General features: G+C 37.7%; 30 protein-coding genes, 6 pseudogenes and 2 riboswitches. Of the genes and pseudogenes, 15 read left to right on the top strand and 21 right to left on the bottom strand.

All coding sequences use genetic code 11. From position 1 onward, the window contains the following. Nucleotides 1-428: 428 nt before the first annotated feature. The 3 genes from CEV08_RS05335 (at nucleotide 429) to CEV08_RS05325 (ending at nucleotide 3,668) form a co-directional block, all read left to right on the top strand. Nucleotides 429-821, top strand: a complete 393-nt coding sequence (locus CEV08_RS05335; protein ID WP_100130678.1) for a Fur family transcriptional regulator — start codon at nucleotides 429-431, stop codon at nucleotides 819-821. Between the two features lie 155 nt (nucleotides 822-976). Beyond that, on the top strand, nucleotides 977-2,053 hold the full coding sequence (locus CEV08_RS05330; RefSeq protein ID WP_100130677.1) for an HlyD family secretion protein: 1,077 nt from the start codon (nucleotides 977-979) through the stop codon (nucleotides 2,051-2,053). A 43-nt stretch (nucleotides 2,054-2,096) separates the two neighbouring features. Further along, nucleotides 2,097-3,668 carry a DHA2 family efflux MFS transporter permease subunit gene (locus CEV08_RS05325; protein ID WP_100130676.1) on the top strand — a complete coding sequence of 524 codons (1,572 nt, stop codon included), beginning with the start codon at nucleotides 2,097-2,099 and terminating at the stop codon, nucleotides 3,666-3,668. 1,530 nt (nucleotides 3,669-5,198) lie between these two features. Here the strand turns inward: CEV08_RS05325 and CEV08_RS05315 are convergent. The 3 genes from CEV08_RS05315 to CEV08_RS05305 form a co-directional block, all read right to left on the bottom strand. Then, nucleotides 5,199-5,783 carry a GNAT family N-acetyltransferase gene (locus CEV08_RS05315; RefSeq protein WP_100130674.1) on the bottom strand — a complete coding sequence of 195 codons (585 nt, stop codon included), beginning with the start codon at nucleotides 5,781-5,783 and terminating at the stop codon, nucleotides 5,199-5,201. Nucleotides 5,784-5,860: 77 nt separating this feature from the next. Beyond that, the gene (locus CEV08_RS05310; RefSeq protein WP_100130673.1) at nucleotides 5,861-6,994 is read right to left on the bottom strand and encodes a type III PLP-dependent enzyme; all 1,134 of its coding nucleotides are present in this window, start codon (nucleotides 6,992-6,994) and stop codon (nucleotides 5,861-5,863) included. Nucleotides 6,995-9,310: 2,316 nt separating this feature from the next. After that, complete coding sequence (locus CEV08_RS05305) at nucleotides 9,311-10,228, bottom strand: rhodanese-related sulfurtransferase (protein WP_100130682.1); 918 nt, start codon at nucleotides 10,226-10,228, stop codon at nucleotides 9,311-9,313. 116 nt (nucleotides 10,229-10,344) lie between these two features. On the opposite strand from CEV08_RS05305, the gene eda reads away from it, so the two are divergent. Then, nucleotides 10,345-11,010, top strand: coding sequence for a bifunctional 4-hydroxy-2-oxoglutarate aldolase/2-dehydro-3-deoxy-phosphogluconate aldolase (gene eda, locus CEV08_RS05300; protein WP_100130672.1), 666 nt, complete (start codon nucleotides 10,345-10,347; stop codon nucleotides 11,008-11,010). Here the strand turns inward: eda and CEV08_RS05295 are convergent. Together CEV08_RS05295 and CEV08_RS05290 are read right to left on the bottom strand one after the other, a co-directional pair. After that, nucleotides 10,944-11,415, bottom strand: a pseudogene (locus CEV08_RS05295) (ferredoxin--NADP reductase); the annotation flags it as partial. The gene eda and the pseudogene CEV08_RS05295 sit on opposite strands and share 67 nt — an antisense overlap. Before the next feature lie 39 nt (nucleotides 11,416-11,454). Next, the gene (locus tag CEV08_RS05290; protein WP_100130671.1) at nucleotides 11,455-12,285 is read right to left on the bottom strand and encodes a ferredoxin--NADP reductase; all 831 of its coding nucleotides are present in this window, start codon (nucleotides 12,283-12,285) and stop codon (nucleotides 11,455-11,457) included. 1,097 nt (nucleotides 12,286-13,382) lie between these two features. Here CEV08_RS05290 and alr point away from each other — a divergent pair. Then, complete coding sequence (alr, locus tag CEV08_RS05285) at nucleotides 13,383-14,498, top strand: alanine racemase (protein ID WP_100130670.1); 1,116 nt, start codon at nucleotides 13,383-13,385, stop codon at nucleotides 14,496-14,498. Nucleotides 14,499-14,650: 152 nt separating this feature from the next. Further along, a pseudogene (locus CEV08_RS05280) lies at nucleotides 14,651-14,899 on the top strand (alanine racemase C-terminal domain-containing protein); the annotation flags it as partial. A 1,325-nt stretch (nucleotides 14,900-16,224) separates the two neighbouring features. On the opposite strand, the pseudogene CEV08_RS05270 reads toward CEV08_RS05280, so the two are convergent. The 4 genes and pseudogenes from CEV08_RS05270 to gcvT all read right to left on the bottom strand — a co-directional run. Beyond that, nucleotides 16,225-16,539, bottom strand: a pseudogene (locus tag CEV08_RS05270) (glycine dehydrogenase (aminomethyl-transferring)); the annotation flags it as partial. Between the two features lie 281 nt (nucleotides 16,540-16,820). Further along, nucleotides 16,821-19,616 carry an aminomethyl-transferring glycine dehydrogenase gene (gene gcvP, locus CEV08_RS05265; RefSeq protein WP_100130681.1) on the bottom strand — a complete coding sequence of 932 codons (2,796 nt, stop codon included), beginning with the start codon at nucleotides 19,614-19,616 and terminating at the stop codon, nucleotides 16,821-16,823. A 5-nt stretch (nucleotides 19,617-19,621) separates the two neighbouring features. Next, the gene (gene gcvH / locus CEV08_RS05260) at nucleotides 19,622-19,990 is read right to left on the bottom strand and encodes a glycine cleavage system protein GcvH (RefSeq protein WP_100130668.1); all 369 of its coding nucleotides are present in this window, start codon (nucleotides 19,988-19,990) and stop codon (nucleotides 19,622-19,624) included. 6 nt (nucleotides 19,991-19,996) lie between these two features. Next, nucleotides 19,997-21,109, bottom strand: coding sequence for a glycine cleavage system aminomethyltransferase GcvT (gcvT, locus tag CEV08_RS05255; protein WP_100130667.1), 1,113 nt, complete (start codon nucleotides 21,107-21,109; stop codon nucleotides 19,997-19,999). A gap of 46 nt (nucleotides 21,110-21,155) precedes the next feature. Continuing rightward, nucleotides 21,156-21,247, bottom strand: a riboswitch (glycine riboswitch). 1 nt (nucleotide 21,248) lies between these two features. Beyond that, nucleotides 21,249-21,346, bottom strand: a riboswitch (glycine riboswitch). Between the two features lie 444 nt (nucleotides 21,347-21,790). On the opposite strand from gcvT, the gene CEV08_RS05250 reads away from it, so the two are divergent. Continuing rightward, complete coding sequence (locus tag CEV08_RS05250) at nucleotides 21,791-22,453, top strand: LON peptidase substrate-binding domain-containing protein (RefSeq protein ID WP_100130666.1); 663 nt, start codon at nucleotides 21,791-21,793, stop codon at nucleotides 22,451-22,453. Nucleotides 22,454-22,466: 13 nt separating this feature from the next. Beyond that, nucleotides 22,467-22,667 carry a Trm112 family protein gene (locus CEV08_RS05245; protein WP_100130665.1) on the top strand — a complete coding sequence of 67 codons (201 nt, stop codon included), beginning with the start codon at nucleotides 22,467-22,469 and terminating at the stop codon, nucleotides 22,665-22,667. A gap of 234 nt (nucleotides 22,668-22,901) precedes the next feature. Here the strand turns inward: CEV08_RS05245 and CEV08_RS05240 are convergent, their stop codons facing one another. The 6 genes from CEV08_RS05240 to CEV08_RS05215 form a co-directional block, all read right to left on the bottom strand. Further along, nucleotides 22,902-24,143 (bottom strand): MFS transporter, encoded by a 1,242-nt coding sequence (locus CEV08_RS05240; protein WP_100130680.1) that lies wholly within the window; start codon nucleotides 24,141-24,143, stop codon nucleotides 22,902-22,904. Between the two features lie 247 nt (nucleotides 24,144-24,390). Further along, nucleotides 24,391-24,981 carry a hypothetical protein gene (locus CEV08_RS05235; RefSeq protein ID WP_100130664.1) on the bottom strand — a complete coding sequence of 197 codons (591 nt, stop codon included), beginning with the start codon at nucleotides 24,979-24,981 and terminating at the stop codon, nucleotides 24,391-24,393. Next, complete coding sequence (locus CEV08_RS05230; RefSeq protein WP_100130663.1) at nucleotides 24,951-25,157, bottom strand: hypothetical protein; 207 nt, start codon at nucleotides 25,155-25,157, stop codon at nucleotides 24,951-24,953. The genes CEV08_RS05235 and CEV08_RS05230 overlap by 31 nt, the downstream gene beginning before the upstream one ends. A 21-nt stretch (nucleotides 25,158-25,178) precedes the next feature. Then, on the bottom strand, nucleotides 25,179-25,475 hold the full coding sequence (locus tag CEV08_RS05225; protein WP_100130662.1) for a hypothetical protein: 297 nt from the start codon (nucleotides 25,473-25,475) through the stop codon (nucleotides 25,179-25,181). A 623-nt stretch (nucleotides 25,476-26,098) separates the two neighbouring features. Next, nucleotides 26,099-27,271 (bottom strand): MFS transporter, encoded by a 1,173-nt coding sequence (locus CEV08_RS05220; RefSeq protein ID WP_245407044.1) that lies wholly within the window; start codon nucleotides 27,269-27,271, stop codon nucleotides 26,099-26,101. A gap of 25 nt (nucleotides 27,272-27,296) precedes the next feature. Then, nucleotides 27,297-27,512 (bottom strand): hypothetical protein, encoded by a 216-nt coding sequence (locus CEV08_RS05215; protein ID WP_100130661.1) that lies wholly within the window; start codon nucleotides 27,510-27,512, stop codon nucleotides 27,297-27,299. Nucleotides 27,513-28,077: 565 nt separating this feature from the next. Here CEV08_RS05215 and CEV08_RS05210 point away from each other — a divergent pair. The 3 genes and pseudogenes from CEV08_RS05210 (at nucleotide 28,078) to CEV08_RS05195 (ending at nucleotide 32,403) form a co-directional block, all read left to right on the top strand. Continuing rightward, nucleotides 28,078-28,464: pseudogene (locus CEV08_RS05210) on the top strand (helix-turn-helix domain-containing protein). Nucleotides 28,465-29,737: 1,273 nt separating this feature from the next. After that, nucleotides 29,738-30,118, top strand: a complete 381-nt coding sequence (locus CEV08_RS05200; RefSeq protein WP_100130659.1) for a helix-turn-helix domain-containing protein — start codon at nucleotides 29,738-29,740, stop codon at nucleotides 30,116-30,118. Between the two features lie 1,253 nt (nucleotides 30,119-31,371). Further along, entirely contained in the window at nucleotides 31,372-32,403 is a 1,032-nt protein-coding gene (locus CEV08_RS05195) for an aspartate-semialdehyde dehydrogenase (protein ID WP_100130658.1), read from the top strand. Nucleotides 32,404-32,840: 437 nt separating this feature from the next. On the opposite strand, the gene CEV08_RS05185 is transcribed toward CEV08_RS05195, so the two are convergent. After that, entirely contained in the window at nucleotides 32,841-33,029 is a 189-nt protein-coding gene (locus CEV08_RS05185) for a hypothetical protein (protein WP_245407043.1), read from the bottom strand. Between the two features lie 472 nt (nucleotides 33,030-33,501). Next, entirely contained in the window at nucleotides 33,502-34,140 is a 639-nt protein-coding gene (locus tag CEV08_RS05180) for an SH3 domain-containing protein (protein WP_100130656.1), read from the bottom strand. Nucleotides 34,141-34,678: 538 nt separating this feature from the next. Between CEV08_RS05180 and CEV08_RS05175 the strand changes: the two genes are divergently transcribed. Genes CEV08_RS05175 through CEV08_RS05165 form a run of 3 tightly spaced genes read left to right on the top strand, consistent with a single transcriptional unit; the run spans nucleotide 34,679 to nucleotide 37,211 of the window. Then, nucleotides 34,679-35,497 carry a MetQ/NlpA family ABC transporter substrate-binding protein gene (locus tag CEV08_RS05175; protein WP_100130655.1) on the top strand — a complete coding sequence of 273 codons (819 nt, stop codon included), beginning with the start codon at nucleotides 34,679-34,681 and terminating at the stop codon, nucleotides 35,495-35,497. Nucleotides 35,498-35,524: 27 nt separating this feature from the next. Beyond that, complete coding sequence (locus tag CEV08_RS05170; protein WP_100130654.1) at nucleotides 35,525-36,559, top strand: methionine ABC transporter ATP-binding protein; 1,035 nt, start codon at nucleotides 35,525-35,527, stop codon at nucleotides 36,557-36,559. Beyond that, nucleotides 36,552-37,211 carry a methionine ABC transporter permease gene (locus CEV08_RS05165; protein WP_100130653.1) on the top strand — a complete coding sequence of 220 codons (660 nt, stop codon included), beginning with the start codon at nucleotides 36,552-36,554 and terminating at the stop codon, nucleotides 37,209-37,211. Before CEV08_RS05170 ends, CEV08_RS05165 begins: the two co-directional genes overlap by 8 nt. 182 nt (nucleotides 37,212-37,393) lie before the next feature. On the opposite strand, the pseudogene CEV08_RS05160 reads toward CEV08_RS05165, so the two are convergent. The 4 genes and pseudogenes from CEV08_RS05160 to CEV08_RS05150 form a co-directional block, all read right to left on the bottom strand. Further along, nucleotides 37,394-37,649 (bottom strand): annotated as a pseudogene (locus tag CEV08_RS05160) (homoserine dehydrogenase); the annotation flags it as partial. A gap of 69 nt (nucleotides 37,650-37,718) precedes the next feature. Next, entirely contained in the window at nucleotides 37,719-37,853 is a 135-nt protein-coding gene (locus CEV08_RS10135; protein WP_280951724.1) for a hypothetical protein, read from the bottom strand. Nucleotides 37,854-38,724: 871 nt separating this feature from the next. Beyond that, nucleotides 38,725-39,298: pseudogene (locus CEV08_RS09950) on the bottom strand (hypothetical protein); the annotation flags it as partial. 469 nt (nucleotides 39,299-39,767) lie between these two features. After that, nucleotides 39,768-40,247, bottom strand: coding sequence for a MaoC family dehydratase (locus CEV08_RS05150; RefSeq protein WP_100130652.1), 480 nt, complete (start codon nucleotides 40,245-40,247; stop codon nucleotides 39,768-39,770). A gap of 161 nt (nucleotides 40,248-40,408) precedes the next feature. Here CEV08_RS05150 and CEV08_RS05145 point away from each other — a divergent pair, with 161 nt between their 5' ends. Next, nucleotides 40,409-41,737, top strand: a complete 1,329-nt coding sequence (locus tag CEV08_RS05145) for an NAD(P)H-dependent oxidoreductase (RefSeq protein WP_100130651.1) — start codon at nucleotides 40,409-40,411, stop codon at nucleotides 41,735-41,737. The last annotated feature ends 1,970 nt before the right edge of the window (nucleotides 41,738-43,707 follow it).

The raw sequence follows: 43,707 nt of genomic DNA, 5'->3' as shown, positions 1-43,707 counted from the left end.
GTCAATAAACCGTTTTAAAACCAAAAAATATCATACACTAAATAGTGCAAAATAAAAACCTAAAAGGCAAAACAATGCATATATGATAAATCTTAGTTCTCAAAACAAGAGCAAAAACCAACCATCGCAAGCAGAAACCGCTCTCGTTACTCGACGTATATAGTACTCTTTCAACAAAAGAGTCAATATCATTTTTTCCTTTTTTGAAAATTTAATAGAGAAAAAATAGAACAGCTTAAGAATAACATGCCAACTCTTAAATCATATTCCCCCTCTTCTCACAACAGTTATAACTCTCCTTAAACATCACGACGCACATCCACACATCATATAAAAGATTTAAAGGCAGGCGACATATTCTATAATCATCATTGCATAAACATCTTATCCGCTTTATGCTTTTTCATGAGAGCAAAAGGGAGATGTCAATGTCATCGAAACTGACGCGTAACCAAACATTGGTTTTGAACACTTTAAAGAATGCAAAAGGGCCTTTAAGTGCTTATGCGATTCTCGATCACTTACGCGAAGAAGGTTTTCGCGCACCTCTCCAAGTTTATCGTGCGTTAGAAAAACTCGTACAGCTAAAATGCATTCACCGCCTTGAAAGTGCAAATGCCTTTATGGTCTGTTTACATCCTGAAAGCTGCCAAAACGAACTCACAACTTTTATAATTTGCGAAAACTGTGGTAAAGTCAATGAAATACAAAATCAAATGATTGTCTCTAGTTTAAAACAAATGGTTCAAGCTGTTGACTTTCAAGCACACAAAAGCACTCTCGAAGTACGAGGTCTTTGTAAGAAATGCGCAACAAAATAAGACCTCTAACTTGCAAGCCTATATATTTAGTATTATGGTTCGAAGATTGCCTTAGCTTTTTGAAAAGCTCTTATCGCCCTTGCATGTATATCACCCTACCCTAAAGTGATGGGCTTATTATACGCGTTGGAACATAAATATTGGAAATATAAATCATGTCCGTATCTGAGACAATTTCTTCAACAAAAAAACTCAATAGAATAAAACAAAAAAAGATAATCAAGGCTCTTTTTATCGTCTTTGCACTTTTTATACTTTGGTTTGGCTATAAATGGATAACTCATTGGCGTTATATGCTTTCCACGGAAGATGCCTATGTGCAAGGAGATATCGCAGCTATTGCGCCCAAATTAAACGGATATATTGAAAAAATTGCCATTAAAGCGAACCAAATTGTAAAAAAAGACGATGTCTTATTTTACTTAGACAATGGTGATTATCAAATAGCCTTAGATCAAACAGAGGCGCGTCTCAACACACAGAAAAAAACACTTCTACGCATTGATGCACAAATCACAGCAGCGCATAGTGCTTTAGATGATGCAAAAGCTCAAAAAACAGCCGCCTCAGCCATAGCAACCAATGCACAACTCACCTTAAAACGTGTAACAGAACTTAAAGAGAATCGTTACGCGCCTCAATCTAATGTCGATGATGCGAAATCAGCTTATGAACAAGCCATTGCGAATGTGAAAAGAGCAGATGCACAAATCGCCGCAGCTCATGCCAATATCCAAGTGCTAGAAGCACAACGAAGTGAAACAGAAAGCCAAACAAAAAGCTTAGAACTTTCGCGTGAAAAAGCACAACGTGATCTTGATTCAACCATTATACGCGCGCCATTTGATGGAATTATAGGAAATTTAACAGCAAAAACGGGAGATTTTGTTGTAAATGGCCAGCGTCTTGCAGCGTTAGTCCCCATCCATGCGCTTTATATTGAAGCAAACTATAAAGAAACACAGTTGCAAAATATTCATGCAGGACAAAAGGCTTATATTTCTGTCGATGCCTTCAAAAATGAGGTCTTTACAGGAACAGTGGTTTCTATCTCACCGGCAACAGGTGCTGTTTTTTCTCTTCTTCCTCCACAAAACGCTACCGGTAACTTTACAAAGATTGTCCAACGCATTCCCGTACGTATTTCTATTCCAGAAGAAGTCTTAAAAACCGGACATATCCGAGCAGGAATGAGTGTTTCAGTAGAAGTTGATACACGGACAAAACCATAAGATAAAAGTCTCTTAATAATAACAAGCAAATGACCTCATTATTATGACATCTTCAACACCAAAGCCTGTACAGTCTCAAGAGCGTATAGAAATCCGTAACATTGTGATTTTTATCGTTATGGCCTTTGGCATGTTCATGGCGATTTTGGATATACAAATCGTTGCTTCCTCTTTAGCCGAAGTTCAAGCTGGTCTTGCTGCAAGCTCTGAAGAAATTTCATGGGTTCAAACCTCCTATCTCATCGCTGAAGTCATCATGTTACCTCTTTCTGGATTCTTAGGAAGATTGCTTTCAACACGTGTTTTCTTCACCACATCAGCAATCGGGTTTACAATTACTTCTGTTCTTTGTGCGACAGCAACATCGATTGAAGAGATGATTATCTACCGTGCATTGCAAGGTTTTATTGGTGGAGGGATTATCCCTAGTGTTTTTTCCGCCTCTTATATACTTTTTCCTCCTTCCAAGCGCCCAATCGTTGTCCCTATCGTTGGACTAGTCGCAACATTAGCCCCCACTATTGGTCCAACGGTCGGAGGTTATCTCTGTCATATCTTATCATGGCACTGGCTTTTTCTCATCAATGTGCCTTTTGGGATTATTATTTCAATTCTCGCTTGGAAATTGATTGATTTTGATAAAGCAAATCCATCTCTCATGGCTAAATTTGACTGGTTTGGCCTCATTTCCATGGCTGTTTTTCTAGGAACTTTAGAGTATGTACTAGAAGAGGGCGCACGTCATGATTGGCTAAATGATCGGCTGATTCGGGACTTATTCATTATTATGATCTTGTCTGCCGCGCTCTTCTTTTGGCGCGCATTTACAGCAAAAGAGCCTATTGTTGATCTTACGACTTTTTCTAATTTTAATTTTTCTGCTGCATCCATTTTTTCTTTTTCTTTGGGAATTGGTCTTTATGGACTCACATACCTTTATCCTGTCTATTTAAGCCAAATCCGCCATTATGATGCCCTCATGATTGGAGAAACATTGTTTCTTTCTGGGTTTGTCATGTTATTAACGGCACCTCTTGCCGGATATCTTTCCGCACGAATGGATGCACGTTTGATGATGGCAATAGGACTTTTAGGCTTTGCAATAGGAACTTGGATGGCGAGTTCTATCACTGATAACTGGGATTTTTGGCAGCTCTTTTGGCCACAAGTTTTCCGTGGTTCTTCTGTAATGTTATGTATGGTTCCTATTAATAATATTGCCTTAGGAACACTTCCACCAGAACGCATGCAAAATGCCTCTGGACTCTTTAATCTTACACGGAATCTAGGGGGGGCTGTAGGACTTGCCATTATCAGCACTCTCATGACAAAACGCACGGACTTCCATTATGAACGAATAGCCGACACAATCAACCACGCAAACAGACAAGCAACTGAAATGCTTTCAAAATTTACTTTATTCTTCAAAACAGAAACCTTTGATTCGTATACGCTTGCTCTTTCTCAATTGTTTGGTATGGTACGCATACAAGCAATGATTATGGCTTTTGGTGATATTTTCTTTATCATCACTATCGTCTTCGGTATTTTGACATTTATGACCATTTTTCTCAGAAAAATACCACCCCTCATAGATTCGCCACCAAGTCACTAAGCTTAATTTAAATTGAGGAATACTTTTTCATCTTTATCACTTTCTTCGATTCTTTTTCACCTTGTTTTTTCTTAATAGATAGTAGAATCAACATGTGATTCTAAATGATTCTTCTTGATAAAAATTCTTTTCAAAACAAACTCCTTATGCACTTTAAAATAACGTCTCACATGAAAAGTTATTTTAGATGATAACAAACAAAGAGCTTATATAAACAGCTTGCACACCATAAAGACGAAGCAGTTCTTTTTATAAGATTTTTGATTTTTCATCATAGAGTAGAAAAAATATTAAAAGAAAATTTGTTCCTGCTATTTATTTTGCAACCTCATTTTACGTCTCCCCTTATAAAAATTATCCTTTAAAATTCTTTATGCTTCACTTTTTGTAGTAAACTTTCAGTCAATTCTTGGAATGGAAACTGCTTTGGTTGGTTTTGCACTTTTAACACTTACGAGAATATTTATATCATCATTCTCTTTTCTAACTTCCCATGATGTCATCTTAAGGAGATTCATAACAGAGGCTCTCGTGATTTTTATTTACGCACCCATGTCCTTGATAACATACAGAACAAAGTTTTTTTGATTCTGAATACGAAAATTAGAAACGAGACAATCAACCTCTATCCGACACTCTCATACGCATTGCCAAATGATTTTTTTCAAAAAAAGCTCTCAAACATATCGTTTTATTTTTTTTACGTTCTTTCAAAAAGTGGATATCTACACTTTTGATTCTATTGCTGCCATATTTTTCTTTCTGAAACCACTTCCCTTTCTGTAAGCGCTAAAATGGTATAAAATTTTTCTCTTTTTGAATAAAATTGATCAGTGAATGATCATCTTCTATGCCCTACTCTTACCATGGTAAATTCACAACTGTTAACGACAGCAAAATTCTCTTACATCTTCAATAGAAACGCCCATACACCTCTTTAATCCCTAAAAAACGTACATTCCGTCCATATTGAATCTGCCCCCAAATACCTTAAGAAAGGTTTTCAATATTCTCCTCCCAATAGGCAAACAATCATTTCTGTTATGAACAATTCAGTAGCATAAACGAGAAGCTCTCGTTGTAAAAATACATTGATTTATAATCATAGTTTATCACGGTGTATTTTATCATGAAAAATCTGAATGTTGTCAATAGCTTCCTATTTGAAAGCTATTCATGATGAATCAATCAAAACCATACCCTTGCCCCTCACGGCAGGGAAATAAAAACTGTCTCAATACAAGATCGACCAATGCGGCCAATGATATAAAGCTAGAAAATTTTATAACGATAGTTAACGCACCCAAAATCACTCAAGAATTGGGTTCTTTTCAATATGATGAAATAGGACTCTCATTCAAAAAAATGAGCTTTAAATATATTCCTACGACCTTAATTAAACCGATCAAAAACAAGAAACCAGCTTTATAAGAAAGCCATATAAAACAATCGCAAAGCAACTCCCCCAAACTTTGTACGAACACTTTTCCAAATGCTAGGCATTATTAAAAAACGAAATAAAGACACTCTTCAAGCCACTTTATGATGCTGAAAATGACTCGAAACAGCTCGTTCTCCACTAGCAATCAAAGTGCCATAACATCCAGAAAGATAGCGTGGTATCAATTCCAAGGCTTGAAAACGATTCTTTTCGTAAGGACCAGGCATTGCCAAATTTTCTGTTAAGCGATTTGAAAAACCAAAACGTTGATAAAATTCAAAATCTCCTACCAAAAAAATAGCGCCATATCCCAATTTTTTGGCTGTTTCAATTGCATGGCAAACTAACATTGATCCTATTCCCATCCCAGCACATTCAGTTGCAACAGCTAAAGGGCCCAAAAGTAAAGCATGTTGTGCTTCATTTTTTTCTTTAAAAAAAGCAACATGCCAAAGACGGACACTCCCCACAAGTTCACCAAGCGTATTTTTAACCACAAAAGAAAGCCCTTGAGCCGCTAATCGACCACGACGTAAAGCCTCTGATGATTTACGTTTACGTCCCTGCCCCATCGTTGCATCAAGCAAAATTTCTCGATAAGGCTCATCGGCTTCTTGCTCCAATAAAAGTGTAAAATACGCCCCATCTTTTGTTTGAAAATTAATCATGTTCATCTCGATAACCCACCCTCTTATAGCCCAATAACGAGCATAGAAAAAAATCTAAAAAAACCTATAGTTAAAAGGAAATCTCAGATCACATAGGATCGTAAAGGTTCAAAACCATTAAAAGCAACAGATGCGTAAGTTGTTGTGTAAGCACCCGTTCCATGGATCAATAGCTGATCTCCAATCGTTAGAGATAAAGGAAGGGGATAAGGTGTTTTTTCATAGAGAACATCTGCCGAATCGCATGTTGGTCCAGCCAAAATACAAGGCTCCATAACCTGATCATCATGAGGGGTCTCAATAGGATAACGAATAGCCTCATCCATCGTTTCAGCAAGACCATTAAATTTTCCAATATCCAGATAAACCCATCGGACATTATCATTGTCAGCTTTTTTAGAGATCAAAACAACTTCTGTGCGAATAACACCAGCATTGCCAACCATCGCGCGCCCTGGTTCAATAATCGTCTCAGGGATACGATTACCAAAATGCTTTTTTAATGAATCAAAAACGACCCTACCATAAACTTGTTCTGTAGGAACATCTTTCAAATAACGCGTTGGAAAACCGCCCCCCATATTCACCAATTTCAATGAAATACCTTCTTGTTCCAAATTTTTAAAAACGCTAGCAGCATCCGATAAAGCACGATCCCAGGCACTTAGATCAACCTGCTGAGACCCAACATGAAAAGAAACACCATAGGCTTGCAAACCTAATTGGTGGGCACGTTTTAGCACATCAACCGCCATAGCAGGGACGCAACCAAATTTGCGTGACAATGGCCACTCTGCCCCTTTTCCATCGGTAAGCACGCGACAAAAGACACGTGCTCCTGGAGCAACACGTGAAATTTTTTCCACTTCTTCAATACAATCAACCGCATAAAGTGAAACACCCAATGCATAGGCTTGCGCGATATCACGCTCTTTTTTTATCGTATTCCCAAAAGAAATACGCTCTGGCGTTGTCCCTGCTTGTAAAGCCATTTCAATTTCTGCAACAGAGGCCGCATCAAAAGAAGATCCTAAAGAATTTAGCAAACGCAAGATTTCAAGAGCTGGATTAGCCTTTATTGCGTAAAAAATACGAGACTGCGGCAGAGCTTTTTCAAAATTTAAATAGTTGTCACGAACAACATCAAGGTCAACGATTAAGCATGGACCTTCAGAACGATGTGTGGCAAGAAAATCGCGAATACGTTGCGTTGCCATCTGCAATTCTCCTTGAGGGAATACCCCCCACTTTATGCTTGGACAGCCAAAACTGCCAAAAGCCAAAGGACAAAAAACACACAACAACCATCCCCATTCTGATCACAAAAAATCAGAAATTAGCATTGTATGCAGCGAAAGAACAGCGCGAAAGCCGCGTCATTCTATATTTATCTGCCTTTTTGATTGGAGTTGAGAAAACCACTTCCGCACTGAAGGCAATGAGGTGTGCCTCTATAGTTATCCCAGCATTTGTATATCTGGAAGACACCAGAAAGGCCCGCACCGTCGTTGCTTCAAGATGTCCTCATTCTTGCAATTGGCTGCAAGAATGACTGGAGCGGTTAGTTCCAGGTACCGTACCGGTTGACTTCACCATTTGAGAACCAGCGGACACCCACAGGCACGTGCGACTTTGGGCAAGAATTTCTATAAAACGAATCCTTTCTCATTTCAATCATTTTTTTAATTTTAAATATTTTTTAATTCTTAAAGAGAATATGATGCGAAAAAACAACACTCTCCTCCAACAGACAAAGCCATCCAGCTGTTTTCATTAGATCTCCCCCTCCCCCAGCCATGCGATATAAATCTCTATCTTGCTTTAAAAGCACTTTGATTTCTTCGCTTCCCCATTCTATTTCTCAATATCCTCACAGAAAATAACGTAAAAAGTCACTCAACATATTAATTTATAATAATAATTTATTATTTTGACCTTAGATCAAGAATCCCATTGTAAAATGCTTTCATTTGTCCCCTCTTGATTAATGAAGCAATCAAAATCATCTCTCTTGTACATCACAAGTAGAAAACAGCATGTGTAGCTACAAAAACAGTTAAAAGAGAATAAAATATATCTTATGAAGCCTCTTAAATGCCAAGAATACCAACATTGGAATCTTAAGATATCCAGACCAAAGCATCATCATCCTTGAAAATCATGACATCCGCCTCCAACAAAACACCATGATCTTGCTCATCAATATCCTAAAAAACATCCGTGTTTCCAACGTCCATTTCATCGCATCCTTAAGCAAGATATCACACAAAATCCCCCGTATAATAGAGCTGCTATGATATCATTCAACTGTGTATCCCTCATCTTTATATTTATGAAATGATAAACAAACGCCCCCATTCTATCTGCCAAAGCCTCATATTTCAAAAACGCTTACATTGAGACTATTATGTGATTTTATAGTTTTTGCCCATACATGGCTTCTACATGTAATGTACAAGTGAATGAGATTCTTTTGATTCGTCATCATCCAATCTGAAAAAAATCATTTCACGCTATTTAACTCTTTTATTCAAATTGAATTATCATTATAAATCAACGCACTATATTTAAGCTCTGAAATTATAAACTCCGCTATCATTCTATTTCTCTTAAACCTGACAAGCTGCTTTTTCATCTTTTCTAAAAAATGAAATCACATCTTATTCACTCACACGCTTTTCTCTTAAAAACTATAGCTCTCCCTCCCCTATAGTAAATCGGACAGACAGCGTAATTTGGGAAGAGTATGAAATTTTAAAACCAGTATTCATGTTTACTGTTATTATTTCATTCAGCTTTACGATTTTCAAAAGCAGCAAAAGCAATGCCTTTTAAGTCATGAAAATTACGCATTGCCTCGCGCTTTTGTTTATCGCTTCTTTAATGGGATCACGCCCCTCATGTAAAAGAGAATACCGCACATAGAATATACTTGGGTTACATCTTCATCGGCTTTCTTTAAAAAAATATTTCTTAAAAGCGCTCGAGCCCATTTTGCACCAGCACTCGTGAATGATGCTATAACGGTACCCCTATGGAATAATATAAAATCTATTGGCCCCCACCATCTTTAGGCTTTATAAAAGAGCAAGCCAAACATCATCACACTCTGAGCCCTCAATGTTGCGACAGCCTTTAAAATTTGAGACGATTCATAAGAGACATATCTTACTTGTATCGTTTTACTCCATACGACTTTCCCCACTTGTAACGTACAAAAAAACATAGTTTTGACTGATTCAACACACAACAGACTTGAAATGAGAGAATCCTCACGATATTTAGATCCCTTATTCAATATGTAAACAGTCGATTATTAGAGATCAATGTGCTAAACTGTTGGTAAATGATGTTTCTATTTTAAAATAAAAAGTATCCGCAATACTCAATCCTATAAAACCAAGGAGAGCAAACGATCTATAATGATTATTTATAAACTGAATAATTTTACGCAGCCCCCAAAAAAGACCGAACAACATCCGGTCTTATAAAACTTTTTCTAGGAGATTAAAAATCCCTACACGATGATATCTTTATGTCCCTTGATGCGATTCAATCGCACGCAACTTCAACAATTGGAATTGCCTATGGCGCTCACGAAAGCGTTCTCTATCAGCTTCACTGCGCGTGTTATAACAAGCATCACAGGAAACACCCTCCTCATAATGAGGCGATAATTTGCTTTCAGCATTCAAAGGAGAACGACACGCGCGACAGAGTTCGCGTCCACATTCTTCAAGACCATGTTGCACAGAAACCCGCTCATCAAAAACAAAGCATTCTCCCCACCATAAACTTTCTTTTTTTGGAATTTTTTCTAAATATTTCAGAATTCCTCCTTTTAAATGGTACACTTGCTCATAACCAAGTTCACGAACATACGCTGTTGATTTTTCACAGCGAATACCGCCTGTACAAAACATAGCAATTTTCTTTTTCTTCTTTAAATCAGCCTCATGTTGACGCACCCATTCCGGAAACTCGCGAAATGTTTTAATCCGTGGATCAATGGCTCCTTGAAAACTCCCAATGGCATATTCATAATCATTCCGCGTATCGATCAAAATTGTTTCTTCATCTTGAATAAGAGCATTCCAATCTTCAGGATCCACATAAGTCCCCACAACTTTTAACGGATCAACCCCTTCAACCCCCATTGTCACAATTTCTTTTTTCAACCGCACCTTCATGCGATGAAAAGGCATTTTTGATGCCCATGAATATTTAATCTCCGGCGTTTGAAAAGCTGGCTCAGCCGTAATAAAATCCACCAACGCCTCAATTGCTTCACAAGAACCAGCAACAGTTCCATTAATTCCCTCTTGTGCTAAAAGGAGGGTCCCTTTAATATTATTTGCTTTACACAAATCCTGCAAAGGCTTTTGTAATTGACGATAATGCTTCAAATCTGCAAAGCAATAAAGTGCAGCAACTTTAAAATTCTTTTTCATGTGTTTTGCCATAACGCGCGTTTCATCCAATCTCAAGATCTATTCATTTACTCTTTAACATATTGTGCTTAATCAAACTATATTAAATCATATTTTTTCCAAGAAGAAAAAACATCATGTGCCAAAAAATAGACAACCTTTTAACACTTCTCCATGGACAAACCGTTATCCCTGTTTTGCTCATTGACAATATACAAAGTGCTGTACCCTTAGCGCGTTCTCTTGTCAAAGGTGGATTAAAAACAATTGAGATCACCTTGCGAACACCAAACGCCCTCCAAGCAATTAAGGCAATTACCCAAAAAGTTCCTGAAGCAATTGTTGGAGCAGGAACAATTCTCAACACAACACACTACGAACAAGCTGAACAAGCTGGAGCAAAATTTATCGTAAGCCCCGGATTATCCAATGAATTAATCAATTGTGCAAAAAACAGTGAAATCCCCCTTCTTCCCGGAGCAATAACCCCAAGTGAACTCATGCAAGCATTAGATAAAGGCTATACATATCTTAAATTTTTCCCTGCCAAAGCCTCTGGAGGTATTGCCTTTATCCAAGCCTTAGCATCTCCCTTCTCTGAAGTCTTCTTTTGCCCAACAGGGGGTATAACACAACAAAGTGCAACGCAATGGCTCCAACTTCCTAATGTTTTTTGTGTTGGCGGTTCTTGGATAGCACCCCAACAGCTCATTGCAATAAAGGATTGGGATTCAATTCATACGTTAGCGCAGAGTGCAACGCAACTCTCCCCTCTCTCAAAAAAAGCGCGCTCTACAACTTGAGATTACAGGAGCATTATTGGCCCCTTCGACAAGACCAAAACCTTCACACATCCTTGCGCAATCTTTTAACATGGCCATGGGGCCACAAATCATTACCCGATCTTCATCAGGGTTAATTTTGGGAAAGCCCGCGGTTTCAAAAAAGCACCCACTCTCCATAACAGTGGTAATGCGCCCCATATGCTCAGAAGGTTCACGCGTGATCATAGGATAAAATTTCAACTGTTGTGCATATGCACCAATGAGTGGATCTTGTTGCAAAGAGCAAACAAGGTCTTTGGCATAAGTCAACTCATTCTTTTCACGCGTTGTTTGAATAAGAACAACTTCTGAAAATTTCTCATAAGTGTCAGGATCACGAATAAGGCTTGCAAAAGGAGCAACCTCTGTACCGATTGAAAAAAGATTAGGTCAGTTTTTTCAAAAAAGCACCAACCCCCACCATCACCCTACAAAAGCGCGCTCTACAACATAGGTTGCGGGAGCATTATTGGCCCCTTCAACAAGACCAAAACCTTCACACATTCTTGCGCAATCTTTTAACATGGCCATGGAACCACAAATCATTACCCGATCTTCATCAGGGTTAATTTTGGGAAGGCCCGTGGTTTCAAAAAAGCACCCACTCTCCATAACAGTGGTAATGCGCCCCATATGCTCGGAAGGTTCACGCGTGGTCATAGGATAAAATTTCAACTGTTGTGCATATGCACCAATGAGTGGATCCTGTTGCAAAGAGCAAACAAGGTCTTTGGCATAAGTCAACTCATTCTTTTCACGCGTTGTTTGAATAAGAACAACTTCTGAAAATTTCTCATAAGTGTCGGGATCACGAATAAGGCTTGCAAAAGGGGCAACTCCTGTACCTGTTGAAAGAAGATAAAGGCGTTTTCCAGGGATAAGAGCATCAAGAACCAGTGTTCCTGTAGGTTTTTTACGCATGAGAACGGTATCACCAATTTTAATTTTTTGCAGATGCTCGGTTAATGGCCCGCCTGGAACTTTTATCGAAAAAAACTCAAGCTGTTCATCCCAAAAGGGACTTGCAATCGAATAAGCGCGATACACCGGCTTTTCTGCATTTGGCAAACCGATCATAACAAATTCACCCGATCGAAAACGAAAACTTTCCGGACGATTCAAGCGGAATTTAAATAACCGATCTGTATAGTGATGAACCTCTTGGACAGTAAGTGCGAACACATTCTCAGGAATCGGAAAATTCGAAGCAACGCTGCTGATGTTTGACGGAACATTGGTAGCAGACGTATTCATACTCTTCCCCATATCTTTCTTGAACGTTAAATTTCGAATCCTTGATGTGATATAGTACTTGTACAACCATCTGCCAACAATTTTCTTAAAACAAAAGCCCTAAGATTAACACCTTTATGTCAAAGTTAATCGAATGAAAAAAATGCGTATACAAACCATATTTAAAGAAAAAAACTTCGAGTGTTAAACAGTCACTGCACTCTTTTCCAATTCTTCAATACATAATGTTATGTGTCCAGTATAACGCTATAATATTCTGTCGCTTTACAAAATTTATAACCAAACACCTTAAAATAAGGGAGTTAAAACTCTTTTGATTGAACGATAGCCGCACGCCCTCCCAACAAAATTCCAACATTACACTCATTGTTTTCTGATCTTTGTTTATAAGGTTTTTTCCATAGATAAATAAGTCTAACGCACTCTATGATTCCTAAAATTTATTTCATTTAAAACCGACAAAAAGATAAAAAACAATATTGAAGACCAATCCATCTTGAAAACAAATAATATCCAAATCGACAGTTTTAATATATCATAAAGTGCTTATACACTCTTTACCCATTTAACTAAAATAACTTTAAGCGCATAAGTTAATGCTCAAATTGTCTAGATGAGTGATTCCTCCCCTCCTTGTGATAAAAAAACTGTAAGTCATTGCTAATAATTCATTGATTGAGAGTGGATAATTTATCATTTTGTATTCTCTTGCATCACCAGGCCATGCTGTTTTAAGAAAAACACTCACCCCACCCGCAACAACAGCGTGACATTGCACTCTTCAGAATGATACAATACAATAAATGAAGCTGTATTTTTTTAATATGCCTCAACAAGAGAAAATAAGTAAAAACCAAAAGTCTATGTTTCACAAATTATCAGAAAACACCATGTTGCTAACAACAAAAATAAAACTAAAATATCTCTTAGATCCAAAGTACCATTTTAGATAAAAAATAACTTTCATGGTGCATAATTCAGTATGGGAGATTGATGATTTTGACCGCAGCCAACAGTATCTTGTCTTATATCATAAGAAACCTCTGTGAAATAACCAAAAAAACACCGTACTCACAAACAAAGATTAAGATTTTAAAATGAATAAATCCGTTAATGATGAAATAAACACATCCCTCTATGCAGCTGTAGCCACCATTGATGTCAGCGCCATTGTTGCCAATTATATCACTTTAGCCAAACGTGTAGGGCCAACACAATGTTCAGCCGTAGTAAAAGCAAATGCCTATGGTCTAGGCGCTCACAAAATTGCTCCTGCCCTTTATCAAGCTGGTTGTCGTACTTTTTTTGTCGCCCAAATCAGAGAAGCATTGCACTTAAAAAGCATTTTACCATCAAATGTCACAATTGCTCTTCTGAATGGGCTTCCACACTTAGCAGAAGAGTTTGTCGCACAGTCTGGTATTGTTCCTGTTCTAAACTCTTGGAATACCATTGAAATTTGGCAAAAGATTTGTCAAAAAAAGGGTAAAAAATTTCCCGCAATTGTTCAAATCGATACCCATATGAACCGATTAGGACTTGATCAAGAAGAATTACAAAAACTCATCAAACATCCTACAATTTTTGAAACCGCAGACATAAAATATATTCTCAGTCATCTTTCTAACGGAGAAGATGATACGCACCCATCAAATTATACCCAATTAACTTCTTTCAAAACGATCCTTGCACAACTGCCGCCTTGTAAAGCTTCCTTTGCTAATTCTGGAGGTATTTTTTTAAGCTCAGATTTTTATTTTGATCTTGTTCGCCCCGGTATTGCACTTTACGGAATCGACCCCTCAGAAAAATACCCATCTCTTCTAAAACCTGTTTTAAAACTTGAAGCCCAAGTTCTTCAAAACCGTGTTGTTGATGTAGGCACACCTGTTGGTTATGGAGAAAGTTTTATCACCAACAGACCAAGCACTCTTGCAACCATTTCTGTTGGCTATGCAGATGGTTGGCTGCGTGCTCTTTCGAATAAAGGTAGCGTTTATTTCCATGGGCACAAACTTCCCATGGTTGGGCGCGTTTCTATGGATTCTATTATTGTAGATACGACCGAACTTGATCAAAAACCTCAAAAAGGTGACTGGGTCGAACTCATTGGTCCCCATCAAACACTTGAAAAAGTGTCTACAGATGCCAACACCCTTCCCAATGAAATTTTAACGTCTCTTGGATCACGTTATAAATATATTTACACATGAAAAACTTTTTAAATAAATAAACGAATAAAAATCATTATTTTAGAGAACTTCTCAGAAAGATTTTACAACAATCAATCGCATAAAATGGTTATGAGACACCGCATATTCACAAAGATCCCCCAATAAACAAGTTGATGAGCTGTTTTATAAAGTGGCTGCGTTCCCTTTCGAATAAAGGTAGCGTTTATTTCCATGGGCACAAACTTCCCATGGTTGGACGCGTTTCTATGGATTCTATTATTGTAGATACGACCGAACTTGATCAAAAACCTCAAACGGGTGACTGGGTCGAACTCATTGGTCCCCATCAAACACCTGAAAAAGTGTCTACAGATGCCAACACCCTTCCCAATGAAATTCTAACATTTCTTGGAACACGCTATAAATATATTTACACATGAAAGACTTTTTAAATAAATAAACGAATAAAAATCATTATTTTAGAGAACTTCTCAGAAAGATTTTACAACAATCAATCGCATAAAATGGTTATGAGACACCGCATATTCACAAAGATCCCCCAATAAACAAATTGATGAGCTGTTTTAATAAAAGTAGACTTCACCTAAAACACAAAAATTAAACCTCTTTCTCACATCAATTAACGGAAAAGAATCGATTGCCAAGTTTTTAAAATGAATACCCAATGAGGTCAAAATATTCATTCTCTACATACCAAACAAGACAGCCAATCTCGTCAAGTTTCTCTCGCTTTTAGGCTTGTTCACCATAAAGAAACCAAAATCATTTGTTTGCATACTACAACCTAGACTATATGAAAGTCATTTAATAAGGGAATAAATACTTCTTATAAACCATCTCAAGGGCTTATAACCATTAGACACTAGCGAGTGCGCCATAATGGGAGGGGTGAGTGATGCCGGCTTTCTCCTTTATGAAGCGTAAAAAGAAAAATGCTCAATAGATTTATCATTGTACCGTTCACAAAGCACCCTTTCGAAATAAGATTGAGAGCGGAAAGGACTCTTTAAAACAAAGTGAATTAACAACCCAAATATATTCTTTTGGGGGATATTCTGTTTGGGGTGTTCTATTTCACATGAGGATCGTACCCCCATTAAAGAACACAATAAACAAAAGCATGAGACAATGTGTAATTTCTTAAAAAACATTGTTTGGGATGCTTTTGAAATCTGTAAAGCTAAATTAAAAGGAGATGATAAACGAAGGATTAATGTTCACCTTTACAGCTTTTACATTTTTCCAAAATAAGATTATCTTCCAGTCTCAAAGATTATGCCAACGAAGAGACACAATCCCCTCACCCTCATCTAACCTACAAGCATATAAAAACTGGCAAAAATTGGCAAAAACTGGCACGAGCCATCAAACCTCTTGTTCGCCTTAATCTTTGGCTCGAATATGCTGCTATGTAAGGTTTGGCTGTTGATTAGATAGGCAACAGCTAAAACACAAGCGCTCTCAGGAAAATAATACCATAAAGTCAAAAACTGACGAACAATAAACTAGGCAATGGACTGGAAAGAGGTGCCGATTTTTTTACAAAAGGCTCTGCAAAAGCAATCATGACACCATTTGGCTTTGCGTTTACTTATTCTGACAAGTATTATGACATATTCTTTGCGTCTTCTTCATAAAAAGCAGATTGAAGAGAAATATTGAGATAATTCTTGGCGCGAAATCTTAACTCGAAAATATGAAAGCTCGACGAGATGTAACAACAGAGTTTCGCATGCCTTTAAATATTGGCTGGATCAAGAGAGCTATTTGGAAAAGCAGCTTCTTGTCGCGAATAGGGTCGCCCCCAAGCATCATCTAAAGTATCTGCAACTGTATGAGGCGCATTCACCAATGGATTATTATCTTTTGGCCAAACGCCATTCCCAACTTTTTTTGCTTCTTCAGCAATAGAGAGTAATGCATCACAAAGTCGATCAATCTCTGCTTTTGGTTCTGATTCCGTTGGCTCAATCATCAAAGTTCCAGGAACAGGAAACGACATCGTGGGCACATGGAATCCATAATCAATGAGACGTTTTGCAATATCATCTATCCCCATAAGTTTCGCTCTCATTTACGTGAATTGGCTGGCTAACAACAACCGCACTGCACCTCATCACTAAAACAAAGTCATATGATAGAAGAAAAAGAAGAGCATATATTGCCTACACAACGCAGCTTTTTTGTAAAATTTTTCGATTTTGCTTATGTTATAAAAACAAGGAGAAATTCTAAAAAATAGATCAATAAAGCCATAGCAACAATTAATAAGCACAAAACCCACACAAAATGCGTGGGTTTTCTTTGATACAAATAAACAAATTGAATATATATTTTTATCTAATAACTATTTCCCAATGGCGGACACGAACAAATGAGCGTTCTGTCTCCTGCAACATTATCAATACGCGATACAGGAGGCCAATATTTATTGGCTGGATCAAGAGAGCTATTTGGAAAAGCAGCTTCTTGTCGCGAATAGGGACGCCCCCAAGCATCATCTAAAGTATCTGCGACTGTATGAGGCGCATTCACCAATGGATTATTATCTTTTGGCCAAACGCCATTCCCAACTTTTTTTGCTTCTTCAGCAATAGAGAGTAATGCATCACAAAGTCGATCAATCTCTGCTTTTGGTTCTGATTCCGTTGGCTCAATCATCAAAGTTCCAGGAACAGGAAACGACATCGTGGGCGCATGGAATCCATAATCAATGAGACGTTTTGCAATATCATCAACACTTACCCCATACTGATCTTTCAACACACGTGTATCCACAATACATTCGTGAGCAACACGTCCATGTTTGCCTCGATAAAGAATGGAATAGGCAGATGAAAGACGTGCAGCAATATAATTAGCATTTAAAATAGCTATCTGTGTTGCATATTTTAAGCCATCAGCGCCCATCATTCGAATATACATCCACGTAATTGCGAGAATAGAGGCACTTCCATAAGGAGCAGCCGAAACCGCATGGGTTGTGCCATCTTGTTCATGCCCTGGTAAGAAGGACATAAGATGCGCTGCGACCCCAATTGGCCCCATACCAGGCCCCCCTCCCCCATGAGGAATAGCAAATGTTTTATGCAGATTCATATGACAAACATCAGCACCAATATCGGCAGGACGCGCAAGCCCTACAAGTGCATTAAGATTAGCGCCATCAAAATAAACTTGCCCACCATTTTCATGAATAATAGAACAAATTTCCTTAATGCTTTCCTCATAAACACCATGGGTGGAAGGATAAGTAATCATGAGAGCGGCCAATTTATCCTTATGCAATTGTGCTTTCATTTTGAGATCATCTACATCAACATCACCATCGCTTAAACATTTCACCACGACAACTTCCATTCCTGCCATATGTGCTGAAGCTGGATTGGTACCGTGTGCAGATGCCGGAATCAGACAAACTGTCCGTTGATGTTCACCCCGCGAATGGTAATAGCGTCGAATAGCCAAAAGCCCCCCATATTCACCTTGAGCACCAGAATTTGGCTGAAAAGAGACTTGTGCAAATCCTGTAATTTCACACAACCACGCATTTAACTGGTTGATCATCTCCAAATAACCCGCCGCATCCTCTTGTGAAACAAAAGGGTGTATATTAGCCATGCTTGCCCAACTCACAGGCATCAATTCAGCCGCTGCATTAAGCTTCATGGTACAAGAACCAAGAGGGATCATAGCCCGATCAAGTGCCAAATCTTTATCCGCCAAACGACGCAAAAAACGCATCATATCTGTCTCTGAATGAACCGCATGAAAAAAGGGCTGAGAAAGAAAAGCAGCATCCCGTTCTTTGCCAAACAGTCGCGGAGAAACTTGATCAACGAGTTGTGCCCCCAACAGCTGTGCTAAAACACAGGCATCTTCTTCTGTCGACAATTCATCAAAATTGATGATAATGGTATCATCATCAAAAACACGAACAAGGCGTCCATTTATTTTGGCTTGATGTGCAATCTCTCGCGCTTTTCCCTTCACAACAACGCTTACACAATCAAAAAAGCTTTCCCCTTCAACATGAATCCCTAAAGCCTCTAATCCTGCAACAAAACGACATGTTAAATAATGAATCCGCTTCGCAATCTCTTGTAAGCCTTTTGGCCCATGCCAAACAGCATAAGCGGTTGCCATATTCGCCAACAAAGCCTGCGCTGTACAAATATTTGACGTCGCTTTATCGCGGCGAATATGTTGTTCACGTGTTTGCAAAGCTAAACGAAAGCCAACGCGCCCTTCTGTATCCACCGATTGCCCCACTATACGCCCTGGAATAAGACGTGTGAGCGCATCACTAACCGCAAGGTAACCAGCATGCGGCCCCCCAAACCCCATCGGAACGCCATAACGCTGCATAGAGCCAACAACAATATCAGCCCCCCATTTTGCGGGCGCTTCCATAAGAGTAAGCGCTAAAGGATCAGCCACAACGATAACCAGCGCTCCTTTGTCTTTTGCCTCTTTTATGACCTCACTGTAATCATGAAAAGAACCTCTTGTATCAGGCCAAGATAAAACAATGGCCGCTGTGTCAGAACAAATTTCCCTCTCTTGGCTAATACGCATTCCTTGTGTTTCAGCACGCGTTTGCACAACACTTAAAGTCTGAGGGTGTAAAAGACTCTGGAGAGAAATTTTTGTTTTTTTCTCACGGAAAAAGCGAAAAGCAAGAGCATTAGCTTCCGCCAAAGCGGTTCCTTCATCAAGAAGAGAAGCCGCTGCAACAGGCAAACCAGTCAGTTCACTAATCAATGTCTGAAAATAAAATAAAAGCTCTAAACGACCTTGGCTAATTTCTGCTTGATAAGGGGTATAAGCGGTATACCAAGCTGGATTTTCAAATAGATTTCGTAAAATAACCGGAGGCACAAATGTTCCATGATATCCTTGCCCAATAAAACTTTTGTGCACACAATTACGCTCCATCATTTTGGAGAGTTCTTCCAAGGCTTGGTTCTCACTCGCAGCTTTTGGAAGATTCAGTGGACGCCCCAAATGGATAGAGTTTGGAACCGCTTGAGAAATGAGTGTATCAACACTATCGAGCTCCAAAACATCAAGCATTTTTTGTGTTTCATCAGGACGCAGCCCAATATGGTGAGAAGAAAAAGAACGCTCGATCATGACACTCATCCAATCAGAGCCTTATAAGCATCTTCATCCAACAACCCTTCCAGTTGTGTTTCATCCTGCAATGTCATTTTCCATAACCAACCTTCTGTTTCGGCTTTCTGGTTTACCAATTCAGGATTACCCGACAGTGCTTCATTGATTTCGACCACTTCACCATCAAGAGGAGAATAAACATCTGAAGCTGCTTTCACCGATTCCACGACAGCCGCCGCCTCCCCCTTGGAAAGTTTTGTTCCACTTTGTGGTAAATCAACAAAAACCAAATCCCCTAATTGCTCTTGCGCATAATGTGTAACGCCAACAGTCACCACTTGTCCTTCAACGCTAAGCCATTCGTGGTCTTGTGTAAAATAAGTTTTAGACATAAAAAATCATCCTTTAAAATAACGTTGTTTAACAAAGGGAAGTGAATGAACTGAGAGTGCAATCTTTTTACCTCGCAGTTCCGTAAAGACTTCTGTCTCTTCAGCTTTACAGTCAACCGGAACGTAACCCATGGCAACAGGACCATCAAAAGAAGGACCAAAACCGCCTGATGTTACCACACCAATCTCATTACCTTGATCATCGAGGAGCACCGCACCAGCACGAATGGGTTGGCGCGTTTGTGGTTTCAATCCAACACGACAACGTGCAGGTCCTTTTTGCAGCGCTTCAAGAAAAGCTTCTGCGCCATAAAATTTTGCTTTTTCTCGAACACTTTTAGGAACAGCCCATGTTAGAGCCGCATCAATAGGCGTTGTATCAGGGGTAATATCATTTCCATGCAAACACAACCCTGCTTCCAACCGCAAGCTATCGCGTGCGGCAAGTCCAATCCACTCAACACGAGAATCACTCAGCAATTTTTCAGCCAACATATGTGCATGCCCTATGGGCAAAGCAATTTCAAAACCATCCTCACCCGTATACCCCGAACGCGTTATAAACCAATCTTGTTGTGGTTCAAATCCCTGCATAAAGAACAATTCATTTCCTGGTAAATCCGCATCAGCAAGAACAGCTGCTGCTTCAGGACCTTGAAGCGCAAGCAAAACCCTTTCAAGGGCAATTACTTGACAGTCAAAATCAACAGCACGGCTTTCCAATTCTACAAAATCAGCCTGAGCATTCCCCGCATTAGCAACCAACATAAAACGGTCATCTGCCAAACGAGTAATGATAAGATCATCAAGAATACCTGCCTTCTCATTAAGCAAGTAATTATACCGTGAATGCCCAATCTTTAAAGCTGCCGCATCAATAGGAAAAGCATAGGATAAAAACGCCACGGCTTGTGCCCCTTCAACAGCAATCAATTTCATATGAGAAATATCAAAAAGTCCTGCATGTGCACGCGTATGAAGATGCTCTTTCAAAACGCCAAGAGGATAAGTTAAAGGCATATTCCATCCGGCAAAACCACCAAATTTTGCTCCTTCTTCTTCATGCAAATCATATAAAGGAAGTGTTTTTAAAAAAGATGTTTCTTGTTGTGTGCCCATAATAACTCCAAAGCTGCGCTAACATCCACCATAAATATGGCCGTTTCTGCACCCCTCTGTCATCAACCTGAGAGACTCGCGAAAAGACTTTTCGCTTACACCTTCGGCGCGGGCTCTCCCGACTTTCCAGATCTGCCTTCCTCCTTTTACGGTCCTTAAAGCCTGAGAGATTATGGGCTATTTCCCCTTCGGCGGCACTGCGAAAATTTGCAATCTGCACTCTCCCGTAAAAGAATGAAAGAAACGACAACGTTCTTTCCAGCATATTCTAATCTATAACCTATCTTTATCGCACTGTCATTAGTAAAGTGATAAACGAGCTTTCATTTTAAAACTTGCATAAGCTGCTTCAAAGGATTTATAATAGAGCCCTTTTGAAGCTTACAAAAATTGTAAGGAACAGATTTTAGGAAATTTAAGATAAAAATCAAAAACTATAGACGAAAATGCCCCTTGAAAATCATGTAAAACGTCACACACTAAAAGGATCGCAAAGCAATATTCTGTCTTGTGCAATTCAATCTTAACAATAGGGTTTCATATTTTTTAAGAATAAGGACTTCAAGTATTTTATAGTATGATTTTAATGTACAAGAAGTAGATTTTCTGCTTTCTCAATAGTGTCATAAATTTCAAACGCTTGACAGATTAAAATTACCGAATAAAGGTCACAACATACTCATGAAAGCTGGTAATATCTCTTACAATTGCGAAAATGATCTTCCAAAGCAAATTGCCCTTTTCCCTTTAGAAGGTGCACTCTTATTGCCCGGCGGTTTTTTATCCCTCAATATTTTTGAACCAGAATCTCTTGAAATGATTGAAAACGTTATGGTATCCGATCGTCTATTGGGCATTATTCAACCCCTTTCATCGGGTACAGACCGCTTTTCTACACAACTTTATAAAACAGGCTGTATAGGACGCATCACAAACTACAGTGAAACAGGCAATGGACAACTGTTCATTATATTACAAGGTGTTTGCCGCTTCACCTTAGAACAAGAATTGACAAACACTAAATCCTATCGAACAGCTCTCATCCAATCAAACATAAAAGACTTACAAGAACTCGATAGGGAAGAAAGCATTAATCGAGAAAGCTTACTCGACGTTGTTGAAAAATATTTAACGATCCATGAAATGGAATATAATTGGAGCAGTATTATAGAAGCTCCTACACCTATATTGGTTAATGCTTTTTCAGCTCTTATCCCCTTTACACCAGTAGAAAAACAAGCTCTCCTTGAAGCTCCAGATATCACAAGCCGTGCCCAAACTCTTCTTGCATTAACAGAACGCTCACTGATGAAACAAACAGGTACCGATTACTGTTTAAACTAATAAACGTAAAAACATGAAAAAAATGACCACAGATCCTAAAATGCTCGAATTGCTCGTCTGCCCAATGACGAAAGGAACGCTTTCTTTTAACCGAAAAACACAAGAGCTTATTTCTCTCAAAGCCAATCTTGCTTATCCTATTCGTGATGGCATTCCCATTATGCTTGCTTCAGAAGCGCGCCCTTTACAAAGCAATGAAAAAAATAGCATATAAGCGTAAACCGCTCTTATATATTTTTTTAATGATCACGCGCTATTTTAAAAGACTTTTTTAGTAAAAGATCTCTTTTGTTTCTATTTCTCTCGCTTTTAAAAGCCATTGTTGTGGAAAAGCATAATATGCACTTTGCGTAAGACACACCTCTTCAAATACAAAAACCTTTTCCCTTATGAATTTTTGCTTAACATGATACGCCAACTCAGATTTTTTACATCTGAATTGATAAAATTAGCGACAGCGCTCATCATCTCCAGTAATGTTAAGAGATGTTATGTCTTTATTTTTCTTAATTTTTATAACGCCAATCATTCCAGTAGAAATAATGAGAGCAGACATCGTTAAAAAAGAACTCATCAATCCCACAAATGCAAAAAGTCCAGCAATAAGGCCAGACACAGCTTCAGCAGAGTTCGCTAAAGTTGAAAAGGTTCCAAAACTCTTACCAAAATCTTCACGACGAGAATATAATTGAAGCGCTGAGACTAAACTAATATCCACAAATGCACCCATAAATCCTAAAACAAAGGCGAGCCCTAAAATTAGTTTTAAATAAAATATTGAAGCTAAAGGCATAAGAAACAGAACACCCCCATAAAAAAGCCAAAAGAGCATGAGCTTTAATGATGTAACCTTGGATATAATTTTATGATAGAACACACCACCGATAATCATTCCAACAGCCATGAGAGAAAAAAGTGAACTCACAAAACTTTCCTCTCCACCCATAGACAGAACAAAAGCTGGAATTAAAAATCTTAAAATTGCACCCGTAAAGAGAATAGCAAACGACGAGCCAACGAGCGTAATAAATAAATTTTTATTTTCAGTCGAAATATATTGAAGATAGGAAGCCGTTTCTCGATAAATTTTTATAAAATTGAAGGGTTTATTCTCACTTGAGTTGAAATTTACGAGATTAAATAACACAATAATCGATATAAAATAGGTAAAAAAATCAAAAATAAGAACGGCTGATTTATTGGCGAAAAGAAGCAAGAGGGAACAAACTAAAGGACCAATGACAGATGCCGTTTCCTCTATAATTTGTGCAATGCTATTGGCCTTTGTAAGATCCTTTCTTGAAAACATTTTCGGGATAGCCGCTTGAAAACTTGGTTGAAAAACACTTCTTCCTATTGTTGTAAATATTGCTGCAAAAATAAGAATAATAATATGAGCCGTTCCTGTTATAGTGGTTATCAAAACGAATAATGAGGCGAATAATCTCACCAATTCACTTAAGATCATATTTTTCTTCAAAGAAAAATTATCCGCTAACCAACCACCTACAGGTCCAAAAAAGAGAAAAGGGATAAAGCGAAAAAAATACACAAGACCTATCAAAAAGGCGTTATCCGTTAATTCTAAGACAAGTAGAATAAAAACAACTTCATAAGCAGTGTCGCCAACTTTAGAAATAAAAAGAGAAGAAAAAAGAGCTAATGGACTCTTTTTTAAAAATAAATTCATATCAACCATCCGATAGTAAACTTTTTGACAGTTAAAACTCCACGCCCGCTTTCATAAAATTGGTGATATGAACTTCAAAAGAACGCCAAGTCAGTGGTTAAAATACCCCCGCCTAAAAGTTTCGCAATACATAACACCATCACACCTTAAAGAACAGTGTTTTACGGCATGACCGGATAATCAGCTGTATTTTTGTTGTAATTTATAATTTTCCAATGACTTTTGAATGCCTCAACGCATTATTTTTTTACAGCACTTTTACACTTTTTAAAGCTTTTTCCTCTGCTTCTTTTTGGAACTTCATTCTATTAACGTTTTCGTACATTTCTATTGTTTGGTTAATCTGATCATCAGTCCCTGCTTTAAAGACAATCATTGTTTCAAACGGACGAAATGATGACGATTGCCAAATATGAAAAAAGATTTTCGTAGACAAACTTTCTAGATCAAAATCACTCAGCCCTGTTCCTTTGAAGTCATCGATAGATATTGCTTTTTTTGACATAGCAAGACCAATAACATCGCTATTGTTCTTACCAAAATTTCTTACTTTTAAAAGGTTCTTTTGAGCGTCATAAACTGTCGACATATTCATAATTTCATCAAGATTTTGAGCACCGATGCCAAAAATGAATATAAGATCATTTAAAGAACAAGCATTGTACAAACGTAGGTGAAATTCAAGAAACCTGACTGCTTTTTGAATGATTTCTATAGCGCAGTTATGTGATTTTTCATCTAAACGAAAATCACGAATATCTGGAATGTAGATTTCTTGTGTTTTTTGCAACGATGCACCTTCACTTTTTAATGCACGATCAATAATTTTTCCAACCAATCATAACTCTTAGGTTCATCAATCTCTATGAATTTCGGCCTGATCTCATCTAAAAGAGTGCGCAGCCCATACTGTTCTTTAAAAGCACGCTCTCTTTGTTCACACGTTATTATAACTCTATGGGTATCTTTTCGTTTATCTGGTATAGATGATGCTTCAATTTCTGGATCATTCACTTTAAATGGCTCACCGCTTTCTCACCTTTTAACAGGTATCCAATGCTCACCCTTAAGAACATCAAAAGCCTTCGCCCCTTGCCCCTCCCTAAAAGGAATACCTTGTTGAAAAAATATATTTAATGGATTAGAAACATCTGACGACATTTCCCGTATTAAAGACGCCAAAATTTCATGTTGAAGTTTATCATCACTTATTAACGAATCTTTCTCAAACTCATAGAAACTCTTCGCGCCTTCTGGAAGGCGCCAATTGTAAACCTTAGCTCCCTTTGCAAACCAGCTGTTAATGATTTCCTCGTTTGTGGCTAATTCCATGAGATGATACTCCCCCTTCAAATTCCAAATAATCCTTTTTATCAATAAATTCCAATACAGTTTTTATTACAATTCTTGAAAAAAGTTCATTATCTATTTCTATTAATTAACTTAATGTTAACCATATTATACTTGAATCATCAAGAAAAAAACCAAATTAAGACATCAATGATATTTTATTTTTAATATAGATCCCCACTTAAACGTGCCTTTGTAACGCAAGAGCAAAAATTTTAACCAAAAACATGTTAAGGATTTTGTTTTAGAAGTCTTTGTCTTGATTAAAAAACTGAACATAACAAATTTGATCGTGGAAATCATCGTGCTCTACCATCGATTATCCATCAACAAGAGTGCGATCAATAAAAACAGTTTAAAAAAGCTTTGAACAAAATTTTAAAGCAGAAAAACACACACCATCGAAAAAAAATAATAGAGCAGTGCGTGTTACGCATTTTTCATCTTTTGCTTAAAACTTCAAAAGAACACCAGGTCAGTGGTCAAAATACCCCCCGCCTTAAAGTTTTCCATGCCTGATATCACACAACTCAAAGAGCGGTGGTGCATATATAGGATAAAATACGTGTTTCATTGATGAGCCAATCATTCACAAGAAACAGCAATCATTTTGAAGAAACAATTGACAAAGAACTGTTCACCAACATCCTGATCCCCAATAAACAGCATAATCCAACCACGCCAGAAAGAAGAAATAACTTACCCGAAGAAGTATGGCTTAAAACAAATGCTCCCATAAATGGTGCCCCCAACATCGCTAAATTTTGTATAGACTGCACCCATCCGGAAGCGACCCCAATTTGTTCATTGAAATTGGTTACCAGATAAATGTTAGAAGATATGGAAAAGCGCGCACTGACCATTCCAATAAGGAAAAAACAGAGCAACAAAGTTTCGATATGGAGTAAATCAAAGTAAAAAAAACACACCGAGATCATGACAAAACAAACCATTGTCGACATGGCTGGCATTAATAACTCCGATATTTTTCCTGTAAGGGGGTTATGCTTTGATTTTTTCACACGCCAAAACCCATAGAGAAAATTACCAATTGCTGAAGCGGATATCAGCATCCCAAGAGCTTGTTTATTCATTTTCATTGCGTTGAGAATAACGGGCAACTGATTATTCACCATAAAGATTATGGCAAAATAAATGAACATCACCCCCACATAGGCATACCAAGCTGTCCCATAAAGCCTCTGCTGTAGTTTCATGGTGTTCGCTTTTTTCATTCTTAGCATTGAGACAGGTTGTGTACCAAGACAACAAAACACGATAAAGCCTAGGAATGTCAAAAAACCAGAAAATAATAAAGTATAGGTATCTGATAAAAGCACAGACAGAGCACTTCCCAAAGCAGGTCCGATCATTTTTGCTGCGCTATTGATCATGTTAAGCACAGAATAGTAATGGTTGCGTTCTTTTTCAAGGACAGAATTTGCACTGAGAACAGAAATTGCTGGAATAGCGATACTATTGAATGTCGCTCGAATGACTGCCAATATAATAAATCCTTGCAGACTCGTAGCCATCAATAAAACGATAGTACACAGTGCCCGTAACAGCAGTGACGCACGCAACCAATAGATCATAGAACGGTGACTGACCAACATTCCAATTGGCTTAGACAAAACGATTCCAGGTAATAATGTTGCCGCCCCAATCAAAGCAACATCATATTGATCAGCTTTCCAGTAAAACACGGATAGGGTCAAAATCACGATATAATCAATCCAGCCCCCAAATGACACGATACCATCACCCAGTAAAAGCACCCGCAAGCGATTTTTATTGCTGCATTTACTTGCGCCAAAATACGGCTCCTACTTTTTCGTCAATAAAGCTGATTAGATTATTGTTTCTTTTTTGCACCCTAAAAGCATCAAGAATTTCTTGCACCCTAAAGGCATCAAGGAACTTTTTGCAACGTAGCAATTGATCATCATCAATGATAACAAAACCAGCCGTACTCCTTACAGTGCATAGCAGCAAAGCAGTTATAATGATTTCATTCATGGACTCCCCCTCTATTTTTCAGTTTTTAAAGTTTAAGCACAATTTAAAAATTCTGCGATGCCATAGATTTTTCACCCCCAACAATGCCAGACAAAATCATGTTGCCATAACTGTCTCCACAATTAAGATACCAAAGTGGATAAATTTGCTATCAATATTTGAATAGTTTAATATATTTTCTTTGTAAGATTCCCCACTATTTGGGTCTCTTCCGTAAATCAACAGCCTTCTATTATATCTTCCTTACCCTTTTTACAATATATGGTTGTAGCGTTATACACGCAATTAAGTGTTATAGAAATATTTTCATTTTTCTTGCCAATCTTCTGAAATTACTTTATTATTTAAAAGATATTTTGATCGTCTACGCACCGATCAAAAGGGATTAAAGGTCCTAAGCTCTAGCGTACAATTGAACCCACTGTTGTGGGGGTCCCGGGATTCCGGGAGATTTTGCACTGTCCAGGTGCGCCCTAGCACTAAAAGCAAAAAGCTGAGTCAAGTCAGTGTTTTCAAACTCCCGGAATACTAACGCGAGGGCGCTCGCAACTGGAGGGGGTGCAAAGTGCCAACTAAAAATCCAAATTTTATTGACATTTCAATAGGCAAAAGAATTCGTCACAGACGTATTTCAATGGGGCTTTCTCAAAAGGCATTAGGAAACACTTTAGGTGTCAGTTTCCAACAAATCCAAAAATATGAAAAAGGTTTAAATCGTGTCAGCGCAAAATGTTTGCTAGAAATCGCTCAAAAACTGCAAGTGCCGATAAGCTTTTTTTATGCCGATCTCTTAACAGCGAATATTGCCACAAAAGAAGATCTGGTCTCAGAAAACAATCCCTCATACCATGATCAAAACATCTCCAACGAAAAAGAATATCTGCTTTAAAAAAACTTTAGAGAGCTTAAGCCTAAAAAGCAGAAAGCAATCTTGTGTTTGATCTCTGATTAAGCAAAAGCGCGCCTTTATAATTTTTAAAGAATCTTTCCCTACAAGACGCGCTTTTTTATAACGGATAAAAAACTATTGAAAGGATTCACGCTAAAAAAGTTGTACATAAAAGAACTTTTTTGATTTTCTCCTTCAACATCGACAACAATAAATTGTTCTTATATGTCAATGTTTTTTGTAGGAAGCATCATCATCAAACGCTCTTTCTTTTTCAAAACAAAGGCTTCACACGGAAAGTGAAACATCTAAAAAGGCTCATCTCTGATGATGATAAACCTCTCCAGAAAATGACCTAGATAATTTTCAAAATTTTAAATTAATCCCTCTAGAAGTATTAAAGACACTTTGAGAGGTACCAAAATGAATACAAAGGTTTATTTAATACAAAGATAACAAAATCAAGAACCCCCAATTTTATCGTTAATGCGCGCTAAAAAAACGATAAGCTCAGTCTCCTCTCTCTACCACCCTTCATACTATGCCTCTTGTACGCACCACCCGAAGCTGTCCGTACTCATTCTCTCCATTCTTCCGCTTCTCGAGTCAACATACCCTCTCCTTCTCTCAGCTTTCCCCTCCATCCGCAGGATTTTCTCCTCCTCTCTATCCATCCTCCATTCCTTCTCTTTTCTCCACATTCCACGCCATGCCAAAAAACACACAATGGCATAAATCCTCCGCATCATTTTACAGATTCACATTTTTACGCTTTTACGTCTTTACAGAAATAAGCCAAACAAAAATTTTCACACACACCACTGGGTAAACAGCCGCTCTGTAAACGACAATCCAACGTCTTATCCAGCAAATTGTACTTGAACAACCACCTCTCCCACTCTCAAAGGACCGTACTTCAAAAGGCTCCCCCCTAAAATATTCCACATACTCTCTCACAAAAAGCTCCTTATTGATATGTTTGAAGGTCCCTCAACGGGCATATCCTTGCCTCTCATGGCCCCCTCTCACCCCAACTCAAACGCTCTTATTTTCAGCATAACAAAATAAAAATATGTTCATTTTTCTTGCCAATCTTCTGAAATTACTTTATCACTTAAAAGATATTTTGATCGTCTACGCACCGATCAAAAGGGATTAAAGGTCCTAAACCCTAGCGTAAAAATAGACCCACTCTTGTGGGTGTTTCGGGATTCCGGGAGTTTTTGCTATGTCCAAGTGCTTTTCAGCACTAAAAGCAAAAAAACTGACTAGGGTTCAGTACCTTTAACTCCCGGAATACCAACGCGAGGACGCTCGCAACCGGAGGGGGTGCAAAGTGCCAACTAAAAATCCACATGTTTACGATATTTCTTTGGGCAAGAAAATTCGCTTTAGAAGAGAAATCAAGGGGGTTTCTCAAAAACAATTGGGGAATCATTTGGGGATAACCTTCCAACAAATCCAAAAGTATGAAAAAGGTTTAAATCGCGTAAGTGCAAGGTATTTACAAGAAATTACTGAGAGGCTCGATGTTCCTATTTCCTTCTTTTTCGCGGATAGTGCAAAAAAAGAAGAGAGCCTCTATTGTTATAATGACAAAATATCGAGCAAAGCAGAATTTTTACTTTTGAAAAATTTCAGAATCCTTACCCGTAAAAAACAAAGAGCAATCTTGCAATTGATTTCTGATGAAAAAAATCACCCCTTCTTTTTATGAATTCACTGAAAGCGATAACCAATGTCTTTAATAACTTTAATTTGACTATCGCTCTACACTTTAAAGGATAAAGGTTTTTAAACTCATCTATTCTTTAAATAACCCAATTTTAGTGGTTTCAACTTAAAGATACCCCATTGATTTATAATAATATAACGTTATTCATATTGAATTGACAATATCGTAAATTTTTCTCATTTCAAATTTGTTCTATATTAAATCAATCAAAATCACCTATTTGCACATTACAAACAGAGTTGGTGTGTAAAGAAAAACTATACAAGAAAGGATGCAAAATGCCTCTTAATCGTCTTAATGCCAAGGTATGTATAGGAACTGGTAAAGTATAGATGATTCCTCTCTTTTTTATGAAGTATAAAGATGATGCTTCTTAATTATTTCATAAAAGCTCTATCGTTCCATTTGCTTTTCACTCATATGAGACGCTTACACAAAAGGCTTGACAAACGAGCCTAAGAATCTTCACCACGTACGAAAAAAACACATCTATTAAGAAATCTGACATACCTTATACGACCATAGCTCAAATAAAGTATTTTATGGCATAAAAAGATAAAGTAAAAACAGACACAAAAAAACAATAGCTGTGTAGCGTTTATAAGAATTTGTTTATACAGTAGATACTCGAATTTATCTCGTTGTGTCGTCAATCTTTTTATTTGGGTTATAAAAATGTGAGGCACACACGCCTTCTTGAAATATTCAAATGTTTTCCAAATACCAAACATCTTTAGAATGCATGTTAAATATTGTTAGACTTTCTTGTTGACCTTTATTTAAATGAAGAGTGAAAAGCCAAGTGGAAGCTGCTAGAGTTGAGCTGTTCAAAGAGCGAAGAGGAAACCTCATCTTTAAAGGCGTAAGAAGGAAAGTAAAAAATTGCATATTTAACCAATAAAAGATAAAACAAATCTTCCAACGCGATGCACCATAGCATCTTTTAAAAAATGCAAAAGAGTAAAGAGAAACAATTGACAGAAGAGTAAGAATTCACTTAAGTGCTCTCTCAAAGAGCATGAAACTTAGCATAAAATATTCAATTTTTTCAATTCTGAAAGATTAAAAAGACCGTATTATTTGAAATAAAACAATTTATTTGTGCTCGTGATTATGATTGCTGTGCACAAAACGGGATTGTTGAAGATATAATTTATGATTGTTTCTTGACCACTCACTCTCTCTTGAGTATAGCGCGGGGAATAGATGTGGAGAGACACGAAGGAGTATAGAAAATGAGTTTTAAAGTTGCAATTGTCGGCGCAACAGGAAATGTTGGTCGTGAAATGCTTACAATTTTAGAAGAGCGTGGTTTTCCTGCGCATGAAATTGTTCCTTTAGCATCACGGCGTTCTTTAGGACAAGAAGTTTCTTATGGAGATAAAACTTTAAAAGTAAAAGCACTGGATACTTACGATTTTTCTGATACAGATTTGTGTCTTATGTCTGCGGGGGGAAGCATTTCTAAAGAATATGCCCCTAAAATCGCCGCAGCCGGCTGTGTCGTCATCGATAATTCCTCCACATGGCGCTATGATGCCAATGTTCCCTTAATTGTCCCTGAAGTCAATGCTGAAGCTGTAAGTGCCTTTTCTAAGCGTAATATTATAGCCAATCCTAATTGTTCAACAATTCAACTGGTGTTAGCTTTAAAACCTCTCCATGATGCTGCCACCATTAAACGTGTTGTTCTCTCTACATATCAATCGGTTTCTGGAGCTGGTAAAGAAGGAATGGACGAGCTTTTCGAACAATCACGCGCCGTTTTTGTTGCTGATCCAATTACATCAAAAAAATTCACCAAGCGCATTGCCTTTAATGTCATTCCCCATATCGATATTTTCATGGAAGATGGTTATACAAAAGAAGAATGGAAAATGACGGCTGAAACGAAAAAAATTCTCGATCCGAAAATTAAATTAACAGCCACTGCTGTTCGGGTTCCTGTCTTTATCGGTCATGCAGAAGCTGTCCATGTTGAATTTGAAAAACCACTCAGTGCATCTGCAGCACAAGCGCTTCTCCGCGATGCCCCCGGTTGTCAGCTTATCGATAAACACGAAGATGGCGGCTATACCACACCTTATGAATGTACAGGAGAAGATGACACCTTTATTAGCCGTGTTCGTGAAGATATCACCGTTGAAAATGGTTTAGCTTTCTGGGTTGTCGCTGATAATTTAAGAAAAGGAGCCGCATTAAATGCTGTTCAAATTGCTGAATTGCTTATTTCTCGTAATTTGATAAAGTCTAAGTCGAACAATTAATCATTTCTCTATTTAAAAAAACAAAGCGCCTTACAAAGCCAATCTTGTTACTTTTCAATCAACGTCAAAACTTAACGCAGCAGCATGTTTAAAAAAGATTGAGACGATTCAATGCTTGCTCTGCTGCTGTAGCTTTTATATGCCGGGTAGAGGAATTAAGGATCTTGCATATCTGTTGTTTGTGTGATCTCTGAAACGAGGAGTTAGTCTAATTTGAGAAGAGTATAGAGTTTTAAAGTGGAAACCAACTTCCATCTTTGCCATCATTCTTTAGCTCAGCTTTATGACTTTCAAAAGCATCTCAAGCGATATCTTTGAAACAATGGAAATTACGCATTACCTCACGCTTTTGTTTATTGCGTTCTTTAATAGGATCACAAATGGAGTCACACCTCTCCCGAAGAACAAAGCGCCCCAAACAGAATATAGTTTTGTTATTAATTCACGTGTTTCTTTGTAAAGAGACATTTCGTTTCTAATCTCATTTCGCGATAGCGCCCATGATAGAGTATAACAATCAAGCCATTAAGACCCCCATCTTGATGCTTATGGAGGAGAAAACCAGCACCATCACACACTTTGCCAATCCCCAATATTGCAACATCTTTTGCATTGAAACGATTCATAAGAGGCACTCTTAATCCTTGATCTTATACAATTTCACCTACACACAAGCTTTGCTTTTGACATGCAAGTCAATAATTTTGATTGTTTTAAGATAAACAAGTTTGAAATGAGGAAATCATACGATCTTTAGTGTTCTAATTTAATATAAATAACACTAAATTGTCTTTATAAATTAATATATTAGCTGTAAAAATTTCAGATTCTTTAAGCAACGTCCATCTCCCTCCATCCTAAAAGAGAGTATTTCAGGACATTAGCAAATTCTACCACGAATATTCTTAAACTTTCTCTTTTAAAGAACAAAGATCTCTCTCTGCACCGTTCTCTGCACAATCGTTCTTTTTAAGTCGATTCCTACCAATCGCCCTCTTGCTGCTGCTTTACAATATGAACAAAATCAACAGCATAAAGCATTTTTTGCTTCATGCTGCTGTACTTTTTGTCATCCCTGTTGTGAGATTCACTTTATCCCTATGGAGCTGGATAGGTCACAACACGGTAACGCGTTTCATTGCGTTCAAAATTTTTATAATTGACATCATCAGGAAAGATCGGATTATAAGCATTTACGCGCTTTACAGAAACGCCTTGTGCGTTTGGAGACGGATTTAAAATTGTCCGTTCATCTCTTTTTTTGACACCTGTGGAATCGATAATCACATCTGTTGTGTAAAGTTTTTGCATGTTTTTGTGTGTTTTTTGCATGGCCGGAAGAGCTTTAAAATCAGAAACAGCCTGTTTTACTTTTTCCTTTGGTGATTTTATCATGGAATGTGATTTTACAGGCATCTTTGTAAAAGCAATGGTAGGAACATTGGTGACATTGACATAACGTGCAGATGCCCAACCAACTTTTCCATGATAACCAAGAGAACACCAAGTTTTATTGGATAGGCAGCCATAAATTTGCACTTTTTCTCCCATTGGAACCATTGTAATCACTTTATAAGCTGTCGCAGGACCTGTGCGTAAAGATACCTGACCTGATGCAACACGAGCAACGGTTCCAATAATGGCCCCAGCTTGCGCGTGAGAAGCAGTCATTGCCACCCCTGACGCTCCTAAAGCCCATAAAGTCATCATTGTTGATAAAAAATTCTTTCTTAACATTATTTTTCTTCCTCTCTAACATTTGAAGGGCAAAATATTCACCTATGCAAAAGTTTGCCGAGTTTAAATCTGGTAATCATCACCTTTATCCTCCCCAAAAGGACCAGCAACATTGCAACAAAATCTCTCTTATTGCCTCCACCCCTCTACACGGACACAGCCTCTTGATCTTGATTGCGTAATATGTTCCTTATAAATTGACGACTAAAACAATCATCTGATTGCTTAACTCTTCAACCAATCATTCTCTTAAAGAAGTTTTTAAAGTGTCATTGGTTCCCTCAACAAATCATTACAATAGAAGAATTAATTGTCTAAATTTCAGAAAATTTCTATGAACAAATGGTGATGTTTCCCCAAAACTGCCGAAAATGGAGAGAAAAAGAATACTCTTTTTAAAATAAAAGTGATTGAATATTCTCTAAATCTTGTATAGTTTTGGGTCTTCTTAAAAAAATACAGAGTATATTGAAGCTTCCCTCAAGAAATCTCTTATAAAAGCCTAAAAAAATCTCTTATAAAAGAAAGTTAAAAGCACATGACATTAAAATTTTTTTCTCGTAGTCGTCTTAGAGGATTATTTCTCTCTCTCTTGGCACTTTTTTTGTCTACTGCTTTTTCCATGGCTGCTGACAAAACAAAAATCAAACTTGGTATTATGGAAGGACGGGATGCGATTATCTGGAAAATCGCTGCTGAACAGGCTAAAAAAGCCGGCTTAGATATTGAACTCGTTTATTTTTCTGATTACGCTTTGCCTAACGACGCTGTTAACGCAGGAGAGATCGATGCAAATGCTTTTCAGCACGCCCCTTATCTTAATGAACAAATGAAACAACGTGGCTATAAACTTTCAATTGTCGGCTATACATTTATTGCTCCAATCGGCGTTTATTCACACAAAATTAAAGACTTAAAAGATCTGCGTGATGGTGCACATGTTGGTATTCCTAACGACCCATCGAATGGTGGAAGAGCCTTACTTCTTCTCAATTCTTTAGGTCTGATTAAGTTAAAAGATCCTCATAATATTCTTGCCTCTCCCCTTGATATTATTGAAAATCCTAAAAACTTGCAAATTCGTGAGCTCGATGCCGGTATGCTCGGGCGTGCAATCGACGATTTTGATATTGCCATTGTAAATACAAACTGGGCGATTGTTTCCGGATTAAGCTCCGAAAAAGATGTGGTCGCATGGGAAAGCGCAAAAAATAATCCTTATGATAATATCATCGTTGTACGCACGAGCGAAAAAGATGAACCATGGGTTAAAAAGTTAGTTGCCGCTTATAACAACGATCTTATCCGTGCAAAAATCAAAGAGATTTTTGGCAAAACCGCCCAAACATCTTGGTAATTGTGCCAAATATCTCGGTAATTGTTAATGGAAAAACCTACGCTTATCTCCTTAAAAAACATCAGCCGTTGTTTTAACAAAACGGCTGGTGTTCCGGTAATTAATAATCTTTCTTTAAATATCCATGCTGGTGAAATCCTTGGCATTATTGGACGCAGTGGCGCAGGAAAATCGACACTTATTCGCTGTTTAAATGGGTTAGAAAAGATTGATGCTGGGTCCATTTCTTTTGAAGATGTTGATATTTCAAATTTATCAGAGATGGAATGGGCGCCTTACCGTCAACGGATTGGAATGATTTTTCAACATTTCAATCTTCTCTCTTCGCAAAATATTCTTGATAACATTGCATTGCCGCTTAAATTAAGTGGTGTTAGTAAAAAACAACGCCACAAACGTGCCCTTGAACTCATTGAATTGGTTGGGTTAGATGGGAAGGAATATTGCTATCCGGCACAATTATCAGGAGGGCAAAAACAACGCGTTGGGATTGCCCGTGCTCTAGCCGCTAATCCTAAAATATTGTTATCCGATGAAGCAACTTCTGCTCTTGATCCGGAAACAACACAATCTATTTTAGAGCTCCTTGCAGATATTAACAAACGCCTCAATCTCACGATTGTACTCATTACCCATGAAATGGAAGTTGTGCGCACCATAGCGCATCGCGTCGTTGTTCTTAATCAAGGGCACATTGTAGAAGAAGGACGTGTGAAAGACATCTTTACATCACCGCAAGATGATACAACCATCGCCATGCTCAAACTTGTCACCCCGCAACTTCCTGAAAAATTTGCGAAAAATCTCAAGAACATAGGACAAGAAGCTGTCATTGAAATCAATATTGCAGGTGAAATTGCCCAGCAACCTTTTCTTCATCTTCTAGAAAATGAGAGTGGTTTAAAAGCACGTATTTTGCATGGTGGTATTGATACCGTTCAAGATGAAACCATCGGGCGACTCTTCTTGGCGCTTCCTGGAGAAAATAAAGAAGCTTTAGAAAAAGCTGTTCAATGGTTAACGAAAAAAGGACGATATTGTGAGGTATTAGGCTATGTTTAATGTTTTGACTCATGAACTTCCCCAAGCTGTTATTGATACAATATTGATGACACTGAGTGCTTCTTTTATGGCATTTATTATAGGGCTTCCCCTTGGTCTTCTTCTTCATACAACAGCACGCGGAGGGATTTTTGCCTCATGTCTCATCAATCGTCCTTTAAGCATGATCGTTGATAGTATTCGTGCTATTCCCTTTATTATTCTTGCATTTTATCTTCTTCCCGTTACGCGTATCGTTGTAGGAAGAGGGATAGGAATGCCTGCTGTAATTTTTATACTTATCATTTCAGCAACTCCTTTTTATGCACGCATGGCAGAACTCGCTTTTAAAACCGTTGAAAAAGGTCTCATTGAAGCAATCCGCTCTATGGGTGCAAGCCGTCTTCAAATTATCCGATATGTTCTTATTCCTGAAGCTCTCCCTAGCCTAATTACAGGTTTTACAGTCATGGTCATTTCTCTCATAGGCGCCACCTCACTTGCCGGATATCTTGGTGGAGGCGGTTTAGGAGACATGGCAATCCGCTATGGCTATCAACGCTATAATACCTTTATCATGACCATCGTCATCATTCTTTTGATTGTCCTCAATATTACAACCCAATGGACTTCTGATAAAATCGTACAAAAACTTGATAAAACAAAGCATTAAAAGACTTAGAATTTCACGGGCTTGTATTATTACCCTCTTTGCCACTTCTAAAGTACAACACCTCGCAAGTAGAAACACCTATTGGGCGATTTGAAAACGCCCATAAAAAGCCAAGCCGTTTTCTCTTTTCTTAAGTGAATTTATCGACATAAGCCCCCAGTTTGTAACCAAGCAAATAATCTTAATGGCTTCCATGCAGAAAGTAGGTTCATCACCAGCACCAAGGGTATAAATAAGGCCTCATTTTTCTACCTCATGTTTCAGATACACGCCAATCGTAACATCGGCTTCAACATTCATCATGACAAGATGTTTGTTGTTTTCAAGTGCTTTAAAGCTAATTTCTGCTCCCGCTTCAGGATAACCAGTTGCATCAACGATAATATCAATTTGTTCATGGCGCAAAACAAGGTCAATATCATCTGTTGCCGCAATCAATATAAAAGGAAATGAGAAAGCTTACAACATTCAAAATTCTCTCTCACCATAAAACGATAAATTATCATATTAAACCACTCTATTGATTGCAATCCATCCATAAGCCCACAGCCCCCTCAAAGTGATCAAGCCGACATAACAATCCGCTATAACCCTTAAGGCTATCACACCTCCACCATAACTATGATTAATCACTCTCAACATATGATTGTTTCCTCCCAAAATGTTTGATAGAATACAGGAACATCTCTCCAATTCATTGCCCATCTATTTCTGAACAACCAACAGAGACTATTTAGCCTGAACAACCTCCATCTGTTGGGCCTCTGCTTATACCATTTACATCTTCTTTTCCTAAAGAATCTGAAACGTTTGAAACATTTATCCCTACAGATTCTACGCTCACTACCTTTGCATCAGTTCCACATGAGCCTTCCTCTATACAAACTAGAATCCTTCTGCTGAGCAACCTATATCTGCTGTTCCAGTTAAAACTTCTACGAATGGTTTTATAGCATTATTTTTTTAAACAAAGTTTCTGCTTTAACTTGTGGCTTATACACCAATATCTAGACCAAATGCGACAGCCTATTTTAAAGACATATTGAGGGGGATAAAATCTCTAAACACTGTTCCTGCCTTTGTATACCAAAGTGCAAGCGAGCCTCTTGCATAACTTCGTAGACATAATTTCTAAAATGAAAAAACTGCCTCATTTTGGAAAGAATATTAAAGGCGTAAAGGTGCAAACCAATTACCATCTTTACCATCATTTTTTAATTCAGCTTTACGATTTTCAAAAACATCTAAATCAATATCCTTTAAAGAATGGAGATTACGCATTGCCCCACGCTTTTCATTTATCACACTCTTTAATGAGATCACAACCTGCTCATAAAAACAGAATACCCCAAACGGAATAGACTTGGCTCACATATTCATTGCGCTTGTTTAAAAGAGGCATAAAATCTTCAATTCCATTTCACGACAACATCCGTGAATAGCATAACAGTCACCCCATTGTGCCTTCCATCTTTACGCTTCATAAAAAAGCACGTACCTTTGTTATTGACTATAAATCAACATCTAAACTCAAAGCCGCCGCATATTTGAGATCAACAACGGTTCAGTGCTTTACGCACTGTATCAGCTTTTGTATGCCCAATAGGGGCAAGGGTATTGCGTATCTCTGTTGGATAATCTCTGAAACAAGCAGACAGCCTCATTTTGGAAGAATATTAAAGGCGTAAAGGTACAAACTAATTGCCATCTTTACCATATCCTTTTAATTCAGCTTTACGATTTTCAAAAATCTCTAAAGCAATATCCTTTAAAGAATGGAGATTACGCATTGCCCCACGCTTTTCATTTATCACGCTCTTTAATGGGTTCACGCCCCTCATGCAAAACAAAACGCCATTGATTTGCAATTCACGTAATCTTCATGAAGGAAGTCTTCTTAATCCAGAATACGTTTATTTTTTACGCGTTAGTCTCATATAGAAAAGGAAACGTTATTCCTTAAAGAAACATTTCGCAACACCCCCAAGCCCATCTCATGAGCAGCACCCGTGAAGGGTAGAACAGTAAATCCATTGAACACCTCCATTTTTACGCTTATGAAGTAACCTACCGACACCATCGCACACTTTGCCAGCTCGTGGATGTTGTAAAACAGCCCTTAGCCCTTGAGAGCGTTCATAAGAGCCATTTTTAGTCCTTTCCTAATAGTTTTTTACCCACACACCAACCCAATTTGTAACGTGGAAGCAAATGGGTACTTCAACATAAACAGATTTGAAATGAAAGAATTTTACAATATTTTGGTCTTCTCTCATTTAACATAGAAAACAGTGAAGTATCATTATAAATTAATATCTTGTACAATTTCACGCCATACAGGCTTCCTCGCTTTTAAACGTAGTAAATGAGTGCTTTTAGCTGTTTCAAGATGAAAATAGATTTAGAGTGAGAGAATCTTATGATATTCTAAACTTGCATTTAGGATGAATGACACGAAATTATCATTACAAATCAATACATCTTCAACGCTATCATCGAAGAAAATTCTAATAAGATCGTATAAAAATTCTTATCAAATAAAGCACTCAAATAATCTTAAAGGTTAGAAGATTTTTCTTCCATGACAGCAACAATAAGCCATTGGGCCGTAAGAGCTGGTTTTTTTAACTGTTCCACTTCCACACTCACCCCATAATGGAAAACCACGCGACCAGAAGGGCGAATTTCGGCATCATCTAACACAAAACGTGCACGCACCCGTGCCCCTGTTTTCACAGGGCTCATGAAACGTACTTTATCAAAACCATAATTAATCCCCATTGCAGCCCCTTCTAACTCTGGAAGAGCCTCATAAGCAAGCGTAGATAAAAGCGATAATGTTAAAAAACCATGAGCAATCGTTCCCCCAAAAGGTGTCTTTTTAGCCTTTTCCTCATCAACGTGTATCCATTGATGATCATCTGTAGCGCATGCAAATTGATTAATCATATCCTGTGTAACAAGACGCCATTCCGATAGTCCCATTTCTTTTCCAATAAAAGTCGTAACATCTTGTACTGCGATTTTTTGCTGCATAACGCTATTCCTATTTCATTTGATAAAGCTACCACCCTCTTGCTTTTATAAAACCTATTGATTAGAGCATCAAGAATAAAAGATTAATTGTCTTAAAAACAAATACACCTTATGAATAAGAAATCTTTTTTAACAGAATAGTTTTCAAATGGGAAAAAAGAATGGCAAGCAATGTGAACCTAACAGGTTTAGCGCATGATTTGAAGCAACGTGCAGAAAACCATCCCCCCATCCGTATTGGACTGATTGGTTGTGGTGAAATGGGCACTGATTTATTATCAAGTGTTGCGCATATGGAGGGTATAATAGTCGCTGCCGTAGCCACGAGAACACCGTCGCGTATTTTTGATGCTGCGATACTCGCTTATGACGAAGAAGGACATGTCTGTGAAGTTGAAAATGCTCATGCCCTCACGCAAAGCATTGAAAAAGGTTTGATTGCAGCAACAGATGACATTGACCTTATTTTACGTCATGAACAAATTGATATTATCGTTGATGCAACAGGTTATCCTGAAGCAGGAGCAGAAATTGGCTTCAAAGCGCTTGAAAACAACAAACATCTTGTCATGATGAATGTTGAAGCCGATGTTACGATTGGCGCATATCTGAAACATGAGGCAGAAAAACGGGGACTTATTTATACCCTTGGTGCTGGTGATGAACCTACTTCCTGCATGGAACTTATCGAGTTTGTTTCAGGTCTTGGGCATAGAATTGTTGCAGCGGGAAAGGGAAAAAATAATCCCCTCCTCTTTGATGCCACACCAGATGCTTACGAAGAAGAAGCACGCCGCCGTAATATGAATGTGCGCATGTTGGTTGAATTCATTGATGGTTCAAAAACGATGGTTGAAATGGCAGCCATTGCCAATGCCACTGGACTTCTCCCCGATTGCCCAGGAATGCATGGCCCCCAAGCAGCACTGCAAGATTTAAACAAAGTGCTTATCCCCAAACAAGATGGGGGCATTTTACAGCAATATGGTGTGGTGGATTATTCAATAGGTCAAGGTGTCTCCCCAGGGGTCTTTGTCATTGCAGAAATAGCACACCCACGTTTACGCGAACGTATGGAAGATTTAAAAATGGGGCATGGCCCTTATTTCACCTTTCACCGCCCCTATCATTTAACAGCCATGGAAGTTCCCCTTACCTGCGCACGCGTTATGCTTTATGGCAAAAAAGATATGGTTCCCCTTAGCCACCCAGTCGTGGAAGTCTGTGCTATTGCTAAAAAAGATTTATACCCAGGCGATCAGTTAGATTTTATCGGTCTTTATAGTTATCGCGCTTGGATCATGAACATTGCAGAAGCACGCGCTCACCAAGCTATTCCTTGTGGTCTTTTAGAAAAAGCAACAGTAACAGCTGCAATTAAAAAAAATGAACTCATTACAGTCCATAATACGGCTATTCGTGAAGATCAATGGATTGCGCGTCTTCGTGCCAAACAAGACCTTTTACTTCATTGCCCTTCTCTTGGCTAAGCTATAAATATCCTCTTTTTACCTTAACATAAAAATCCATTGATTGATAATACAAGCTATTGATTTATAATGATAATATAGCGTTATTCAACTTGAATGAGAATCCCCAATAACACAAAATTCTCTTGTTTCAAATCTGCTTATCTTAAATCAATCAAAACTACCCCCTTACACATCATAAGCGGTATGAGTGTATTGATCAAGTGTGTATAAGAAAGGACTAAAAATGGCTCTTATGAACGCTCTCAAGGGCTAAGGGCTGTTTTACAACATCCACGAGCTGGCAAAGTGTATGATGATTCCGGTTTGCTTCTTCATAAGCGTAAAAATGGAGGTGTTCAATGGATTTACTGTTATACCCTTCACAGACCCCGCCCATGAGATGGGCTTAGGTGCGTTGCGAAATGTTTCTTTAAGGAACAACGTTTCCTTTTCTATATGAGACTAACGCGTAAAAAATAAACGTATTCTGGATTAAGAAGACTTCCTTCATGAAGATGTGAATTGCAAATCTTTATACGAAACAAGACCTTGTTCTTGCCCTCTCCTTCATGTATCACCTCCTTATCACCTTGACTTAAACAATATCCTTTCCTAACGTAACAGAACAATCCAAAATATACTTGTATTGCAAATTCAAGTGTCTGTTTTCATAAAAACATTTTCCAACACCGCATATCAGCACCTCTCTCTCACAATAAAGCCTGTAAACACTATAACATAAACCTCTCCATGAGATGGTATAAGATTCATTGTGTATCACTCTCTTTTCGCCATAAAAAATACAAACCGGCATCATCTTTTTATTTTTCAATTCCCAATATTACGACAGCATTTAAGCCTTAAAGATAATTCATGAGAAAATTTTTACCCTTTTCTTAAATAATTTTTACCTATACACGAATGCAACGTGTTATAGGCCAAAAACGCTTTTGATAGCTTCAACGTAAACAGATTTGAAATGATAAATATTTATAAAGCAATGAGTTTTTTAATTGAGTATACTGATTTATAATCATAATTTACGTATATTAGAAGAGAAAATAGAGAGTATTTATTTTGTCTGTTCTTGTTTTACAATATAAAAAAGTTTTAAACTGTATAAATATATTTTTGATGGATAACCTTTATATGAGAGCAGCAAGACAATATGAAAAAACTGATAAAGAGGGTGAAAATGCTAGCCTTATGACGAGAAAATAACTATAAATTATAAAAAGTCAGGTTACATCACTTTGAAAAAGAAAAACATCAATTGCAAAACATTGAACTTTAATCACAGCAATAAAAGATATATTTAGGGTTAAAAATAATGTTTTTTCCATCAAACACAGTATAAGACCCTTCAAATATTGATTTTTTTACATAATGAAATGAAAAAAATGCTTCGACAAATTCAATGAATCTTCTACGAAGATCAGTCTTCTCCTAAAGTGTACGAAATATTCCTAAAAGAGATACAACTGTCCCCAATCTATCTCCCACACATACAGAAACAAGAAGCGAGAAAATGCCTAGCTCCCCCAAAAAGCTAAACCTGAATATGCAGAAACTTTTTCAACTTTCTCAAAAGCAATACCATTTTGTTCCTCAACATCGTGCATAACAGCTCTACCCACAGCTTTAATAACGGCATTATTTTCTGCCGTAGAAACAGTAACTGCTATTTTCTCCTGAATTTTATTTTTTACAAAATTGCATTATCCTCTATAATTTTTACAAAAAATAACAAATAGTGTAAAAGAACATGAACATACTCTGTTTTTAAATATTTTAAAAATATCTTTACTTAAATTTTTGYTTATTTACTGAAATAATTAAGTAATATAAACTCATATAAAGAGTAATACGTTATATATTTACATGTAAATATATAATTTAAATTTTAAAAACAATAAAAACTTATCAAACTTTACAGCAAAATAAACTAATTTTTTAAATTATATATAAACTAATTTTTTAAATTATAT

It is taken from the genome of Bartonella tribocorum (genome assembly GCF_002778015.1).
In the GTDB taxonomy this organism is placed as follows: Bacteria; Pseudomonadota; Alphaproteobacteria; order Rhizobiales; family Rhizobiaceae; genus Bartonella; species Bartonella tribocorum_B.
The sequence above is the reverse complement of the archived record's forward strand: the minus strand, read 5'-3'. Positions and strand labels throughout refer to the sequence as shown.

Coding starts and splice junctions, on each gene's coding strand:
- CEV08_RS05335 (WP_100130678.1), top strand. CDS start 429: ATGTCATCGAAACTGACGCGTAACCAAACATTGGTTTTGAACACTTTA.
- CEV08_RS05330 (WP_100130677.1), top strand. CDS start 977: ATGTCCGTATCTGAGACAATTTCTTCAACAAAAAAACTCAATAGAATA.
- CEV08_RS05325 (WP_100130676.1), top strand. CDS start 2,097: ATGACATCTTCAACACCAAAGCCTGTACAGTCTCAAGAGCGTATAGAA.
- CEV08_RS05315 (WP_100130674.1), bottom strand. CDS start 5,783: ATGAACATGATTAATTTTCAAACAAAAGATGGGGCGTATTTTACACTT.
- CEV08_RS05310 (WP_100130673.1), bottom strand. CDS start 6,994: ATGGCAACGCAACGTATTCGCGATTTTCTTGCCACACATCGTTCTGAA.
- CEV08_RS05305 (WP_100130682.1), bottom strand. CDS start 10,228: ATGAAAAAGAATTTTAAAGTTGCTGCACTTTATTGCTTTGCAGATTTG.
- eda (WP_100130672.1), top strand. CDS start 10,345: ATGTGCCAAAAAATAGACAACCTTTTAACACTTCTCCATGGACAAACC.
- CEV08_RS05290 (WP_100130671.1), bottom strand. CDS start 12,285: ATGAATACGTCTGCTACCAATGTTCCGTCAAACATCAGCAGCGTTGCT.
- alr (WP_100130670.1), top strand. CDS start 13,383: ATGAATAAATCCGTTAATGATGAAATAAACACATCCCTCTATGCAGCT.
- gcvP (WP_100130681.1), bottom strand. CDS start 19,616: ATGATCGAGCGTTCTTTTTCTTCTCACCATATTGGGCTGCGTCCTGAT.
- gcvH (WP_100130668.1), bottom strand. CDS start 19,990: ATGTCTAAAACTTATTTTACACAAGACCACGAATGGCTTAGCGTTGAA.
- gcvT (WP_100130667.1), bottom strand. CDS start 21,109: ATGGGCACACAACAAGAAACATCTTTTTTAAAAACACTTCCTTTATAT.
- CEV08_RS05250 (WP_100130666.1), top strand. CDS start 21,791: ATGAAAGCTGGTAATATCTCTTACAATTGCGAAAATGATCTTCCAAAG.
- CEV08_RS05245 (WP_100130665.1), top strand. CDS start 22,467: ATGAAAAAAATGACCACAGATCCTAAAATGCTCGAATTGCTCGTCTGC.
- CEV08_RS05240 (WP_100130680.1), bottom strand. CDS start 24,143: ATGAATTTATTTTTAAAAAAGAGTCCATTAGCTCTTTTTTCTTCTCTT.
- CEV08_RS05225 (WP_100130662.1), bottom strand. CDS start 25,475: ATGGAATTAGCCACAAACGAGGAAATCATTAACAGCTGGTTTGCAAAG.
- CEV08_RS05215 (WP_100130661.1), bottom strand. CDS start 27,512: ATGAATGAAATCATTATAACTGCTTTGCTGCTATGCACTGTAAGGAGT.
- CEV08_RS05195 (WP_100130658.1), top strand. CDS start 31,372: ATGAGTTTTAAAGTTGCAATTGTCGGCGCAACAGGAAATGTTGGTCGT.
- CEV08_RS05185 (WP_245407043.1), bottom strand. CDS start 33,029: ATGAATCGTTTCAATGCAAAAGATGTTGCAATATTGGGGATTGGCAAA.
- CEV08_RS05180 (WP_100130656.1), bottom strand. CDS start 34,140: ATGTTAAGAAAGAATTTTTTATCAACAATGATGACTTTATGGGCTTTA.
- CEV08_RS05175 (WP_100130655.1), top strand. CDS start 34,679: ATGACATTAAAATTTTTTTCTCGTAGTCGTCTTAGAGGATTATTTCTC.
- CEV08_RS05170 (WP_100130654.1), top strand. CDS start 35,525: ATGGAAAAACCTACGCTTATCTCCTTAAAAAACATCAGCCGTTGTTTT.
- CEV08_RS05165 (WP_100130653.1), top strand. CDS start 36,552: ATGTTTAATGTTTTGACTCATGAACTTCCCCAAGCTGTTATTGATACA.
- CEV08_RS10135 (WP_280951724.1), bottom strand. CDS start 37,853: ATGTTGAGAGTGATTAATCATAGTTATGGTGGAGGTGTGATAGCCTTA.
- CEV08_RS05150 (WP_100130652.1), bottom strand. CDS start 40,247: ATGCAGCAAAAAATCGCAGTACAAGATGTTACGACTTTTATTGGAAAA.
- CEV08_RS05145 (WP_100130651.1), top strand. CDS start 40,409: ATGGCAAGCAATGTGAACCTAACAGGTTTAGCGCATGATTTGAAGCAA.